The sequence below is a fragment of the Vibrio amylolyticus genome (assembly GCF_023145695.1).
Taxonomy (GTDB): Bacteria; Pseudomonadota; Gammaproteobacteria; order Enterobacterales; family Vibrionaceae; genus Vibrio; species Vibrio amylolyticus.
The window spans coordinates 1-57,671 of sequence record NZ_JAJHVV010000004.1; the positions used below are offsets into that span (position 1 = coordinate 1).

The 57,671-nt window shown below is 43.4% G+C and carries 54 protein-coding genes and 1 tRNA gene (1 of these 55 running past the window's edge); 34 read left to right on the top strand and 21 right to left on the bottom strand.

Features of this window, described 5'->3' with window-relative positions:
- Nucleotides 1–323: 323 nt before the first annotated feature.
- The 4 genes from KP803_RS06845 to KP803_RS06860 form a co-directional block, all read right to left on the bottom strand.
- Nucleotides 324–1,577 (bottom strand): cyclic di-GMP phosphodiesterase, encoded by a 1,254-nt coding sequence (locus KP803_RS06845; RefSeq protein WP_248008111.1) that lies wholly within the window; start codon nucleotides 1,575–1,577, stop codon nucleotides 324–326.
- 104 nt (nucleotides 1,578–1,681) lie between these two features.
- Nucleotides 1,682–2,089, bottom strand: a complete 408-nt coding sequence (locus KP803_RS06850) for a VOC family protein (protein WP_248008112.1) — start codon at nucleotides 2,087–2,089, stop codon at nucleotides 1,682–1,684.
- 190 nt (nucleotides 2,090–2,279) lie between these two features.
- Nucleotides 2,280–2,975, bottom strand: coding sequence for a VC0807 family protein (locus tag KP803_RS06855; protein ID WP_248008113.1), 696 nt, complete (start codon nucleotides 2,973–2,975; stop codon nucleotides 2,280–2,282).
- 241 nt (nucleotides 2,976–3,216) lie between these two features.
- A tRNA-Leu gene (locus KP803_RS06860) sits at nucleotides 3,217–3,301 on the bottom strand.
- 189 nt (nucleotides 3,302–3,490) lie between these two features.
- Between KP803_RS06860 and KP803_RS06865 the strand changes: the two genes are divergently transcribed.
- The gene (locus KP803_RS06865; RefSeq protein ID WP_248008114.1) at nucleotides 3,491–3,967 is read left to right on the top strand and encodes an RDD family protein; all 477 of its coding nucleotides are present in this window, start codon (nucleotides 3,491–3,493) and stop codon (nucleotides 3,965–3,967) included.
- Between the two features lie 88 nt (nucleotides 3,968–4,055).
- On the opposite strand, the gene lptG is transcribed toward KP803_RS06865, so the two are convergent.
- The gene (gene lptG, locus KP803_RS06870) at nucleotides 4,056–5,126 is read right to left on the bottom strand and encodes an LPS export ABC transporter permease LptG (protein WP_248008115.1); all 1,071 of its coding nucleotides are present in this window, start codon (nucleotides 5,124–5,126) and stop codon (nucleotides 4,056–4,058) included.
- A complete protein-coding gene (gene lptF / locus KP803_RS06875; RefSeq protein WP_248008116.1) occupies nucleotides 5,119–6,231 on the bottom strand; it encodes an LPS export ABC transporter permease LptF in 1,113 nt (370 codons plus the stop codon). The genes lptG and lptF overlap by 8 nt, the downstream gene beginning before the upstream one ends.
- Before the next feature lie 191 nt (nucleotides 6,232–6,422).
- On the opposite strand from lptF, the gene pepA reads away from it, so the two are divergent.
- The 5 genes from pepA (at nucleotide 6,423) to KP803_RS06900 (ending at nucleotide 13,777) form a co-directional block, all read left to right on the top strand.
- Nucleotides 6,423–7,931, top strand: a complete 1,509-nt coding sequence (pepA, locus tag KP803_RS06880; RefSeq protein ID WP_248008117.1) for a leucyl aminopeptidase — start codon at nucleotides 6,423–6,425, stop codon at nucleotides 7,929–7,931.
- 96 nt (nucleotides 7,932–8,027) lie between these two features.
- Nucleotides 8,028–8,477, top strand: a complete 450-nt coding sequence (locus KP803_RS06885; protein ID WP_248008118.1) for a DNA polymerase III subunit chi — start codon at nucleotides 8,028–8,030, stop codon at nucleotides 8,475–8,477.
- Nucleotides 8,478–8,585: 108 nt separating this feature from the next.
- Nucleotides 8,586–11,459 (top strand): valine--tRNA ligase, encoded by a 2,874-nt coding sequence (locus tag KP803_RS06890; RefSeq protein ID WP_248008119.1) that lies wholly within the window; start codon nucleotides 8,586–8,588, stop codon nucleotides 11,457–11,459.
- Nucleotides 11,460–11,625: 166 nt separating this feature from the next.
- Entirely contained in the window at nucleotides 11,626–12,351 is a 726-nt protein-coding gene (locus KP803_RS06895; protein WP_248008120.1) for a substrate-binding periplasmic protein, read from the top strand.
- A gap of 244 nt (nucleotides 12,352–12,595) precedes the next feature.
- Entirely contained in the window at nucleotides 12,596–13,777 is a 1,182-nt protein-coding gene (locus KP803_RS06900) for a dicarboxylate/amino acid:cation symporter (protein WP_248008121.1), read from the top strand.
- Between the two features lie 75 nt (nucleotides 13,778–13,852).
- Here the strand turns inward: KP803_RS06900 and KP803_RS06905 are convergent, their stop codons facing one another.
- The 3 genes from KP803_RS06905 to rapA all read right to left on the bottom strand — a co-directional run bounded on the left by KP803_RS06905 (nucleotide 13,853) and on the right by rapA (nucleotide 18,635).
- Nucleotides 13,853–14,830 (bottom strand): D-2-hydroxyacid dehydrogenase, encoded by a 978-nt coding sequence (locus KP803_RS06905; RefSeq protein WP_248008122.1) that lies wholly within the window; start codon nucleotides 14,828–14,830, stop codon nucleotides 13,853–13,855.
- Nucleotides 14,831–14,861: 31 nt separating this feature from the next.
- Entirely contained in the window at nucleotides 14,862–15,599 is a 738-nt protein-coding gene (gene rluA / locus KP803_RS06910; protein WP_248008123.1) for a bifunctional tRNA pseudouridine(32) synthase/23S rRNA pseudouridine(746) synthase RluA, read from the bottom strand.
- 129 nt (nucleotides 15,600–15,728) lie between these two features.
- Nucleotides 15,729–18,635: an RNA polymerase-associated protein RapA gene (gene rapA / locus KP803_RS06915; protein ID WP_248008124.1), complete on the bottom strand. Its 2,907-nt coding sequence runs from the start codon at nucleotides 18,633–18,635 to the stop codon at nucleotides 15,729–15,731.
- Between the two features lie 446 nt (nucleotides 18,636–19,081).
- On the opposite strand from rapA, the gene KP803_RS06920 reads away from it, so the two are divergent.
- The 5 genes from KP803_RS06920 (at nucleotide 19,082) to KP803_RS06940 (ending at nucleotide 23,830) form a co-directional block, all read left to right on the top strand.
- Nucleotides 19,082–20,458, top strand: coding sequence for a PhoH family protein (locus tag KP803_RS06920; RefSeq protein WP_248008125.1), 1,377 nt, complete (start codon nucleotides 19,082–19,084; stop codon nucleotides 20,456–20,458).
- Nucleotides 20,459–20,615: 157 nt separating this feature from the next.
- Nucleotides 20,616–21,620, top strand: coding sequence for an ornithine carbamoyltransferase (gene argF / locus KP803_RS06925; protein ID WP_248008126.1), 1,005 nt, complete (start codon nucleotides 20,616–20,618; stop codon nucleotides 21,618–21,620).
- Nucleotides 21,621–21,877: 257 nt separating this feature from the next.
- The gene (pyrB, locus tag KP803_RS06930; protein ID WP_248008127.1) at nucleotides 21,878–22,807 is read left to right on the top strand and encodes an aspartate carbamoyltransferase; all 930 of its coding nucleotides are present in this window, start codon (nucleotides 21,878–21,880) and stop codon (nucleotides 22,805–22,807) included.
- Between the two features lie 16 nt (nucleotides 22,808–22,823).
- On the top strand, nucleotides 22,824–23,285 hold the full coding sequence (gene pyrI, locus KP803_RS06935; protein WP_248008128.1) for an aspartate carbamoyltransferase regulatory subunit: 462 nt from the start codon (nucleotides 22,824–22,826) through the stop codon (nucleotides 23,283–23,285).
- A gap of 155 nt (nucleotides 23,286–23,440) precedes the next feature.
- Nucleotides 23,441–23,830, top strand: a complete 390-nt coding sequence (locus KP803_RS06940; RefSeq protein WP_248008129.1) for a RidA family protein — start codon at nucleotides 23,441–23,443, stop codon at nucleotides 23,828–23,830.
- A gap of 98 nt (nucleotides 23,831–23,928) precedes the next feature.
- Here the strand turns inward: KP803_RS06940 and djlA are convergent, their stop codons facing one another.
- Nucleotides 23,929–24,774: a co-chaperone DjlA gene (gene djlA, locus KP803_RS06945; protein WP_248008130.1), complete on the bottom strand. Its 846-nt coding sequence runs from the start codon at nucleotides 24,772–24,774 to the stop codon at nucleotides 23,929–23,931.
- 144 nt (nucleotides 24,775–24,918) lie between these two features.
- Between djlA and lptD the strand changes: the two genes are divergently transcribed.
- From lptD to apaH, 6 genes are all read left to right on the top strand, one after another.
- Nucleotides 24,919–27,288, top strand: coding sequence for an LPS assembly protein LptD (gene lptD / locus KP803_RS06950; RefSeq protein ID WP_248008131.1), 2,370 nt, complete (start codon nucleotides 24,919–24,921; stop codon nucleotides 27,286–27,288).
- 63 nt (nucleotides 27,289–27,351) lie between these two features.
- The gene (gene surA / locus KP803_RS06955; RefSeq protein ID WP_248008132.1) at nucleotides 27,352–28,647 is read left to right on the top strand and encodes a peptidylprolyl isomerase SurA; all 1,296 of its coding nucleotides are present in this window, start codon (nucleotides 27,352–27,354) and stop codon (nucleotides 28,645–28,647) included.
- Entirely contained in the window at nucleotides 28,637–29,629 is a 993-nt protein-coding gene (pdxA, locus tag KP803_RS06960; RefSeq protein ID WP_248008133.1) for a 4-hydroxythreonine-4-phosphate dehydrogenase PdxA, read from the top strand. Before surA ends, pdxA begins: the two co-directional genes overlap by 11 nt.
- Before the next feature lie 28 nt (nucleotides 29,630–29,657).
- A complete protein-coding gene (rsmA, locus tag KP803_RS06965; protein WP_248008134.1) occupies nucleotides 29,658–30,461 on the top strand; it encodes a 16S rRNA (adenine(1518)-N(6)/adenine(1519)-N(6))-dimethyltransferase RsmA in 804 nt (267 codons plus the stop codon).
- A 78-nt stretch (nucleotides 30,462–30,539) separates the two neighbouring features.
- Entirely contained in the window at nucleotides 30,540–30,920 is a 381-nt protein-coding gene (apaG, locus tag KP803_RS06970) for a Co2+/Mg2+ efflux protein ApaG (RefSeq protein WP_248008135.1), read from the top strand.
- Between the two features lie 9 nt (nucleotides 30,921–30,929).
- Nucleotides 30,930–31,748 carry a bis(5'-nucleosyl)-tetraphosphatase (symmetrical) ApaH gene (apaH, locus tag KP803_RS06975; protein ID WP_248008136.1) on the top strand — a complete coding sequence of 273 codons (819 nt, stop codon included), beginning with the start codon at nucleotides 30,930–30,932 and terminating at the stop codon, nucleotides 31,746–31,748.
- Between the two features lie 51 nt (nucleotides 31,749–31,799).
- On the opposite strand, the gene folA is transcribed toward apaH, so the two are convergent.
- The 6 genes from folA to rplU all read right to left on the bottom strand — a co-directional run bounded on the left by folA (nucleotide 31,800) and on the right by rplU (nucleotide 35,594).
- Nucleotides 31,800–32,279 carry a type 3 dihydrofolate reductase gene (gene folA, locus KP803_RS06980; protein ID WP_248008137.1) on the bottom strand — a complete coding sequence of 160 codons (480 nt, stop codon included), beginning with the start codon at nucleotides 32,277–32,279 and terminating at the stop codon, nucleotides 31,800–31,802.
- A 21-nt stretch (nucleotides 32,280–32,300) separates the two neighbouring features.
- Complete coding sequence (locus KP803_RS06985; RefSeq protein ID WP_248008138.1) at nucleotides 32,301–32,768, bottom strand: threonine/serine exporter family protein; 468 nt, start codon at nucleotides 32,766–32,768, stop codon at nucleotides 32,301–32,303.
- Nucleotides 32,765–33,532 carry a threonine/serine exporter family protein gene (locus KP803_RS06990; protein WP_248008139.1) on the bottom strand — a complete coding sequence of 256 codons (768 nt, stop codon included), beginning with the start codon at nucleotides 33,530–33,532 and terminating at the stop codon, nucleotides 32,765–32,767. Before KP803_RS06990 ends, KP803_RS06985 begins: the two co-directional genes overlap by 4 nt.
- A gap of 126 nt (nucleotides 33,533–33,658) precedes the next feature.
- Nucleotides 33,659–34,834 (bottom strand): Obg family GTPase CgtA, encoded by a 1,176-nt coding sequence (cgtA, locus tag KP803_RS06995; protein ID WP_248008140.1) that lies wholly within the window; start codon nucleotides 34,832–34,834, stop codon nucleotides 33,659–33,661.
- Between the two features lie 171 nt (nucleotides 34,835–35,005).
- The gene (gene rpmA, locus KP803_RS07000) at nucleotides 35,006–35,263 is read right to left on the bottom strand and encodes a 50S ribosomal protein L27 (protein ID WP_102404997.1); all 258 of its coding nucleotides are present in this window, start codon (nucleotides 35,261–35,263) and stop codon (nucleotides 35,006–35,008) included.
- A gap of 19 nt (nucleotides 35,264–35,282) precedes the next feature.
- Entirely contained in the window at nucleotides 35,283–35,594 is a 312-nt protein-coding gene (rplU, locus tag KP803_RS07005; RefSeq protein WP_017034502.1) for a 50S ribosomal protein L21, read from the bottom strand.
- A gap of 268 nt (nucleotides 35,595–35,862) precedes the next feature.
- Between rplU and ispB the strand changes: the two genes are divergently transcribed.
- On the top strand, nucleotides 35,863–36,834 hold the full coding sequence (ispB, locus tag KP803_RS07010; protein WP_248008455.1) for an octaprenyl diphosphate synthase: 972 nt from the start codon (nucleotides 35,863–35,865) through the stop codon (nucleotides 36,832–36,834).
- 146 nt (nucleotides 36,835–36,980) lie between these two features.
- On the opposite strand, the gene mdh is transcribed toward ispB, so the two are convergent.
- Nucleotides 36,981–37,916: a malate dehydrogenase gene (gene mdh, locus KP803_RS07015; RefSeq protein WP_248008141.1), complete on the bottom strand. Its 936-nt coding sequence runs from the start codon at nucleotides 37,914–37,916 to the stop codon at nucleotides 36,981–36,983.
- A 325-nt stretch (nucleotides 37,917–38,241) separates the two neighbouring features.
- Here mdh and argR point away from each other — a divergent pair, with 325 nt between their 5' ends.
- The 5 genes from argR (at nucleotide 38,242) to KP803_RS07040 (ending at nucleotide 43,973) form a co-directional block, all read left to right on the top strand.
- Complete coding sequence (gene argR, locus KP803_RS07020) at nucleotides 38,242–38,712, top strand: transcriptional regulator ArgR (RefSeq protein ID WP_248008142.1); 471 nt, start codon at nucleotides 38,242–38,244, stop codon at nucleotides 38,710–38,712.
- 329 nt (nucleotides 38,713–39,041) lie between these two features.
- Nucleotides 39,042–40,010, top strand: coding sequence for a TAXI family TRAP transporter solute-binding subunit (locus KP803_RS07025; protein WP_248008143.1), 969 nt, complete (start codon nucleotides 39,042–39,044; stop codon nucleotides 40,008–40,010).
- Nucleotides 40,011–40,219: 209 nt separating this feature from the next.
- On the top strand, nucleotides 40,220–42,796 hold the full coding sequence (locus KP803_RS07030) for a TRAP transporter permease (protein ID WP_248008144.1): 2,577 nt from the start codon (nucleotides 40,220–40,222) through the stop codon (nucleotides 42,794–42,796).
- Nucleotides 42,797–42,908: 112 nt separating this feature from the next.
- Nucleotides 42,909–43,346, top strand: coding sequence for a universal stress protein (locus KP803_RS07035; RefSeq protein WP_248008145.1), 438 nt, complete (start codon nucleotides 42,909–42,911; stop codon nucleotides 43,344–43,346).
- 243 nt (nucleotides 43,347–43,589) lie between these two features.
- Nucleotides 43,590–43,973: a DUF2061 domain-containing protein gene (locus KP803_RS07040; RefSeq protein WP_248008146.1), complete on the top strand. Its 384-nt coding sequence runs from the start codon at nucleotides 43,590–43,592 to the stop codon at nucleotides 43,971–43,973.
- A gap of 13 nt (nucleotides 43,974–43,986) precedes the next feature.
- On the opposite strand, the gene KP803_RS07045 is transcribed toward KP803_RS07040, so the two are convergent.
- Nucleotides 43,987–44,823, bottom strand: coding sequence for a glycosyl hydrolase 2 galactose-binding domain-containing protein (locus KP803_RS07045; RefSeq protein WP_248008147.1), 837 nt, complete (start codon nucleotides 44,821–44,823; stop codon nucleotides 43,987–43,989).
- A 129-nt stretch (nucleotides 44,824–44,952) separates the two neighbouring features.
- Complete coding sequence (tkt, locus tag KP803_RS07050; protein ID WP_248008148.1) at nucleotides 44,953–46,950, bottom strand: transketolase; 1,998 nt, start codon at nucleotides 46,948–46,950, stop codon at nucleotides 44,953–44,955.
- A gap of 341 nt (nucleotides 46,951–47,291) precedes the next feature.
- On the opposite strand from tkt, the gene metK reads away from it, so the two are divergent.
- The 7 genes from metK (at nucleotide 47,292) to ruvX (ending at nucleotide 53,180) form a co-directional block, all read left to right on the top strand.
- Nucleotides 47,292–48,446: a methionine adenosyltransferase gene (metK, locus tag KP803_RS07055; RefSeq protein WP_248008149.1), complete on the top strand. Its 1,155-nt coding sequence runs from the start codon at nucleotides 47,292–47,294 to the stop codon at nucleotides 48,444–48,446.
- 367 nt (nucleotides 48,447–48,813) lie between these two features.
- Nucleotides 48,814–49,611, top strand: a complete 798-nt coding sequence (locus KP803_RS07060; protein WP_248008150.1) for a DUF2189 domain-containing protein — start codon at nucleotides 48,814–48,816, stop codon at nucleotides 49,609–49,611.
- 119 nt (nucleotides 49,612–49,730) lie between these two features.
- Nucleotides 49,731–50,219, top strand: a complete 489-nt coding sequence (locus tag KP803_RS07065; protein ID WP_248008151.1) for a SprT family zinc-dependent metalloprotease — start codon at nucleotides 49,731–49,733, stop codon at nucleotides 50,217–50,219.
- 173 nt (nucleotides 50,220–50,392) lie between these two features.
- On the top strand, nucleotides 50,393–51,124 hold the full coding sequence (gene rsmE / locus KP803_RS07070; RefSeq protein ID WP_248008152.1) for a 16S rRNA (uracil(1498)-N(3))-methyltransferase: 732 nt from the start codon (nucleotides 50,393–50,395) through the stop codon (nucleotides 51,122–51,124).
- A gap of 13 nt (nucleotides 51,125–51,137) precedes the next feature.
- Complete coding sequence (gene gshB, locus KP803_RS07075; protein WP_248008153.1) at nucleotides 51,138–52,085, top strand: glutathione synthase; 948 nt, start codon at nucleotides 51,138–51,140, stop codon at nucleotides 52,083–52,085.
- Between the two features lie 44 nt (nucleotides 52,086–52,129).
- The gene (locus tag KP803_RS07080; RefSeq protein WP_248008154.1) at nucleotides 52,130–52,693 is read left to right on the top strand and encodes a YqgE/AlgH family protein; all 564 of its coding nucleotides are present in this window, start codon (nucleotides 52,130–52,132) and stop codon (nucleotides 52,691–52,693) included.
- Between the two features lie 61 nt (nucleotides 52,694–52,754).
- The gene (gene ruvX, locus KP803_RS07085) at nucleotides 52,755–53,180 is read left to right on the top strand and encodes a Holliday junction resolvase RuvX (protein ID WP_248008155.1); all 426 of its coding nucleotides are present in this window, start codon (nucleotides 52,755–52,757) and stop codon (nucleotides 53,178–53,180) included.
- 83 nt (nucleotides 53,181–53,263) lie between these two features.
- Here the strand turns inward: ruvX and KP803_RS07090 are convergent, their stop codons facing one another.
- Entirely contained in the window at nucleotides 53,264–54,370 is a 1,107-nt protein-coding gene (locus KP803_RS07090; RefSeq protein ID WP_248008156.1) for a PilT/PilU family type 4a pilus ATPase, read from the bottom strand.
- Nucleotides 54,371–54,414: 44 nt separating this feature from the next.
- Nucleotides 54,415–55,452 carry a type IV pilus twitching motility protein PilT gene (locus KP803_RS07095; protein WP_248008157.1) on the bottom strand — a complete coding sequence of 346 codons (1,038 nt, stop codon included), beginning with the start codon at nucleotides 55,450–55,452 and terminating at the stop codon, nucleotides 54,415–54,417.
- 23 nt (nucleotides 55,453–55,475) lie between these two features.
- Between KP803_RS07095 and KP803_RS07100 the strand changes: the two genes are divergently transcribed.
- The 4 genes in view from KP803_RS07100 to yggU are tightly spaced (at most 47 nt apart) and all read left to right on the top strand, a layout consistent with a single transcriptional unit that may run on beyond the window.
- Nucleotides 55,476–56,186 carry a YggS family pyridoxal phosphate-dependent enzyme gene (locus KP803_RS07100; protein ID WP_248008158.1) on the top strand — a complete coding sequence of 237 codons (711 nt, stop codon included), beginning with the start codon at nucleotides 55,476–55,478 and terminating at the stop codon, nucleotides 56,184–56,186.
- Nucleotides 56,116–57,054 carry a pyrroline-5-carboxylate reductase gene (proC, locus tag KP803_RS07105; RefSeq protein WP_282437216.1) on the top strand — a complete coding sequence of 313 codons (939 nt, stop codon included), beginning with the start codon at nucleotides 56,116–56,118 and terminating at the stop codon, nucleotides 57,052–57,054. Before KP803_RS07100 ends, proC begins: the two co-directional genes overlap by 71 nt.
- Nucleotides 57,055–57,101: 47 nt before the next feature.
- Nucleotides 57,102–57,659 (top strand): YggT family protein, encoded by a 558-nt coding sequence (locus tag KP803_RS07110; RefSeq protein ID WP_248008160.1) that lies wholly within the window; start codon nucleotides 57,102–57,104, stop codon nucleotides 57,657–57,659.
- Nucleotides 57,659–57,671 carry the 5' end (the start) of a DUF167 family protein YggU gene (yggU, locus tag KP803_RS07115; RefSeq protein ID WP_248008161.1) on the top strand. The gene runs 296 nt beyond the window's last position, so the window shows 13 of its 309 coding nt (coding positions 1–13); it begins with the start codon at nucleotides 57,659–57,661; its stop codon lies off the right edge, out of view. The genes KP803_RS07110 and yggU overlap by 1 nt, the downstream gene beginning before the upstream one ends.

A 57,671-nucleotide genomic window follows, 5' to 3' on the forward strand; every position in this document is an offset into this window, starting at 1 on the left:
GTTCTTCTTTTGTGATTTGCATCACTCGGAAGAGGCGGCCATTCTAGCGATTTAAGTTTCAGTGTCAAACACTTTTTGAAATTTAATTTTTATCGCCTTGAAGCCTTACTGAGTATTGCTAACGCCTTGTGGCGTCTGCCGTGTCAGTGGATGCGCATTATAGATAGTTCGAGATCATTGGCAAGGGATAAATCACATTTTTTTGTAGAAAAAGGCCCGAGTGATTACTAATCACTCGGACCTCATTTTGCGCACCGAATACTCCACCTTAGAACACAGGCTATTCACAAAATCCTGTGGATAACTACCATTTTGACCTAAAGCTAATCATCGCTATCAAAGAAATATGAAACTCTGGAGCGTGGGTTTAGATACTCTTTCACTTTATCAGGGAGTTTATTAGGTAAGATGGCATTAACTATCTTTATTTCCTTCTCCGCTAAATCAATAATTGGCGCTTGAGTTCTTGGAACCGAAGGATCATAGATAAGTACATTAGGGAAAAGGATATGTTTTGCATTAACTGAGATAACTAATCCAACCATCTCATTAGATAGCTGAACAACGGTTCCAGGAGGATACACCCCCATAAACTTAATCAGGACATTTAGGTTATCGTTGTTATATAGATGTTTGCACTTCTTATATAGGTGAGAAAGTGCGACATAAGGAATCTTTTGATCATTTGGATTCATTGGATGACATAGGTTGTCATAAGCATTTGCGACTGAAACTACCTGAGTCAGATCATCGATATCTTTCTCTTTTAATTTATTCGGGTAGCCTGAACCATCATTAAGCTCATGATGCTGTTCTATCACCACTTTTGCTGGCTCAGGAAAAGTTTCCATGTTCATGGCCAGATCGAGTCCATATTTAGTATGGAGTTTGAGGTAATTAATTTCAGGGGTTGATAGAGGGGTTTGCTTGCGGATAATTGCCGCTGGGACTTTTATCTTGCCCATATCATGGAAAAGAGACGCAAAAGCAATGTCTTTTATCTGCTGCGGGGTCATCCCTTTTGCTTTAGCTATCATCATTGCAATGACCGATACATTAAGCGAATGGAAGTAAATATCTTCCACTTCACTCTTACTGTTCATTAAGTGTAATGTGACTCCCTCATTATTTAATAGCTTGTCAACGATACCATCGACTAACGCGAGTGCTTCATCTACTGCTTTCTCGGGCCGATTTCTAATTTTATTCATTACCGCTCTCATTTGCGCTAATGATCGCTCAAACTCTTTTTCGCACTTAATGACTTTACGACGGTACGCTCCTAGCTCTTCAATTCTCTTCTGCTTTTCATCCCACAGCTTTTTAGCTTCTCTATCAACTTGCTCATCTTCCGCTGATGGATCTTTGGGTACTTGATTCGCAGGCAGTGGTTGTGTACTACTTTGAGCAGGATTAATGTAGACATGTTGAATACCCAAATGTTTGATCATTCGGATCTGGTCTTCGCTTTTTATAAGAAAGCTATTAAATAAGAAAGGGTGATCGTTCCACTTTACAGGAAGCCGAACATGTAACCCTGGTTGAAGTCGATCAACCGAAATTTTTATGCTTGCCACAAATATATAATTTTCATATCAATACCTAGGTAAATATTAACTAAGTTTATTTGAAAACACACCTTTTACCGCATTGATTTTAACAACGGCTGGCCACAATTAAATTAAGTAACCAATTCACAGTACAATAGCCAGCGTACACCGTACATATCTTCTATCTTTCCAAACTTCGCCCCAGAATAAATATCAGATATTGGCATCATGACATGCCCACCCTCTGCGAGCATATCGAAAATACGAGCCTGCTGATCGACATCATCAAGTACGAGAGATAGCGCAATATTATTACCCGACATTTCTCTAGCAACGACACCATCAGATAGCATAAATTTCATCCCAAAGGCTTCAAATTCAGCATGCATAATCCAATCTGGCTGAGCCCCTGGGATCTGCATTGGTGCGTCTCGGAAGTATTGTTTCGTTGTGGTTTTGCCTCCGAAGCAGTGGCTATAGAATTCAAGAGCCTCTTCACAACGTCCTGCAAAAAACAGATATGGGGTAAGTTGAAACATCGCTATCTCCTTATTAGTATTAATAAAAGATAGTTTATTCAGCGTATTCTTTCTTGTAGAAAGCACAGATTTCATTGTTTTTTTTAGCTTTTGTTAAATCAATCACCAAACTCATACCCGCTACTTAGGCTTATTCTAAATACAAAAAAGCCCCGACATGAGTCGAGGCTTCTGAAGAGATAGCTATAGTCTAGCTAGCATTAAATATTTGTTCGGTCTCTAATGAAGTCATAGAGCGAATTTGACGCCATAAGTAATAGAAAATGCCAAACATCATTAGCATACTTGGTATCGCTATAACGGGGTAACTATAGAGCGTAAGTTTGCCTAGCTCCTCGTTAAACGCTGTAGTCCCTGCCGGACTTGTCACAATCCAAGTCGCTAAGAAATAATTCATTACCGATGAAAAAGCGAAAGTACTGGCGAATAGGTAGTTAGAGACTTTCAAACAACGTTCAAAGGCCGCCTCATTTCCAGCTTTGGCTAATCGTTCTTTTATTAATGGTAAGTTCAGTAACGTATCATTAAAAATGACCTTCTTTACAATCGGGTAGCGGGTAAAAGAAGAGCCCAGTACCACCAACCCTATCAAACCTGGAATAAGCGCCTCTTTCACAGCCAGCCATTTCGTATCCAGTTCTAGCAGTCCTATTCCACCCGTTAATAACACGCTGACAAAACCCAGAGCAGCGATAAAGTTAAACTTCTTATTGCGGATCAGCTCCATACCACCATAAGCAACGGGAAAGGCTAACGCGACCACTAGCGCCATAACAGTACCAAGATGCTCATCACCACTGAATTTCATTAAGATAAATGACGGTAGAAAAACGTTAAAGGCTATCTCAAATAGAGGATTCGATTTTTTGTTTTCTGTATTACTCATAATTTCCTAGTTAACAAGGTTGAGTTCTTTTCAAGTGCTGAAGGGGATTGTTCATTGTTCAACCCAAGATGTAAAGCCTTTGTAATTCTGCGCTGTGTAACTTCATGTGACATTTAGCAGACAAAAAGCGTACGAATCAAGAAGAGTAAGAGAAGGGCTGTATGGACGGAAGAAAAAGAACATACCTATTTTCCTTGCCTCAAAACGACGAAAGGCCGCTATAAAAGCGACCTTTCTAATATGGTACCGGTAGGCGGACTTGAACCGCCACGCCCGAAGGCAACGGATTTTGAATCCGTCGTGTATACCAATTTCACCATACCGGCATCTTGGGGTTTCCCCTTTGATGTTTGGCATTATACGTAACATCATCGGCTTCGCAAGCCTAAAAGATTGAAAAGCTTTCGTTTGATGATAATTTCGCCACGAAATAACAAGGTGTGCGTTTGCTCTCTTCCCTACAGAGCCTCAACACTATATTCTTTCCGCAATATTTACACATTTACGAATCAATTATGACTACAACTAATGCCCTTCCACCAGCGGGTTTAATGCGTCGCTTAGGTGCTCTTTTTTATGATTCACTTATTGTAATGGCAATTTTGATGATGGCTGGAGGATTGATTGTTGCTATCTTAGAAGCTCTCGTTGCTCTTGGCGCAGTAAATTACGCCCCCTATGTTGATGCTAGTGACTTACTCAGCAAGCACCCTGTTTGGAGCCCTGTTTATACTTTTTACTTAGTAGCTGTTGCGCTCTATTTCTTTGTTTTCTTCTGGACTCGAGCGGGTCAAACATTAGGAATGCGCGCATGGAAACTTCAAGTTCAAAATGAACAAGGTGGTGCTATCAGTATCACTCAGGCGCTAATACGACTGTCGACCTCTGCATTTGGATTAGGGAACTTAGCCGTGCCATTTGATCCACAAAAACGGGCCTTCCAAGATATGTGGGCTAAGACACGAGTAGTGGTGCTGCCAAAAGCGAATTAAATAAACAAGCCCATATAAAAAAGGAAGCGATTAAGCTTCCTTTTTCGTTTAGATATATTCAACAGCATTCTGTGCTGTCATATCTAGGCTATAGCTTCCGACGTAACAACATTAACGCAACCGACAGGAAGACTATACTCGGTGCAACCGCACCAAATACCGGAGGGAATCCATAAACCAAACTCAATGGGCCAAAGAATTCACTTGAGATATAAAAGGTGAATCCAGCGATGACACCCGATAAAATTCTCGCCCCCATGGTTACTGTTCTTAATGGGCCGAAAATAAACGACAACGCCATTAACATCATTACTGCAATAGAGAACGGTTGAGTCACTTTACGCCATAGTGCCAATTCATATCGAGAAGAATCAAGCTCTGAAGCCTTTAGGTAGTTTACATAATCAAACAAGCCAGATAATGAAAGCTCTTCTGGTTTTACTGTCACCACCGCCAATTTGTCAGGCTCTAGTGATGTCGTCCAACGATATTCTGACAGTGTGTCTTTAGATAGCTCAATACCATCACGCATATCGGTGACTTGTACATCTCGCATTATCCACTCATTGTTATCTAGATAGTCCGCAGACTTTGCATAAACCACTGTTTCTAGCTGTTTATCAGCATCAAAACGCCACATATTCAACGTTTGCAACTGATCATCATCGACTTTTCCAATAAAGATGAAATCATTGGCATCTCTAGCCCAGACTCCAGTTCTGACAGACAATAGTTGGCCACCAGAAGTCGCAAATGCGCGAAGGTCACGAGCCATTTTTTGAGCCTGAGGAGCACCCCACTGACCTAACAAAGTGACAATGATCATCAAAGGCACAGCCGTTTTAAGTACCGACATCCCGATGTTTAATTTAGAAAAACCAGACGCTTGCATAACCACAAGTTCAGAACTAGAAGCAAGCATCCCCAAACCAATTAAAGCACCAAGAAGAGCCGCCATCGGAAAAAACATCTCAACATCTCGAGGTATGCTTAATACAACAAACAGTAATGCCTGTAAGAGATCATAAGTTCCATCTCCTACTTTTCTCAATTGCTCCACGTATTTAATGATCGCAGATAAGCCAACAAAGGTCGTCAAAACTAGTGTTGTTGTCGCAATGATCGTTTTACCGATATATAAGTCTAATATCTTAAACACTTGCTTTCGCCACCTTTTTTTGTCTTATCTTATCTTTGATTCTTCTAACTGGAATACTATCCATCATATTTGCCCCAATAGCTGCTAGCAGTAGAGCCGCATTGATCGGCCACATCCCTATCATCACTGGGATAGACCCATCTTCTATCGCCGACTTGGTGGCACTGATTGATAAGAAATAGGCTAAGTAAATCAATATCGCAGGCCCCATCTTAGCAAAACGTCCCTGCCGAGGGTTCACAGCTGAAAGTGGAACAACCAACATGGTCAACAACGGGATACAAACCACTAACGAGATACGCCATTGAAGTTCGGCTTGTGCACGAGTATCGGCACTTGTGATCAGAGAAAATGTTGACTTCGCCTCCCAATCACGTCCTTTAGGCTTAACGTCTCGCTGTCCAATTAATCCATCGTACTCTTCAAAGGTCGTATTTCGGTAATCAAGACGAGTTGGAATCCCTTCATAACGAATCCCTTCATGCATGGTGATCACCTGACGGCCATCACTGGTCTCTTTTACATCGCCGTAATTAGAAAACATGACACTAGGTAAAATGGTGTCACGAGGACGAAGCTGAGCGACAAACACATTTTCAAGCTTCTTATCTTTAATATCGTCAATAAACACGACTGATGAACCATCAGGCGTTCTCTGGAACGTCCCTTTCTTCAACAAATCGACGGTATTTTCAGACTCTAGCTGCTCCATGAGCTGCGTCTCTTTCTCTTGAGCCCAAGGCGCAAGCCAAAAAGAGTTGAACGCCGCAATACACCCCGTAATGAGAGCCAAATACAACGCTGCCTGAATCAGGAACTTATTGCCGATTCCTGTCGCGTTCATTACCGTGATTTCACTTTCAGCGTATAAACGACCGAAAGTAAGCAAAATACCGATAAACAAACTAAGTGGTAGCATCAATAACCCCATGCTTGGCATATTGAGGCTTACGATGGATAAAATCATACGCGCAGGTATTTCACCGTCAGATGCCTCTGCCAGTACACGGATAAATTTTTGGCTGAGAAACACTAAAAAAAGCACGAAAAAGATGGCTAATTGGCTTTTGAGTGTCTCGCGGATCAAATATCTAACAATAATCACGCTGAAAGTACCTATAGAAAACTTGTTTTTTTGGTTGAATCACTATAATTTCCCGATGAACCTTTTATTTTTAAAATTTTCACTAACTGTTAGTTGGCTTAATTAAAACGTAGTTCCAAGTATGGATTCAACAAGTAAGCTCGCATTATCTAACATTTAGTTTGATTTGTCTTCAGGATGTAGGAGTACGCATGGAGTTCAATGTAAAAAGTGGCAGTCCAGAGAAACAACGCAGCGCATGTATCGTTGTTGGAGTGTTTGAACCAAGACGCCTTTCTCCAGTAGCTGAACAGCTGGATAAAATCAGTGATGGCTATATCAGCTCATTGCTTCGCCGTGGTGATCTTGAAGGAAAACCGGGACAGATGCTACTACTGCATCAAGTACCTGGAGTATTATCTGAACGTGTTTTATTAGTTGGCTGTGGCAAAGAGCGTGAACTCGGTGAGCGCCAATACAAAGAAATCATTCAAAAAACCATCAGCACACTTAACGAAACAGGCTCTATGGAAGCCGTTTGTTTCTTAACTGAACTGCACGTTAAGGGCCGCGATACGTACTGGAAAGTGCGCCAAGCGGTTGAAGCGACAAAAGATGGTCTGTACACCTTTGATCAGTTTAAGAGCAATAAGCCTGAAACTCGCCGTCCACTGCGTAAGCTTGTCTTCAATGTACCAACGCGTCGTGAATTGAGCCAAGGTGAAAAAGCGATTGCTCATGGTCTTGCTATTTCTTCTGGTGTTAAAGCATCAAAAGATCTTGGCAATATGCCACCAAATATCGCAAATCCAGCTTACCTTGCTTCTCAAGCGCGCCGTCTTGCTGATGACTACGAAACCGTCACCACTAAGATCATTGGCGAAGAAGAGATGGCGAAGTTAGGCATGACTTCATATCTTGCGGTTGGTCGTGGTTCGAAAAATGAATCTATGATGTCCATCATGGAGTACAAAGGGCACGCTGATCCAGACGCTAAACCTATCGTATTAGTCGGTAAAGGTCTTACCTTTGATTCAGGCGGTATCTCTCTTAAGCCTGGTGAAGCAATGGATGAGATGAAGTACGACATGTGTGGCGCTGCTTCTGTCTTTGGTACCATGAAGGCATTGGCTAAGCTAAACCTGCCAATCAATGTCACCGCAGTTCTTGCTGGTTGTGAAAATATGCCGGGTAGCAATGCTTACCGCCCTGGCGATATTTTAACGACGATGAATGGTCAAACTGTTGAAGTACTAAATACCGATGCAGAAGGTCGCTTGGTTCTTTGTGATGCACTCACTTACGTAGAGCGTTTTGAACCAGAGTGTGTGATTGATGTTGCAACGCTAACTGGTGCTTGTGTTATGGCACTTGGTCATCACATCAGTGCGGTGCTTTCAAACCACAACCCGTTGTCTCACGAACTTGTAAATGCGTCAGAGCAAGCGAGCGATCGCGCATGGCGCATGCCAATGGCTGACGAGTACCATGAACAGCTGAAGAGCCCATTTGCTGATATGGCGAATATTGGCGGTCGTCCAGCTGGTACTATTACCGCAGGTTGTTTCTTATCTAAATTTGCTAAGAAATACCACTGGGCACACCTTGATATTGCAGGAACGGCTTGGAAGTCAGGCGCGGCGAAGGGCTCAACTGGCCGCCCTGTCTCACTACTTGTCCAATTCCTACTCAATCGAAGTGGCCAAGAAGGCGAAGAGTAATCTTCAAAAAGGGCCGAAAGGCCCTTTTTTATTGCCCCTTATTTTTTATCAATTTTGACTAATCGAATCCAAGACAGGTAATTCACTGAAAATATTATGGCCAACGCTACTTTTTACATCGTCAGCCCAGAAAGCCCTCAAGCCACACAATCTGGCTTTGATAACTACGTACTGTTTCTCAGTAAGCACTTTGTCGAGCAAGGAGCAAAAGTCTATTTAAATGGTCACGATAAAGAACATGCCGAACGAATTGCTGAACTGCTTTGGCAAGCAGAGCCCGATGATTATATTGCTCATAATTTGGTTGGAGAAGGCCCTAAATACGCAACCAACATTGAGATTGGTCATCAAAAAGTGAAACCAAATTGGAATCGACAAATCGTAATTAATTTGGCGGATAATAATACAACCTTTGCGAAGCAGTTCTCAGAGGTGGTAGACTTCGTCCCTTGCGAGGAAAATGCCAAGCAGCTGGCTCGAGAAAGGTATAAAATTTACCGACAAGCAGGGTTTAATCTGCAAACAATCGAAATACAGCATCCATAGTCAAACCTTATAGTTAAAGCGATCTTAGCGGTTCAATATCAGCCATAGATCCTTCACTTATAAAGTTTGACCACATTTACCAATTCACAGTACCTATTTAAGAGCACTATGGAAAAGACATACAACCCAACATCAATCGAACAAGCGCTATACCAAGCTTGGGAAGAGAAAGGCTACTTTAAGCCACACGGTGACACTTCAAAAGAAGCGTACAGCATCATGATCCCGCCACCAAACGTTACTGGTAGCCTGCACATGGGTCACGCCTTCCAAGATACCATCATGGATACTTTGATTCGTGCTGAGCGTATGAAGGGTAAAAACACCCTTTGGCAAGTAGGTACTGACCACGCTGGTATCGCAACTCAAATGGTTGTTGAGCGCAAGATTGCTGCTGAAGAAGGTAAAACCAAGCACGACTACGGCCGTGAAGCGTTTATCGATAAAATCTGGGATTGGAAAGCTGAATCAGGTGGCACGATCACTCAACAGCTTCGTCGTCTTGGTGCTTCTGTTGACTGGGATCGTGAACGTTTCACTATGGATGATGGTCTATCAGCTGCCACTCAAGAAGTGTTTGTTCGTCTCTACGAAGAAGATCTAATCTACCGTGGTAAGCGCCTAGTTAACTGGGATCCAAAGCTTCACACAGCTATCTCTGATCTAGAAGTAGAAAACAAAGATAAAAAAGGTTTCATGTGGCACTTCCGCTACCCACTAGCGAACGGTGTTAAAACGGCTGATGGTAAAGACTACATTGTTGTAGCGACGACTCGTCCTGAAACCATGCTTGGTGATACCGGTGTTGCTGTTAACCCAGAAGATCCTCGCTACAAAGATCTTATCGGCAAAGAGATCCTACTTCCTATTGTTAACCGTCTTATCCCAATTGTTGGTGATGAACACGCAGACATGGAAAAAGGCACAGGTTGTGTGAAGATCACTCCTGCTCACGACTTTAACGATTACGAAGTCGGTAAACGTCACGCCCTACCGATGATCAACATCTTGACCTTTAATGGTGATATTCGCGATGCTGCGGAAATCTTCAATACTAATGGTGAAGAGAGCGACGTTTACGGTACTGAACTTCCAGCTAAATACCACGGTATGGAGCGCTTTGCTGCACGTCGTGCAATCGTTGCTGAATTTGAAGAAATTGGCCTTCTTGACGAAATCAAAGATCACGATCTAACCGTCCCTTACGGTGACCGTGGTGGTGTAGTTATCGAGCCAATGCTAACTGACCAATGGTACGTACGCACTGCACCGCTTGCAGAGCCAGCGGTAAAAGCGGTTGAAGATGGCGAAATCCAGTTCGTTCCTAAGCAGTATGAAAACATGTACTTCGCTTGGATGCGTGACGTTCAAGACTGGTGTATCTCTCGTCAACTTTGGTGGGGGCACCGTATTCCAGCTTGGTATGACAACGACGGTAAAGTTTACGTTGGACGTACAGAAGAAGAAGTGCGTGAGAAAAACAATCTAGCGCCTGTTGTTGTACTTAAGCAAGACGACGATGTTCTGGATACTTGGTTTTCTTCTGCTCTTTGGACGTTTGGCACACAAGGCTGGCCGGAAGATACTGAAGCGCTGAAAACGTTCCACCCATCAGACGTACTGGTATCAGGTTTTGATATCATCTTCTTCTGGGTTGCTCGTATGATCATGATGACGATGCACTTCTGTAAAGATGAAGATGGTAAGTCGCAAGTACCATTTAAGACCGTTTACATGACAGGTCTTATCCGTGATGAAAACGGCGACAAGATGTCTAAGTCAAAAGGTAACGTACTTGACCCAATCGATATGATTGATGGTATTGGTCTTGAAGAGCTTGTTGAGAAGCGTTGTGGCAACATGATGCAACCTAAACTTGCGAAGAAGATTGAAAAAGCGACACGCAAAACTTTTGAAGACGGTATCGAACCATACGGTACTGACGCACTGCGTTTCACTCTCGCTGCTATGGCCTCTACTGGCCGTGACATCAACTGGGATATGAAGCGTCTTGAAGGGTACCGTAACTTCTGTAACAAGCTATGGAACGCAAGCCGTTACGTACTGATGAATACAGAAGAACACGATTGTGGCATGACGTTATCAGCAGAAGACCGTGCAAACATGGAATTCTCTCTGGCGGATAAGTGGATTGAATCTCAATTCGAAGTGGCAGCGAAAGAGTTTAATGCGCATCTAGACAACTACCGTCTAGACATGGCAGCAAACACACTTTACGAATTCATCTGGAACCAATTCTGTGATTGGTACTTAGAGCTAACGAAACCTGTTCTGTGGAAAGGCACCGAAGCTCAGCAACAAGCGACTCGCTACATGCTGATCACTGTTCTAGAGAAAACGCTACGTCTCGCGCACCCTGTTATTCCTTACATCACGGAATCTATCTGGCAGAGCGTGAAACCTCTCGTTGACGGTGTGGAAGGTGAGACAATCATGACTCAAGCGCTTCCTCAGTTTAATGAAGATAACTTCAACGCTGATATCGTTGCTGATATTGAGTGGGTTAAGACTTTCATTACCGCTATCCGTAATCTTCGTGCTGAGTACGATATTGCTCCAAGCAAAGGCTTAGAAGTCATGATGAAAGTCGCTGACGAACAAGATGCTGCTCGCATTGAAGCAAACAAGATTGTTCTGACCTCTCTAGCTAAACTGGACGATATTAAAGTTCTCGCTGACGGTGAAGAGACTCCTGCCTGTGCAACTAAACTGGTTGGCAAGTCTGAGCTAATGATTCCAATGGCAGGCCTAATCGATAAAGATGCAGAGCTTGCTCGCTTAGATAAAGAAGTAGCGAAGACTCAAGGCGAAGTTAAACGTATTGAAGGTAAGTTAAGCAACGAAGGTTTTGTTGCTAAAGCCCCTGAAGTCGTAATAACAAAAGAGCGTGAAAAGCTTGAAAGCTATAAAGAGACACTCGTTAAGCTAGAAGAACAAAAAGCAACGATTGCAGAGCTATAACCATCTTTAGATAATTTGCATTATTTATTAAAAGGCCAGTCATTGACTGGTCTTTTTTATTTCCCCTCTTTACTTGATAATATTTCTATCAATAAATTTGATGGAGTGAGCATTTATCTTCTTTCTTATCGCTATACTAAAATAAAGAATAGAGTTGGGGCCTTATATGAAACGTGCTTTACTACTAATCAGTGCTCTCTTCATTACACTTTCTTCATTCTCTGCCATAGCAAGTAATGAAACCAAAGTAATCAAAATCTCAGCGGGAGAATGGCCACCATTCATTGGTCAAAATTTAAAAGATTTTGGCTATGTGGGTAAAACAATTCAGCAAGTATTCGCAAGCCAAGGCTATCAAGTCGAATTTCATTTTTACCCTTGGAAGCGAGCGTATAAAAAAGCCAGTGATGGTGAGTACGTTGCGACAGCAGTTTGGATGTTTGCTAAGGAACGTACTGAACACTTTATTTATAGTGACCCTGTTGCTCAAGAGCAGTTTGTTTTCTTTCACCTCAAAGAAGAGGACTTTCAGTGGCAATCTCTTGACGATCTCATCAATAAACATTTAGGTGGTGGACTAGGCTACAGTTATGGTGAAGAACTTGATAGCATGATCAACACTCAGCAAGTCACTATCAATCGCGTAGAAAGCCCAAGTAAAGCCTTCCAACTACTAAAATATCGCAGAGTTGATCTTGTTCCAGAAGAGAAGCACATTGGGTTGTTTTCATTAAGTAAATTACCAATTGAGACTCAAGAACTTATTACCTATCACCCCGTTCCATTTCTTAGCAATGACAGTTACGTATTATTCTCGAAAACTCATCCTGAAAGCGAAAAACTGATAACGATATTTAACCAAGGCTTAAAAGAATATCAAGCCTCCCCATAAGGCAATCTTCACCATTAACTTCTAATCACAAATCAGAATTTACATCTATAACTCAACGTAATAACCAATACATATCACCAACATAATCACTTAAAATAGTTACAAAATTTAAATAACACTTCTAAATCACAAAATAGATTGGTCACTCCCTATATACTCCTCCCAACAATAAAAATTACAACTAAGTTATTGTAATTAAATAACAAAAACCATAACCAACATCAATAGTTCAGAGGATTTAATAATGAATCTAGTCACCAAGCTCGTCGCAGGTATCGCTAGCGGTATCGTCGTGGGATCGTTTGCTCCAGATATCATCGTTCGACTGTTTTTAACCTTTCAACAAATCGGTGGACAGCTCATCGGTTTTACCATTCCATTAATCATTTTATTTTACATCGCGAGCGGTATTGCAAGTTTGCCGAAGAATTCTGGTAATCTGCTAGGTAAAACCATTGGCCTTGCGTATGGATCTACGATCATTGCTGGCTGTTTAGCATTTTTTGCGGCAAGTATCGTTCTATCAGGCCTATCACCAAGTGTTGCAACTGAAACTGAAGCGGTCCGCTCACTGACTGGCTTTATTAGCTTAGAAATCCCTGCGATCTTTGGTGTAATGACCGCTCTTGCACTTGCTTTCCTATTCGGAATTGGGATATCAGTGACGGAAAGCCTAACACTAAAGAAACTGGCTGATGAAGGTCGAAACATTGTTGATCTACTACTATCTAAAGTCATTATTCCAATGCTGCCTATCTACATCGCGGGTGTATTCGCCAACATGGCAGCGGAAGGAACTGTATTTAGCACACTTAAAACGTTCGGTGTTGTTCTAATTACTGCGATTGTCGTTCACTGGATCTGGATCAGCATTCAATATGTTATTGCAGGTATGGTCAGTGGCAAGTCACCGCTGGCTTTGATCAAAACAATGTTGCCAGCCTACTTTACGGCGCTAGGAACCATGTCTTCAGCAGCAACGATTCCTGTAACGCTAAAGCAAACCAAAGAGAATGGTGTAAAAGAACCCATTGCCAACTTTACTATCCCACTGTGTGCAACCATCCACCTTTCTGGTTCAACCATCACACTTGTATTATGCGCAACAGCGGTGATGGCTTTAAGCACCAATATTGAAATGGTTTCGTTCTTTAACATGATTCCATTCATTATGATGCTTGGTATTACGATGATTGCCGCACCGGGTGCTCCAGGTGGCGCAGTAATGGCCGCGCTAGGTTTAATGGCTTCTATGCTTGGCTTTGGTGAAGCAGAACTTGCTCTTATGATTGCCCTATACATGGCACAAGATAGCTTTGGTACGGCGTGTAATATTACCGGTGATGGCGCAATATCAATGCTGGTGAATCGTACGGCTGACGATAGTGACGCTGAAAAAATAGAACAACCTGTCACGACGAGCTAAAGTAAAAAATATACATTGAATAAAAAATGCCAGTTGTACTGGCATTTTTTATGTGTTGGAAGAGAGTTTAAACCGTTAAACCACTCTATTTTTCACGTCACCGCGCTCGAAAGCGGTAATGTTATCCATCAGTATATCCGCTAACTTTTGAATAGAAGAGTCACTTCCCCAAGCAACATGCGGTGTCAGCAGTAAGTTTGGCATATCCATATTTGCTATCAGGGGGTTACTTTCATCGGTGGGCTCTTGAGTAAACACATCAACCCCAGCTCCCGCTATCTGGCCAGATTTCAATGCATCAACAAGCGCCTGTTCATCCACAAGGCCACCACGTCCTGTATTAATCAAAATGGCACTGGATTTCATTTTGTTAAATTCAGCTTCAGAAATTAGATTTTCGGTTTGCTCTGTTAATGGGCAATGAAGTGTAATAGCATCAGAAAGTTGCAGCACTAATTCAAAGGGAAGATAACCGGTTCGGCAATCCATCATCTCTTGTTTAGATTCACTTTTTCTTTCAGCAAACAGCACCTTCATGCCCAGAGCTTTGGCAAGTGTCGCCGTTGCCTGCCCTAGTGCTCCACTCCCAATGATCCCCAATGTGGAACCCGCGATATCCCCAATAGGATGTGTAAAGAAACAAAACTGCTTATTACGCTGCCATTCACCCGAGGCAATATCTTGATGATAGCCAAAAAGATTACGTCTTAATGCAAACAACATCGCGATCACATGTTCAGGCACCGATTGTGTCGCGTAGCCTTGTACATTGGTCACTGCGATATTGGCACGACGGCAATATTCAACATCGATATTGTTGTAGCCGGTAGCCGATACCGCAATTAAACGCATATTAGGAAGCTTCGAAAGAGTCTCTGCATCAAGTACTACCTTATTGACGATGACAATATCCGCATTTTTTAGTCGTTCAACGACTTCATCAGGCTTACTATAATCGTACTCAACCCATTGATGCTCAAAAGGAAGCTCTGCTAGCTTAATTTGACTTGGGATTGTCGCTCTATCGAGAAAAACCACTACAGGTACAGTCATCTTACTTCCTTATCTCTAATCAAGCCCTCGCCTAGCAACGAGGGAGAGTTTTATAATCGGGTAATGTTTCAGGACATTCGAAGTGTTGCAGAATTCGAGCCTCTGCAACGGGGTAAAAATCACACGGTACAAAAATGGTCTGGCGCTTTTGTGTCACAGGGTGGTAAAAGCTCAACTCTGCAGCGTGCAGTTCTAATCGTGTGGTGAACGCTTGCGCTTCTTCTGTAGAATAAAACTCATCACCGACAATCGCATTCCCTAAAGCCTGCATATGAACACGCAGCTGATGCGATCGTCCAGTTACGGGAAGTAACCTAACAACAGAGGTCTTCTTCTCACGCTCAACCACTTGATATTTGGTTTGAGAAGGTTTGCCATCTTTAAAACAGACTTTCTGCCTTGGTCTGTTTGGCCAATCACAGATAAGGGGAAGATCAATTTCTCCCTCCTCCTGCTCTACCTGACCCCAGACTCGTGCGTAATAGATTTTATGCGTTAGGCGATACTGGAACTGCTTTTTAAGCGAGCGCTCTGCCTCTTTATTTTTAGCCAGAAGCATCAATCCAGATGTCGACATATCCAAGCGGTGCACTACCTGAATCTCTGGGTACTCCGCCACCAATCGGCTCCACATGCTGTCGTAGTGTTCCGCCAAACGACCTGGAACGGAAAGCAGCCCTGAGGGCTTATTGACCGCGAGAATATCCTCATCTTCATAAACGATATCAATCCAAGGGTCCGTCGGTGGCGTGTATTCAAGCATGGCCATATAAACGTCTCAAAATAAATTATAAATAGAATAAAAAAATTGCTCCTAGCGATACAGCTATGCAGCCATCGTTAGAAGCAATGATATTGCGTTTTCACTGTAAACTGAGCTGAGTCAGATACCTAAATATTAGTTATGACTGACCACAATCAAGCGTAACGAATCAAGGTTAACTTGAGCCTTGCTAATGTACTGTGTTAGCTCTTTGATCTGAGCGTCAATTGCTTCAATTTCTTCATCACGAATATTCGGGTTCACTGCTTTCAGTGCCTGCAATCGCTCAAGTTCGCCATTTAAGCTCGCTTGCATCTCTTGCTGCGCCTGTTCGCGTACTGCTTCAACCTTTTCAGTTACTAGGTTTTCACCGGCTTCTATCAAGCTATGAACTTCATTCTGTACTGAAGAAACCAATTTACTCGCTAAGTGGCGATTCACAGGGCTAAGCTGACGGTTAAAACTATCAAACTCAACTTGCGCTGAAAGATCGTTACCACGTCCGTCCATCATCAAGCGAATTGGCGTTTGTGGTAGGAATCGAGTAATGCCACTGCGTTTAGGTGCTTGTGCATCCACAACATAAATCAGCTCAAGAAGTAAGGTACCAACAGGTAACGCTTTGTTTTTCAAAAGCGATACCGCCGACGCCCCAACCCCTTCACTCATCAATAGGTCGATACCGCCTTGGATCATTGGGTGTTCCCAGCTGATGAAGTTCATATCTTCACGAGAGAGTGCGGTTTCACGGTCAAAAGTGATCGTTGCCCCTTCGTAAGGAAGACCTGGGTAACTAGGTACCATCATGTGTTCTGATGGCGTTACCACAAGCGCATTTTCACCTTTATCGTCTTGGTTTAACCCAATGGTATCAAACAAGCTTAGTGCGAAAGTAACAAGGTTAGTGTCGCCATCTGTTGCTGAAATAGTATCAACAATCGCTTGCGCTTTATCACCACCATTAGAGTGCATCTCAAGCAGTCTGTCGCGACCATGCTCAAGTTGCGATTTAAGCTCTTTATTCATCTTCGCAGATTCTGAGATGACGTCATCAAGCTGATCGATTTCCCCAGAGGCTAGCATATCCACTAACGCATTAGAGTATTCGTCATAGACAGCACGACCTGTTGGGCAGGTTTCTCTAAAGGCATTTAAACCTTCATCGAACCAACGCGCTAGGATAGCTTGAGAAGTCCCTTTCAAGTACGGAACATGGATATCAATATCACGCTGCTGACCAATTCGGTCTAAACGACCAATACGCTGCTCTAGTAGGTCTGGGTTAAACGGTAGATCGAACATAACCAGTTGATTAGCGAATTGGAAGTTACGCCCTTCTGAGCCGATTTCACTACACAGTAGAACCTGAGCGCCACCCTCTTCTTGAGCAAAATACGCTGCCGCTTTATCACGTTCAATGATTGACATGCCTTCGTGGAAAACCGTTGCACGAATGCCTTCACGCTCACGCAGTGCTTGCTCTAGCTGAAGCGCTGTGCTTGCACGAGAAGCAATCACGAGGATCTTTTCGCTACGTTTTTCTTGAACTTTTTCAATCAACCAGTTTACGCGTGAATCAAACTGCCACCAGCTTGCATCATCACCTTCAAACTCTTGAAAGATCTCTTCTGGATATAGGTTTTTCAGAGCGCGCGCTTGAGGTGTTATCTTTCCGCCAATCAAACCAGAAACACGCATTGATGTTGTGTACTGAGATGGAATTTCCATTGGCATCAAATGAACGTTACGCGTTGGGAAACCTTTGATTGCAGCACGGGTATTTCTAAACAATACGCGCCCTGTACCGTGGCGGTCCATCAAGTTATCAATCAGCTCTTGGCGTGCATTCACCTTCGCTTCTTCATGCTCGTCATTTTCAATAATGCGGAATAAAGGCTCTACATCTTGCTCAGACAAAAGCTCTGTGATTTGATTTTTCGCATCGTTCTCTAGCTTTTGGCCCGAGAAAAGTGCCGCGACAGAGTCTGCGACAGGTGCGTACTGTTCTTCTTCTTGAACAAACGCTTCGTAATCATAGAAACGATCTGGATCAAGAAGTCGCAGTCGAGCAAAGTGACTTTCACGACCTAACTGTTCAGGTGTTGCTGTTAGTAGTAAGACACCCGCTGTTTTTTCAGCAAGCCCTTCAATGACTTGATATTCACGGCTTGGTTTTTCTTGGCTCCACTCAAGGTGATGTGCTTCATCAACCACCAACAGATCCCAATCGGCATCCATGGCTTGCTCAAAGCGGCGACGACTCTTACGGATAAAATCTAAAGAACACAGCACATATTGCTGAGTATCAAATGGGTTTTCCGCTTCCGCAAATGCTTCAATACAGCGCTCTTCATCAAAAATAGAGAAGTGCAGATTAAAGCGACGCATCATTTCAACCAGCCATTGGTGTTGAAGCGTTTCAGGAACCACAATAAGAATACGTTCAGCGCTGCCCGATAGTACTTGCTGATGGATGATCATGCCTGCTTCAATGGTTTTACCTAGGCCTACTTCATCTGCAAGTAAAACACGCGGCGCATGGCGACGACCCACTTCATGAGCAATATATAATTGGTGAGGGATCAAACCTGCGCGCATACCACACAAACCGCGCATTGGGCTTTTGTGTTGCTCAAACTGGTTCGTCAGCGCTTTATAGCGAAGCACGAAGTTGTCCATACGATCAACTTGGCCAGCAAACAGCTTATCTTGAGGCTTATTAAAGCGGATATTATTACTGAGCATGATCTCGCGTAAGATCACCTCTTCGCCATTGTCACTTCGTGCACCAAGATAGAAGAAGACACCTTTGTTCTCTTCAACTTGTTCAACCTTGATTGACCAGCCCTCTTGACTTTCAACGACATCACCGACATTAAATGTCACTCGGGTTACGGGAGCATCGCTGCGTGCATAAACACGGTTTTCTTCCGCAGCAGCAAACATTAGTGTGACTGTACGAGCATCCATTGCTACTACGGTACCTAAACCTAAATCGCTTTCCGTATCGCTGATCCAGCGCTGGCCCAAAGCAAATGTCATGAATCGACTACCTCATTATTCAAAGTTGAAAATATTCTTTGTTATTTTAGTTTGTATTTCAGTATGGAGATAAAAAGGATTATCAAAAGAGAATAATAATGAAAAATCCACACCAAAAAAGGTCGCTAATCTTACTTGAAGCTGTGATATAGGTCACGAGGTATCCTCGTATTTTTTAACAGAAGTTGGTCCGCCATCAAACTGTAAGAAAAGCGTGTCATTTGTGTATTTGAGTGTTGCTATACTCGTTAAAGAATACGCATAATTTTGAGTCCGAATAGGATTTTCTGGCACAAAACATGCTGTTCTCAGGTATAGAAATTGATCAACACGGGTTTGCAGTTGTTAGTGTACAGAGCGACACATCTTCTAAGCGCGTTATGACTTTGTCACCTTCTGCAAGCAATGATTGCTAAGCAATGCCGACTCTCGGCAAGGAGACGCTTATGACTGATACCGACCGGAAACTGTTTGTCCTCGATACCAATATCCTTCTTCACGAACCTTTTGCTATTTACTCCTTTCAAGAACACGATGTTCTCATTCCCATGACCGTCCTCGAAGAACTCGACCGCATTAAAGACAGTAAGCGAGATGTGGCGCGAGATGCGAGGGTCGCGATTCGTGCTTTGGAAGATCTTTTCCGCGATGCAACGCCTGATGAAATTTCAGAAGGTATTCACTTTTCTAAAGATATTACCGCGACCGGTACCATATCTATCGTTGCTGACTTTGAACTGCAAGAAACCGTTAAAGCGTTCGCCGACAAAGCTGGTGACAATCGAATTCTCAATGCCGTGTTGGACTTACAAACTAAGCATGCCCCTAGAGAAGTCGTGTTAATCACCAAAGACATCAACATGCGTCTTCGTGCAAAAGGCGCTGGTGTACAATTTGTTGAAGACTACAGAACCGATCAACTCATTGATGATGTACAATATCTAACTAAAGGCTTTCAACTGCGAGAGGGGGCTTTTTGGGACGACATCGATGAAGTAGAGAGCAAATCTCTCGGAGGAAAAACCTTCCACACATTAAGCAGAAAGCCATTTGAACCCACCTTTATTAATCAGTATGTAATTGATGAAGATAGTGATTTTGCAGCGCGAGTCGCTGAAATCAATGAGGAAAGCATTACACTTCAAGATCTCAGCCGTGAGCGCATGATGCATAAGCGAGCATGGGACATTACACCGAAGAATATCTATCAAGGTATGGCGATGGATGCCCTACTCGACCCCGATATTGATCTGGTGATTTTAACTGGGGCGGCGGGGAGTGGTAAGACACTGCTCGCAATGGCTGCTGCTCTAGAGCAGACGATTGAAAAGAAAATGTTCGACAAGATCATAGTGACCCGAAACACCCCTGATATTGGTGAGTCGATTGGGTTCCTGCCTGGCAGCGAAGAAGAGAAGATGATGCCTTGGCTTGCGGCGGTCACCGATACACTAGAAGCGCTGCATAAAAATGATCACTGTACGGAAGGGTCCATGAAGTATATCTGCGACAAGGCCAACATCCAGTTTAAGTCGATAAACTTCATGCGCGGGCGTTCAATTCAAAATGCGTTTGTTCTACTTGATGAGTGCCAGAACCTGACGGCTTCACAGATCAAAACCATCATCACTCGCTGTGGTGAAGGAACAAAGATCGTCTGCTCAGGTAACCTTGCTCAGATTGACTCTCACTATCTCACTCCAGTGACGTCAGGGCTCACTTATATGGTAGAGCGTTTTAAAAACTTCGAGGGCAGTGCAAATATCCATTTAAATGGTGTGGTACGTAGCCGATTAGCCGAGTTCGCAGAAGAAAACATGTAACCTCTTTACCTATAATATTCTCTGACACATCGACAGTAAGCGAGATATCTATGAACAATTGTAGATATCTCGCTTTATTTTAAAATATTTATTCACTTTTAATGCATTTATATGTTTTACTATTCCTCTAGAAACTGATCTCTTAAGGACTCAAACCATGGCTTTTAATCTACGTAATCGTAACTTTCTTAAACTGCTCGACTTTACGCCGAAAGAGATCCAGTTTTTGATCGATCTTTCTGCTGATTTAAAAAAAGCAAAATACTCAGGCACTGAGCAGAAGAAACTCAACGGCAAAAATATTGCTTTGATCTTTGAAAAAGCCTCCACCCGTACGCGCTGCGCCTTTGAAGTGGCCGCTTTTGATCAAGGGGCGCAAGTCTCATATCTAGGTCCATCAGGCTCTCAAATTGGTCAAAAAGAGTCGATGAAAGATACGGCTCGTGTATTAGGACGCATGTACGATGGTATTGAGTACCGTGGTTTTGGCCAAGAGATCGTTGAAGAGCTAGGCGCACACGCTGGAGTCCCTGTTTGGAATGGTTTAACCGATGAATTCCACCCGACTCAAATACTGGCTGATTTTCTTACGATGTTAGAACACGGAAAAGGGAAGCTATTGCATCAAATCAGTTTTGCTTATCTTGGGGATGCTCGCAATAACATGGGTAACTCTCTCATGGTTGGCGCGGCTAAAATGGGGATGGACATTCGCCTTGTTGCGCCAAAAGAGTTCTGGCCAGAAGAGTCGCTTGTCTCAACCTGCCAAGAGATAGCGACGCAAACAGGCGCTAAAATCACCTTAACGGAAAATGTAGAAGAAGGCGTTAAAGGGTGTGATTTCCTTTATACCGATGTTTGGGTTTCAATGGGTGAAGCCGCTGAAGCTTGGGATGAGCGTGTCGCCAAAATGACGCCTTACCAAGTCAATAGTAAGACCCTAGCACTGACTGAAAATTCAGATGTAAAGTTCATGCACTGCCTACCCGCCTTCCATAATGATGAAACCGTTATCGGTAAAGAAGTGTCCGAGAAATATGGCATGAATGGCTTAGAAGTAACAGAAGAAGTGTTTGAATCAGAGCACTCTATTGTGTTCGACGAAGCAGAGAACCGCATGCATACTATTAAGGCGATCATGGTGGCGACACTAGGTAACTAGTAAGCAAACGAAGCTTGACGTAATCGCTTGCGCTCACTTTGCGAAGGCGTATAATGCTCGGCAATTTGTCAGAGGATTATGAAATGATGACCTTGGTATCGTGCAGCACTCAGCGATATAAAAACCGCAAGCTACGATGGGCTTCTAAGCTTAGCTTTGCCGTCATTGGTTTCTGTAATTCTTTCGATTTTTAAAGCCTCCCATTATTGGGGGGCTTTTTTGTGGCTTTAAGAACATTCAAGATAGGGAAGAAGAACATGACAAACACGCTTTATAATAAGCATATTATCTCTATTCCAGAACTCTCACGTGAAGAACTGGAACTGATAGTTGATACGGCAGGTCAGTTGAAATCTCATCCTCAACCTGAACTGATTAAAAACAAAGTAGTCGCCAGCTGCTTCTTTGAGCCTTCGACCCGTACGCGCCTATCCTTTGAAACGGCTATCCAACGTATTGGCGGTGATGTTATCGGCTTTGATAGTGGTGGTAACACTTCTCTAGCGAAAAAAGGCGAAACATTAGCCGATTCAGTGCAAGTCATCTCTTCTTACGTCGATGCTTTTGTAATGCGTCACCCTCAAGAAGGCGCCGCTCGCCTTGCTTCTGAGTTTTCAAATGGTACGCCTGTTATTAATGCAGGTGACGGTGCAAACCAGCACCCAACGCAAACTCTGCTCGATCTCTTTAGTATTGCTGAAACACAAGGTCGACTGGATAACCTTAATGTCGCGTTTGTTGGTGACCTAAAATACGGTCGTACGGTTCACTCACTAACTCAAGCACTAGCAAAATTCACCAATGTACGTTTCTTCTTTGTCGCACCTGAAGCTTTAGCTATGCCTGACTACATTTGTGAAGAACTTGATGAAGCAGGTATTGAATACAGCCTTCATACAGAGATGGAAGAAGTGATTCCAGAGTTAGATATTCTTTACATGACTCGCGTACAAAAAGAGCGTTTTGATGAGTCAGAATATGCGCATATCAAGTCAGCGTACATTCTAAAAGCAAACATGCTAGAAAGTGCTCGTGAGAATCTAAAAGTACTTCACCCACTGCCACGTGTGGACGAAATCACCACAGACGTTGATAAAACGCCGCATGCTTACTTTTTCGAACAAGCTGAAAATGGTGTCTACGCGCGTGAAGCTTTGCTAGCCCTTGTTCTAAATGAAACGCTGTAATTAGAGGAGAAACACTATGTCGAAAGAAACTCAATTGCAGGTAGAAGCAATTAAAAACGGTACGGTAATTGACCACATTCCTGCGCAAATTGGCATTAAAGTCTTGCGCCTGTTTGATATGCATAATTCAAATCAACGCATAACCATTGGACTGAACTTACCATCATCAGCATTAGGCGCAAAAGATCTGCTCAAGATTGAAAATGTTTTTATCAATGAAGAGCAAGCAAGCAAGTTAGCACTGTATGCCCCACATGCGACTGTCAACCAAATTGAAGAGTACGAAGTCGCTAAGAAACTCGTTTTAGAACTGCCTAAACAAGTTAACGATGTTTTCTCTTGCCCAAACAGCAACTGTATTACACACAATGAGCCGGTTGAAAGCAGCTTTAGTGTGATCGAAAAGAACCAGGATATTCGCCTTAAGTGTAAATACTGTGAAAAAGTATTCTCACGCGAAGTTGTCACTGAAAGATAACAACCATTGCTCGGATAATTAAACGAGCCATCGTTATTCATACCGACATCCCTTATCTGTTGATAGGGGATTTTTCTTTACCTATTTCTTTACGTAAACAGAGTTTCACGGCACACTGAGCGCTTATTTTCTCCTCTACTGACGGAATCAATAACATGACTAAAGTACTTCATACTGAATCAGCTCCTGCTGCAATTGGCCCATACATTCAAGGCGTAGATCTTGGCAACATGGTTCTGACTTCAGGCCAAATCCCTGTAAACCCAGTAACGGGCGAAGTTTCTCCTGAAATCACAGAGCAGGCTCGTCAGTCTCTTGAGAATGTTAAAGCGGTTGTCGAAGCATCGGGGTTAACGGTGGGTGATATCGTTAAGCTAACGGTTTTCGTTAAAGACCTAAATGACTTTGCTGCAGTGAACGAAGTGTACGGTGCATTCTTTGATGAGCATAACGTGGCTCACTACCCTGCACGCTCTTGTGTTGAAGTAGCTCGCCTACCAAAAGATGTAGGTATCGAGATTGAAGCAATTGCCGTTCGTAAATAATCGTTTAGGCTGTTAGCTTCTTTAAACGATAGAAATAATAAAGGCGAGTATTTTGTATAAAATACTCGCCTTTTGTTTTATCTGAACAATCAAATTGTTTACTTAAAGCCTTTGACCTTTTTAATTAGATCGTAAGCATTTTGAATATCTTGTGACTTCTCTTTCGCCACATTCATCATCTCTGGTGGTAACCCTTTTGCCATCAGCTTATCTGGGTGGTGTTCATTCATTAGTTTACGGTAAGCGCGTTTGATCTCTTTAGATTCTGCATTCTCACTGACGTCTAGAACATCATAAGCAGCCGCTAAATGATCGGCTTGGCTCTCTTGCTGCCAAGCACCTGAATGCTGACCGCCTTGGTGTGCTCCGCCACCATGTTGGAAACGAAACGCGGCTTCTTGCATACGTAAGCGTTGCTCAAGTTGAGCTGAAGAGAAGCCTAAGCCTTTCGCTATTTTATGCAGTACATCTCGCTCGCTCGGATGGATTTGGCCATCGGCAAACGCGGCTGAAATTTGTAGTTCTAAAAAGAACTGCAACAGATCAAATCGACCCGCAGCAGAAATTTTAACTCGCTCTAAAACGCTATCGAGTGGAAACCCTGAGTCTTTCCCTTCTCTAAACGCATTTTGTGCCGCTCGACGTTGCTCGCCATGAAGGTTCATTCGCTCCATCATGGTGGTCGCGAGTTGAATTTCTTGCGCAGTAACTTGCCCTTTCGCTTTCGCGACATGCCCCATGACTGCGAACGCCGCTTTAAAAAACTCTTCTTGTCGCTCGGTTTGGCTAGGTCCAGAACCAAAAGCCCCACTTCTAAAGCCCGCCTGGTTCAATCGACGCGCTTTATCAAATTGGTGCCCTATGAACAGGCCAAAAAACAACCCGAACACGTTACCAAATAGGAAGCCAAAGAAACCGCCCAGAATTTTGCCAAAAATATGCATTATGTGCTCTCAATCTCTGAATTTTTTTGCCACAAAGTGGTCTGATAGTGCCGTAAGCATGAAATTCCTTTATGATAGGGTCGTATTTTTATATTCGGACCACTATAACCGGATAAATCAAGTTCAACAGGACAGTAAAACTCGATGCCATTTTTTCCTCGCACTTTCATAGCCGCTTCCATCAGTACCGCCCTTTTAGTGCCTCAGACTAATGCTGAGGTGGTGCTTGATGAGGAAGTGAAAGAAATGCCTGCTTTCGGACAATGCCAAATATTAGACCCTATTGACCAATGCTTGGTCAATCGGCCTGAAGCAGAAAACCCAAATGAACTGCCAATTGATGTCGAAGCAAACAGCCTTGAAGCACTCAATAATCAAAAATCGGTCTATAAGGGCGATGTGATTATAACCCAAGGTAAAAAGCGCATGACCGCTGATGAGGTGACACTGCATCAGCAAGACAACGTTGTTGTTGCTAAGGGTAATGTTCATTTCAGTGATGGTGAAATAAAAACCATTTCAGACAAAGCGACCAATGATCTCAATACGGATGAATTAACCGCAGAGAACACTCAATATAATTTTCTCTGCGAACCGGGTCGTGGAGAAGCCGTATTCATGGCTAAAACGGGCAAAGCAGTTTATGAAATAGAAGATGGCAGCATTACGTCATGCCCTGAAGGTGACAACGCATGGCGAATGCGCGCAACTAGTATCGATATCGACCAAAACAAAGAACAAGCTACTTTCTATAATCCACGTTTTGAAATTCAAAACGTGCCTGTATTCTATTTGCCCTTCTTGACCGTACCGATTGGTGACACTCGTAAAACAGGCTTCTTATACCCAACGGTTAGTTACGGTTCTAGCGATGGCTTTGAGATGGAAGTTCCAATTTATTGGAACTTAGCGCCAAACTACGACCTAGAAACCACCATTAAATATATGCAAGAACGTGGCACACAGCTTAACAGTGAGTTTCGTTATCTGTCTGATTTGGGTACTGGTAATATCAAGTCTGAATATCTTCCCGATGATAAAAAATACACTGATGATGGCTACGCTGACCGCTGGGGTTTTCAATATCAGCATAATGGCATTTTTCAACAAGCATGGAAATTTGAAATTGACTATTCTCAAGTTAGTGATATCAGGTACTTTAGCCATATAGATTCAGATATCGGTAACCGTGAAGATGGGCAGCTACTACAAGAGGGACAGGCAACTTATCGCAGCGAATCTTGGGATGCGGCAATTCTAGTTAGGGATTTTCAGGTATTAAGTGAGAACAACTTACCCTACAGATTAATGCCTCAGCTTGAGTTTAATTATTATGCTCCGGCTGTAATGAAGCACCTCGACTTCGATGTAATCAGCCATATTTCTCGCTTTGAAACTGATGATGATAGTAAACCTTCGGCAACACGTGTCCATATTGAACCAGGCATTACGATTCCTCTAGCCAATACATGGGGCTCCTGGACCACTGAAGCGAGACTACTTGGCACTTATTATCAGCAAAATTTAGATGGAGTTACAGCACCTGAACTAGGAGATCTGGAAGAGAATGTATCTCGCCTTATACCTGAATTTAGGACGCACGCAGGTATAGTTTTAGAGCGAGATACTGTAGTACTTGATAGCTATACTCAAACTTTAGAGCCTCAAGTGCAGTACCTTTACGTACCGGACGAGTATCAAGAAGATATCTACTATTACGATTCTACTCAATTACAAACCGATTATTACGGCCTATTCCGTAGTAGGAAATATAGTGGCGTAGATAGAATAGAAGCGGCTAATCAATTTAGCTACGGTGCATCATCACGATTCTTTGATGATGCCTATAAAGAACGTTTGAATATATCTTTTGGTCAGATTTTTTATTTAAATAAATCTGAAGATGATATTCCCGAATCAGGAAACAAACCTTCAGATTATTCTGCATGGGCAGTCGAAATGGACTTTAACTACGATGATTACCTCTTTTATCATGGTGGTATTCAATACGATATAGAGTCTAGTGAGGTTCAACTCGGTAACAGTACTCTTGAGTATCGTTTTAGCGGGGGATATGTGCAAACCAACTACCGCTATGTAACTAAAGCTTACCTTGACAATACTGTTGGAGATACAGTCCCTGTCGGTGATATCACAGAAGATGGCATATCTCAGCTTGGCTTATTAGGTGGCTACCAAATAACCCCTAAATGGCACGCGAGTGCACAGTACTTCTATGATTTGACCATTGAAGAAGAGCTTGAATGGTTAGCTACATTACGCTATAGGTCAGACTGTTGGTATATCGGTTTTACTTATAGTAATCAGCTTATTAGCTGGACCCCAGGATTCTCACATTACCCAGATTCAACACCAGAATATGAGAAGAACCTTAGCATCAACTTCGGTATTGTTGGCTTTGGCACCACTATTGGTTCAGATTCAAGTGCTGCGGGAGCCTCAAGTGCCGGTAACTCACTGGGGTATGGTCGTCCATTCTTCTTAAACAACTAATCAATTTTTAGACTGACTGAGCAGGTTTACTTTCTCAGTCAGTAATGACTTATAGGATTTCAAATGAAACTGTGGAAACAGATCCTGCTTGGCAGCATCACAAGTTTAACGGTTGCAACCGTCAATGCTGGACCCGTCGCTCTAGATAAAATCGCTGTTATCGTCAACGAAGGCGTCGTACTACAAAGTGATATTGACACTGCATTCAAAACTCTACACGCAAATGCAAAAGACAGTGGTCAAGCACTACCTGAAGAGGGTGTACTGCGTGAGCAGGTATTAGAAAAATTGATCATTGATACCATTCAGCAGCAGGAAGCCGATCGCCTTGGTGTGCGTATTGATGACAATCGCCTGAACGAGGCAATTGCAGATATTGCAAAAAATAACGAGCAAACTATCGAGCAACTAACCGCCTCTGTTGAAAAAGAGGGGCTCACCTACGCTGCCTTCCGTGAACAAGTACGTAAAGAGATTGCAGCAAGTGAAGCTCGCAACGCTCTAGTTCGCCGTCGCATCAATATCCTTCCAGCAGAGGTCGATAATTTAGCTGATATCTTAGCGAATGAGACTAATGCAACGGTTCAGTACAAAGTAAGCCATATTCAACTTCGTTTTAATGATGAACAAGAAAAATCGGAGCTTGAAGCACAAGCTAACGATCTTGTTAAGCAGTTAAAAGAAGGTGAAAACTTTCAAACCATGGCTTACACCTACTCTAAAGGTCCAAAGGCTTTAGAAGGTGGCGATTGGGGCTGGATGCGTAAAGAAGAGATGCCAACCATCTTTGCCGATCAAATCAAATTACAGAATAAGGGGAGCATTATTGGTCCTTTCCGCAGTGGCATTGGCTTTCACATCTTAAAGATTGAAGATGTCAAAGGTCTAGAAGTTGTTGCGGTAACAGAAGTCAATGCTCGTCATATCCTAATTAAGCCAACCGTCATTCTAAGTGATGAAGGTGTACAACGAGACCTTCTTGAAATAACAAGACAAGTACTTACGGGAGAGGCTACTTTTGGCGACCTTGCTCAGCAGTATAGTCAAGACCCAGGCTCGGCAGTTCAAGACGGTGAACTTGGCTACCAAACACCAGATCTCTACGTGCCTGAATTTAAGCACCAAGTAGAAACTCTGCCAGTCGGTCAAATCAGTGAACCGTTTAAAACCGTTCATGGTTGGCACATAGTTGAAGTTATCGACCGTCGTGAAGTTGATCGCACAGACTCTGCCCTCAAAAACAAAGCCTACGGTATTTTATTCAACCGTAAGTTTAATGAGGAAGCGAGTGCTTGGCTGCAAGAGCTTCGTGCCAGTGCTTTTGTTGAAATCGTAGAGGAAGATCAAGATGTCGATTAAGCGTATCGTGGTAACCGCAGGTGAACCTGCCGGTATAGGACCCGATCTCGTTTTGGCTCTGTCTCAAGAGGATTGGAGCCATCAAATCGTTGTTTGTGCTGATAAGAATCTGATTGAGCAGCGAGCTCAATTACTCAACATCGATGTACATCTGATTGATTACAGTGAATCTTTAGCGATTACCCCTCAAAAAGCTGGCTCACTCGTCATTGACCATATTGAACTCGATGCGCCTTGTAAAGCCGGTGAGCTTGACGAAGCCAATGGCCACTATGTGTTAAAAACACTAGAAAGAGCCGCTTTAGGCTGTATGAATAACGAATTTGATGCTATTGTCACCGGCCCTGTTCATAAGGGAGTGATTAATCGAGCAGGTGTTGCTTTTAGTGGGCATACCGAGTTCTTTGCTGAGAAATCGAATACACCACTCGTGGTAATGATGTTAGCGACAGAAGGGTTACGCGTTGCTTTAGTAACGACCCATATCCCTCTCGCTTATGTATCAAAAGCGGTTACAGCAGAACGGCTTGAAAAAATCATCCATATCCTTTATCAAGACTTAGTAAATAAGTTTGCGATCGAAAATCCATCCATCTACGTATGCGGCTTAAACCCTCATGCCGGTGAAGATGGCTGCTTGGGTCGTGAAGAGATAGAGACAATAACACCAACACTAGAAAAAATTCGTCAAAGAGATGGCATTGATTTAATCGGCCCACTACCAGCCGATACCATCTTCAATGACAAATACTTACAAAAAGCGGATGCTGTACTCGGTATGTATCACGACCAAGCTCTCCCTGTCTTAAAATACAAAGGCTTTGGTCGCTCCGTAAATATTACTCTTGGTCTACCCTTTATAAGAACATCGGTTGATCACGGCACCGCACTCGATCTTGCAGGGACTGGCAGCGCGGACACAGGGAGCTTTAAAACAGCACTGACATACGCGATTGACTTGGTAGATAAACAACCTAATTAATGCAATAAGCACGAACTTCGAGATAAATATGAGAAATGATGTCCACTTAGGGCACAAAGCGCGTAAACGTTTTGGTCAAAACTTCCTAAATGATCCTTACATTATTGATGGGATTGTTTCAGGTATTAACCCACTTCCAGGGCAGAACCTTGTTGAAATTGGTCCTGGATTAGGGGCTATTACCGAGCCTGTCGGTAAGCTTGTTGATAAGTTTACTGTGATTGAATTAGATAGAGACCTTGCTGAGCGTCTGCGTAACCACCCAGACCTAGCGGATAAGCTTACTATTCATGAAGGCGATGCAATGAAGTTCGACTTCGAACAACTTGTAAAGCCAAATAATAAGCTACGTATCTTTGGTAATCTACCTTACAACATCTCAACACCATTGATGTTCCACCTTTTTGAGTTCCATAAAGATATTCAAGATATGCACTTTATGCTCCAAAAAGAAGTGGTTAACCGTTTGGCTGCGGGCCCTGGTAGTAAAGCATACGGTCGCTTAACCGTCATGGCTCAATACTACTGCAAGGTAACACCGGTTCTTGAAGTACCGCCAACTGCATTTGTTCCGCCACCTAAGGTTGACTCAGCCGTGGTTCGCCTAATGCCATATGAAGTACTGCCTTACCCAGCTAAAGACCTAAAATGGTTAGACCGTGTTTGTCGTGAAGGCTTTAACCAACGCCGAAAAACAGTACGTAACTGTTATAAGAGCTTAATTGATAAAGAACAACTAGAAGCACTTGGGGTGAATCCAAGCATGCGTCCAGAGAACCTGACCTTAGAGCAGTTTGTTGATATGGCTAACTGGTTAACAGAGAATCATTAGTACGCTATTTTCAGCCCCTATTTACAGATATATAAATAGGGGCTAGTTTTTTGAACGCTACAACGGATTGGAGTGATCATGATTGAGCCTACCCCAGAAATCAAAATCCACGTTCAAACCAAGTATGTAGAAGAGCAGTCGACGCCTGACAAACAACACTACGTATTTGCTTACCTCATCACCATTAAAAATCTAAGCGATCAAACCGTCCAGCTACTCAGTCGCCGCTGGCTCATTACCGATGCTGATGGAAAGCAACTTACCATTGAAGGCGAAGGGGTCGTTGGACAGCAGCCACATATAGAGAGTACTGAAGAGTACAGCTATACCAGTGCAACCGCGATTGAAACACCGATTGGCGTGATGCAAGGCCAATATATTTTTCATGACGCTAATGGTGATGAATTTACGACTGAGATTACGCCATTTCGTCTCGCTATTCCTAATATTCTTAATTAAGGATTCCGCTTGTCTACCTATATTGTTGGTGATCTTCAAGGCTGCTTTGATGAGCTACAGTGTCTGCTTGAAAAAGTAAAATTCACAACCGATAACGATACGCTATGGGTAACGGGTGATCTCGTTGCACGCGGGCCTAAATCACTAGAGACACTTAGGTTTATTAAAAGCCTTGGGGCATCTGCACAGATTATATTAGGTAATCATGATCTTCACCTATTGGGCGTATCACTAGGTATTCATAAAGTAAAAGATAAAGACAAGACAGCCCCTATCTTTGATGCGCCTGATAAGGAAGAGTTACTCAATTGGCTGCGGCACCAACCTTTGCTTGCTGAACATGATGATTTTGTAATGACACACGCCGGTATATCGCCTCAATGGAGTCTTAAACAGGCTAAAAGTGCCGCCAAAGAAGTAGAGCAAGTGTTGAAAAGTGATCGTTGGCAATGGCTGATTGAGAACATGTACAGCAACACGCCGTCATTGTGGAATCAAGAATTACAAGGCATTGAACGCTACCGCTATAGCATTAACGCACTAACAAGAATGCGCTACTGTTATTCAGACTCCAGTCTGGATATGGCCTGTAAGCTTCCTCCTAGTCAACAAATGAACCAGAAGGGAAACGAGCTCACTCCATGGTTTATGCTGGAGTCTCGATTAGAGTTAGAAAAGGCCGTCGTTTTTGGTCACTGGGCGGCTCTGGAAGGGTATGATGATAAGAAGGTTATCGGTCTAGACACTGGCTGTGTTTGGGGGGGAAAACTCACTATGCTTCGTTGGGAAGATAAGCGCTACTTTGAACAAGAGGCTCTTTCTCAATAATGCATAAGGGCTAATCATTTTAGCCCTATTAGTCTACTTAATTACAGTGCTCTAGCGTTCCAAAATAGTGAAACGCATATTGTAAGCATTCTTCTCATCCGCACTATAGTCTTCCGAATAACTTTCAGTAAAATCATCACCCCAGCTCGGAAACTGTGTATCGCCATCAATCTTTGCATCAATATAAGTAACGTAGAGCTTATTAGCGATTGGAAGACAAGCGCTGTAGATCGCTCCCCCCCCAATAATCATCACCTCTTCAACATCACCAGCCGCTTGGATTGCAGCCTCAATTGACGTTGCCATTGCCACACCTTCAATGTCTAAATTAGGATCTCGGCTAATCACGATATTCGGACGCCCAGGAAGTGCTCGACCAATAGAATCGTACGTTTTTCTCCCCATGATCACAGGTTTCCCCATAGTACTGCGCTTAAACCATGCAAAGTCAGCAGGCAGATGCCATGGCATTTGATTGTCTTTACCGATAACTCGATTGTCTGCCATCGCGGCAATCATACTAATGATCATATCCGTGTTCCTAATTCGATTCTATACAATGGGTTTACGACGGTAGAATAACAGCCCCGGCATTGCTAATCCAATCACTAAACCTGCAATAATAAACATCGCCTTCAGAAAGTTATCAAACAACGTTGCAACTAGTTCAGGTGAGTAACCTAACTGGTTCATCTCCACCATGGCAATCATCGCTTTGAAGGCAAAAACTCCTGGCACCATTGGGATCATTGCAGCGACGGTAAAGACTTTTGGATGAGCCAAAAACCGATGTGACCAGTGGACACCGATCATTCCAACAATCGTCGCAGCAAAGAATGTGGCCCACTCAATAGGGATACCAAAATGCATCATCAAATAGCGAGAGCCATGACCAATCGCCCCACCTAACGCGCAATAGACTAAAGCCTTTTGAGGAACATTAAAAACAAGTGCAAAACCGACTGCGGGAATAGCCGAAAACAGCATGTCATGTAGAAGCCCTAAGAACAGATCCATCATAAACCCCACCCCCAGACATCCATCAAACTCATCGCACCAACGATTCCTAAACAAGTTGCAAGAGTCAGTAAGCTTGCCATAACAAAACGAGCCATACCCATATTGATGTAGCCTTTGAGCATATCGGCAACTGAGTTTATCAACGGAAACCCAGGAACCAACATCAACACCGCTGAAGCCATAACTAGGGAGGGTTGGTTACCAATAGAGAAGAGCACAGCTTGCGCAGATACAATCGTGGTAACAAATGCTGTGAAAGCAAAATTAACCATCGGGTTAAAGTGGCGGTGACCAATCTCTTGCCGAACCACCATTCCAACTGATGAAGCAAGGAAGGTTATCAAAAAAACGCCGAGATCCCCACCTGCTAACCGACTAAACGCAGCACACGACAAGCCAATCATACCGACGACTAACCAACGGTTATAGCGTTCAGGGGTAACATCATTCAGTTTTTGTTGGGCTAATTGATGATCGAGAATCCCCTTTTCAAGCATGATACAAATCCTTTGGATCTGAGTAATCACGCGCATATTAATACCTCGATCTGGGCTACGCCTTGCAGTGGTAATGCAGTGGTCTTGATAAACCGTCGTAACGACGAGCGAGCTTGCTGAAAGCGAAACCTCTACCTCATCCATTCCGCTAGCGATGCCAATACGTTGAGTAATACTACCGACTAAAGTACTTTCTGCGCCATGAGCAAGTAACATCTGCCCCGCCTGAGCAATGAGACGTGATACTTGTCTCTGTTTTGAAGACATGATTCCTTCCAATATTCTTCGTTTAGATAACCGTATATTGCCTTAAAAAAGAGCAGTTAAACATCTTATGGATATAAAAAAACCGCAATCATTGATTGCGGTTTCATGGAGTACGAATAGCTCTAACTAGTCACGAACATAGATAACATGACCGTCATCTTCTTCGTCGTCCCAATCATCTTCATCGTCCCAATCATCTTCAGTAACAACGTTATCGCCACTCATTGCATCTTTGTGGTAATCGTCCCACATGAAGTCAACTTTGTCTTCTTCATCAACTTCTTCAAGCTCACGTGGCAGCTCTTCCATAAAGTCGGCAAGTTTGTAACAAAGCTCTTGAGTACCGCTCTTATTAATCGCTGAAACTTTGAAGAAATCCCCTTCCCAAGCAAGCGCTTCAATGATCTCTTGGATCTTTTCATCCGCCTCTTCTTCAGGCATCAGATCAACTTTGTTGAAAACTAGCCACCTTGGTTTCTCTGAAAGCTTTTCACTATACTGCTCAAGCTCATCGATGATCGTTAGGGCATTTTGTGCCGGATCACTTTCATCAATTGGCATGATGTCAATCATGTGAATAAGAACGCGACAACGTTCTAAGTGCTTAAGGAAACGAATCCCAAGACCTGCACCATCCGCAGCACCTTCGATCAAACCAGGGATATCTGCAACAACAAAGCTTTTTCCAGGTACAACACTTACAACCCCTAAACTTGGGATCAAAGTAGTAAACGGATAGTCAGCAACTTTAGGCTTCGCTGCTGATACAGAGCGGATAAAGGTCGATTTACCTGCATTAGGTAGACCTAGCATACCTACGTCAGCCAATAGCAATAGCTCAAGACGAAGTTCACGAACTTCACCTTTGGTACCCATTGTCTTCTGACGCGGTGCGCGGTTTACTGACGATTTAAAGCGTGTGTTGCCTAAACCGTGCCAGCCACCTTTAGCGACCATGATTTTTTTACCATGCTCGGCCACTTCACCCACAATTTCATTGGTGTGAATATCAACCGCTCGCGTACCGACTGGTACACGCATTACTTTGTCTTTACCGCGCTTACCGGTACAGTTACCACCGCGACCATTCTCACCACGCTCTGCGTCGTAAAAACGCTGAAAGCGATAATCAATCAAGGTGTTTAGGTTTTCATCAGCCTGTAGATAAACGTCACCGCCATCACCGCCATCACCACCATCAGGACCACCTTTGGTGATGAACTTTTCTCGCCAAAAACTTACGGTACCATTACCGCCATCACCGGCTTCAACTTTAACCGTTGCTTCATCAACAAATTTCATTTTACACTCCACTCATGCACGTGGGAAATCACTACTAGTCTAGTAGACGTTAGACCATAAATCCCAGTGTTCTAGGCTCTAGGGTATAGCGTCTATAAATAAAAAACCCCGCCAAATCGGCAGGGCTTTTGAATTCAGCTTAAAAGCTAATATAACTAAGCAGTTGCTTAATTACTCGCTTTCGATGCTAACGAATTTACGGTTTTTAGGACCTTTAACTGCAAATTTCACTTTACCTTCAGTAAGAGCGAAAAGAGTGTGGTCTTTACCGATACCAACGTTAGTGCCAGCGTGGAACTTAGTACCACGTTGACGAACGATGATGTTACCTGCAAGAACAGATTCACCACCGAAACGCTTAACACCAAGACGTTTGCTTTCTGAATCGCGGCCGTTATTAGTAGAACCACCAGCTTTTTTATGTGCCATTGTTAAACTCTCCTAATACTTAAGCGTTAATACCAGTGATTTTCACTTCCGTGAACCACTGACGGTGACCTTGCTCTTTACGAGAGTGCTTACGACGACGGAACTTAACGATTTTAACTTTATCGCCACGACCGTGTTGTACTACTTCCGCAGTCACTTTGCCACCTTCAACAAGAGGTGCACCAACAGCGATTTCTTCGCCGTTAGCAATAAGAAGAACTTTATCAAATTCTACTGTTGCACCAGTTTCAACGTCTAATTTCTCTAAACGAAGGGTTTGACCTTCGCTAACTCGGTGTTGTTTGCCACCAGATTGGAAAACAGCGTACATATTTTACTCCGCTTTTTCCGCACAGCCTTTGGTTGTTATTTGAACAACTCGGGTGTGCGCTAAACTAATCAATAGGGCGCAGATTCTACGGGAATCATACGACTATGACAAGCCATATTTTTAAAAAATTGGCGAAAACCTGTTCGCCAAAGAAAAGTGCAGCAATCATGCCCTTTAGTCGTGTATTTTTCAACGTTTTTTAGTGTACTATTCAGCTACTAAAGAAGATAAGAATACCTTACAGGGTCTAACCTCAGCCGGATTTATGATGGATTTTAAAGCTATCCAAGCGCTTACTGCCGATGACATGGCAAAAGTTAATGAAACAATTCAAGCTCAACTCAACTCTGATGTCTCTTTAATCAATCAATTGGGATATTACATCGTAAGTGGTGGTGGTAAGCGCCTACGCCCACTGCTCGCGATCTTGTCAGCACGCGCCTTAGGTTATCAAGGTGAGGCTCATACAACGGCCGCTGCATTTATTGAATTTATCCACACTGCTACTCTGTTGCACGATGATGTCGTTGATGAATCAGACATGCGTAGAGGTAAAGAAACCGCTAATGCCGCCTTTGGTAATGCAGCGAGTGTATTGGTTGGTGATTTCATTTATACCCGCTCATTTCAGATGATGACAACATTAGGATCATTAAGGATCCTTGAATTAATGAGTGAGTCTGTAAATGTTATCGCGGAAGGTGAAGTGCAGCAATTAATGAACTGTAATGATCCTGACACTAGCGAACAAAGCTATATGCAGGTCATCTACTCTAAGACTGCTCGTTTGTTTGAAGCCGCAACTCAAATAGGAGCGATCTTGAATGAGGCACCACAAGAGATCGAAGTTGCACTGCAAAACTATGGCAAGTATTTAGGCACCGCGTTCCAGCTTATTGATGACGTCATGGATTACACCTCTGATGGCAAAGAGATGGGCAAAAATGTTGGTGATGACCTTGCTGAAGGGAAACCGACTCTACCACTGCTTCATGCGATGCGTAACGGTAATGAGCAGCAAGCACTTATGATTCGAGAGGCCATCGAGCATTCAAACGGAATGGAGCGTCTTGATGATATCCTTGCAACAATGAAAGAATGCGGCTCATTAGAGTATACGACGGAGAAGGCACTGGTTGAGGCTGATAAAGCCATTGCAGAATTAGCAGTACTGCCAGAATCTGAATATAAAGAAGCTCTGATCACACTTGCTCATTTGGCAGTCAAGCGTACTAAATAGATAAGTCGCTTTCTTTTTCTCTATAATAAAGAAGGTATCACTTATTCTGCACTCGTTTTAAAACATAGTGACAATAAAAAAGCTGATCGAAAGATCAGCTTTTTTTGTTTTATAACTCACTCTATTTAGAGTGTTAAAAAATACTTTTATTTGGCGAATTCAATACCAATCTCAATGTCACCATTAAGTGTTGGTAGCATGCCATCAAGTGCCGCTTTCTCGTAATCACTCAGCTCGCCGTAGCTCAAGATAGCTTCAGCGCCGTCTTTACCTAATTTAACTGGCTGTGCGAAGAATGGAGCGTGCTCACCGGCCCCTTCAACATAAGCACATTCAATCACGGAATCATCACCCTGCAAAGCTTTTACAAGCGCTAGACCGAAGCGACAAGCCGCCTGCCCCATAGAAAGCGTTGCACTACCGCCACCAGCTTTTGCTTCTACAACTTCTGTACCTGCATTTTGAATACGCTTAGTGAGTGCTTCCACTTCTTCAGCGGTAAAATCAACCCCTTCAACTTGAGACAGTAGAGGAAGGATGGTAACACCAGAGTGACCACCAATAACTGGAACACGAATATCACCAGGATCTTTGTCTTTTAAAGCCGCTACAAACGTTTCACTTCGGATCACATCCAACGTTGTCACACCAAACAGTTTACGCTTATCGTATACACCTGCTTTCTTTAGTACTTCAGCAGCAATAGGAACCGTTGTGTTTACTGGGTTAGTAATGATACCAACACAAGCGGTAGGACATGTCACAGCAATTTTTTCAGCAAGAGACTTTACGATCCCTGCGTTTACATTAAATAGATCAGCACGATCCATTCCTGGTTTACGTGCAACACCTGCTGAAATTAACACAACGTCAGCACCTTCCAATGCAGGCGTTGGATCTTCACCTGAGTAACCTTTAATTGAAACAGGGGTTGGAATGTGGCTTAAATCAGCAGCAACACCGGGTGTCACTGGAGCAATATCATATAGGGCTAAATCTGAACCCGCTGGAAGGCGGTTTTTAAGAAGAAGGGCTAAAGCTTGGCCGATGCCACCAGCGGCACCAATTACGGCTACTTTCATTGTTGTCTCCTTGAGAGTAGATCTCTTATAAATGTTATGTAGGGTATTCTGTAATTGCTAACAGCAAAAATATATTATTCATAACTTGATTACAATCAATTAACGTTCGCTTTGCGACCTAGCGCAACTCGATAATTACGTGCTACATTACTGATTAAATTATCGGATTAATAACCTTAAATGACAAGAACTTAAGGCTTATATCAAAGAGGTTTATAAAATAGTTTACAGTGACGCCTTAGACAGAATTTATGCCAAGGGTTTGGCTTAATCTGCATAGCTATGCCAAGATATGCACGTTCAAATCAACCATAGAATCGAAATCATGCGCAATACAGAGAAACAAGATAACCTAGTTCGAGCTTTCAAATCCCTTCTAAAAGAAGAGAGATTCGGTTCTCAAGGCGATATAGTTGATGCTTTAAAGAATGAAGGTTTTGAGAATATCAACCAATCAAAAGTATCTCGAATGCTCACCAAGTTCGGCGCAGTCAGAACTCGTAATGCAAAAATGGAAATGGTCTATTGCTTGCCAGCAGAACTCGGTGTTCCAACCGTTTCAAGCTCCCTTAGAGAGTTGGTGTTAGATATAGACCGAAATGCTGCCATTGTAGTTATTCATACTGGTCCCGGTGCTGCACAGCTTATTGCCCGACTATTAGATTCACTAGGGAAATCAGAGGGTATTCTCGGTGTGGTCGCAGGCGACGATACGATCTTTATTACTCCAACTCTCTCAGTAACCACGGAGCAGCTCTTTGAATCGGTGTGTGAACTGTTCGAATACACTGGCTAAATACTTTAGCTATTAATATTGGTCGCGATTTTATTCTAGTAATCGTGACCAAGTTCACATCTAAGAAATCTTACCTTAAGCCTATAAAAACAACATAAACCACTGAAATTAATGAATTTATATTTACTTACAGGCATTAACCCTATCATTACAACTCAGTCTAATCATCTACATTTCTTAACATTGATATAATTATCCTCCTTTTTTTTGCTATTATTCAGCCACTTTTCCAGTGTATGGATTGGAAAAGATGCCGTTTCCAAACGAGGAAACTCTCAAAACAACTACACTTGTTTTGGGGCTAATAATGAATTAAGGAAGGAATATTCATGGCATTTAACAAACTTATTAAGATCGGTGTAATTGCCGCTGCAGTAATGGGCGCAGGCGCTGTCAACGCTCAAGAATTCATCACTATTGGTACCGGTTCTGTAACGGGTGTTTATTACCCAACTGGTGGTGCAATTTGTAAACTCGTGAATAAAGGCCGTAAAGAGCACAACATTCGTTGTTCAGTAGAATCAACAGGTGGCTCAATTTATAACGTCAATACTATTCGCGCTGGTGAATTAGACTTTGGTGTTGTTCAGTCTGACTGGCAATATCACGGTTACAACGGTACGAGTAAGTTTTCTGAACAAGGTCCGTACAAAAAGCTACGCGCAATGTTCTCTTTGCATACTGAACCATTCAACATTATCGCTCGCTCAGATGCCGGCATTAATGGTGTTGAAGATCTAAAAGGTAAGCGAGTTAATATCGGTAATCCAGGCTCTGGTGATCGTGCAACAATGGGCGTAGTAATGGACGCACTTGGTTGGACTAATGATAGCTTCAAACTTGCATCAGAACTGAAAGGTTCAGAGCGTTCACAAGCGCTTTGTGATAACAAAATTGATGCGTTCATCTACATGGTTGGTCACCCGAATGGCTCAATCAAAGAAGCAACAACATCGTGTGATGCTAAGCTAGTTTCTGCAACAGGTCCTCAAATCGATAAGATCGTTGCTGACAACCCATACTATGCATACAGCACAGTGCCTGCAGGCATGTATCGTGGCACAGAAGGCGATGTTAACAGCTTTGGTGTTGCGGCAACGATGGTAACAACAACAGATGTATCTGATGATATCGCATACAACGTTGCTAAAGCCGTATTTGAGAACTTTGAAACGTTCAAACGTCTTCACCCTGCATTTGCTAACCTGAAAAAAGAAGACATGGTGAAAGCTGGTCTATCTATTCCGCTACACCCAGGTGCCGAAAAATACTACAAAGAAATGGGCTTACTTAAGTAAGTGCATGACTAAGTATATCAAGGGGGCGTAACGCCTCCTTGATAATTGCACCCCTAATTGATTTTAACTGCTAGAAAATCAACCTCAATTAACATCTATAATTACTACCACTAGTGCTGTGTCGGTCGAAAAATATCGACCTTTGATCTCAGAGAGACACTCAGGCGCACTATAGTTAAACCAGACCATCGATAATAAGGACAAAGTACATGACGCAGACAACAACACCGTCTCAAGATGTGCAAGAAATGGTGGCACAATCCGATACAGGCGCGCGCAATCCAAAGGGGATTCCTGGGCGTGTTCTTTGGTTTGTACCGCTATGTTGGTCACTGTTCCAACTTTGGTATGCGTCTCCGCTACCATTCATTTTTAATTTTGCTGTACTCAATGACACTCAAGCTCGTGCCATTCATCTTACTTTCGCTATATTTTTGGCCTTTACAGCTTATCCTGCGTCAAAGAATTCTTCACGTGACCATATTCCAATCATTGACTGGTTACTGGCTCTCGCGGGGAGTTTCTCTGCAGCTTATATTTATCTCTTTTATACCGAACTCGCGGGCCGCTCTGGCGCACCGACGACAGCGGATATTGTTGCTGCCGTTACAGGTATGGTGCTTCTACTCGAGGCAACAAGGCGAGCGCTAGGTCCACCATTAATGGTGGTTGCCGCTGTTTTCTTGCTCTACACATTTGGCGGTCCACATATGCCAGATGTCATCGCCCATAAAGGGGCGAGCCTGAACAAAGCGATGTCCCATCTTTGGTTAACAACTGAGGGTGTATTTGGCGTCGCGCTTGGTGTTTCTACCTCATTTGTTTTCTTGTTTGTACTGTTTGGGGCCATGCTCGAGCGCGCTGGCGCTGGTGCTTACTTTATAAAAGTGGCTTTCTCTCTGCTTGGTCACATGAAAGGCGGCCCAGCAAAAGCGGCAGTAGTTGCTTCTGGCTTATCAGGCCTTGTTTCAGGTTCTTCAATCGCGAACGTAGTAACAACAGGTACCTTTACCATCCCTCTCATGAAGCGAGTCGGCTTTCCGGGAACAAAAGCGGGTGCTGTAGAAGTTGCAGCGTCGACCAATGGTCAGCTAACGCCACCAATCATGGGTGCTGCTGCATTCTTAATGGTTGAGTATGTGGGAATCTCATACGTAGAAGTCATTAAAGCGGCGCTTCTACCTGCACTGATCTCTTATATTGCCCTTATCTACATCGTTCACTTAGAAGCGTGTAAAGCGGGTATGACGGGCCTTCCACGTCGCCACACACCAACTTGGATTCAAAGCATTCTCTCATTCACTGGCACAATTATCGGCTTAGGTGTAATGAGTGCAATTGTGTACTACGGTGTGGGTTGGACTAAAGATGTCTTTGGCAATGCGGCGACACCAATAGTGACGATTGCATTATTACTGGCTTATGTTGGGCTCGTTCGCATCTCTTCGAAATATTCAGAAGGCGGAATGGATCTTGATGCTGACCTAACCGAGGTCCCAGATCCAGGACCAACCATTAAGTCAGGCCTGCACTTCCTACTTCCAATCGTGGTACTGGTGTGGTGCTTAACTGTCGAACGTTTTTCTCCAGGTCTGTCTGCGTTTTGGGCTACCGTCTTCATGATATTTATCTTGATTACTCAGCGTCCACTGATGGCGATTATGTCTAAATCTGACAATGTTTCTGAACAAGTAAAAGCAGGCTTTGTCGATTTAGCAGAAAGCTTAGTATCTGGTGCTCGTAACATGATCGGTATTGGTGTTGCGACTGCAGCCGCAGGGACAGTTGTTGGCGTAGTAACGCTAACCGGTATAGGGCTTGTTATGACCGACTTTGTCGAGTTTATCTCAGGCGGTAACATCCTTCTTATGCTGTTGTTTACTGCTGTTATTAGCTTGATCTTAGGTATGGGGCTTCCGACAACAGCGAACTACATTGTTGTTTCGACCTTGATGGCACCTGTTATCGTTACACTTGGCGCCGCGCATGGTCTTATCATTCCATTGATTGCCGTTCACTTATTTGTGTTCTATTTCGGTATTCTTGCTGATGATACCCCTCCAGTCGGTTTAGCGGCGTTTGCGGCGGCAGCTATCGCGAAATCTGACCCAATTCGAACGGGTATCCAAGGTTTTACCTACGACATTCGAACTGCAATTTTGCCATTTATGTTTATCTTTAATACCCAGTTACTATTGATGGGCATTGATTCTTGGTGGCATTTATTTTTAACCATCTTTTCTTCAGTAACAGCAGTACTCATTTTCGCTGCCGCGACTCAAGGTTGGTGGTTCACTAAAAACAAATGGTGGGAGACAATCCTGCTTCTCGTGCTGACCTTCTCATTCTTCCGACCAGGATTCTGGTGGGATATGCTTTACCCAGAAAAAGTTATCTCTCCTGGTGCTGAGATTGTTCAAATAACAGAAGGGCTATCTGTGGGACAATCTCTTGAATTAAGAGTAGGAGGCGAAAATTTAGAAGGGAATTACTCTGAAAAAACCGTTCGTCTTCCGTTCGAAGATTCCGCTCTCACAAGCGAAGAACGAATTTCTTCAATGGGATTAATGCTCACGGAATCTGAAGGCAAGATGATAGTAGATATGGTCGAATTTGGAAGCCCGGCAGAAGCAGCTGGTATCGATTTCGACTGGGAAATAAAATCTGTGATCCAAGATGCCGATAGACCAATGAAAGAGTGGGTATTTGCTCCTACCCTTATTATCTTAATTGTTCTAGGGTTAAATCAAAGAAGGCGCGCTAGAAAGGAAGAGTTAAGCGCGTAATGAGATGACCTTATCTTTACTGACAAATTAACAACGTTTAAGTTCGGTGAGATAAGGTCAATAATAGAAAGGATTGAATGGGTCTAAGACCCAATTATCAAGAGTAATAATAATGTATAAACAAATCCTTGTTCCTGTCGATTTAAATGATAAAGGCTTTTCAGATAAAGCGGTTGAACTGGCTGTATGGCATGCACAACATTCAAAAGCCCAGATACACCTGCTTAACGTGTTACCAGGGATACATATGTCGATGGTTGCGACCTATTTCCCAAAAGACGCCGCACAGAAGATGAAAGAAGATGTCAAAGCGCAGTTGAGACAGTTTGCTGATCAAAATATCGATGAGAAGATTGTCTACAAGGTTCACGTGGCTGAGGGTAAACCATACTCAACTATCTTAGAGTATGCAGAAAAACTCGGTGCCGATTTGATCGTAATGCCTAGCCATAAACGCTCAAAAATTGACAATGTCGTATTAGGATCTGTGGCCAGTAAAGTGGTTCAGAACTCACGTATCAATGTCATGGTGATCAAACCTCAGAACTAGCTTTCAACCCGTTCTAAGCTGCGGCTCAAACGAGATAGCTCTTAAGCTATGAAGAAAGGCGTAATCTTCTAAACAAGAAGGTTGCGCTTTTTTACTTCTACCCTCCCCCAAAAACGTCAAGCCATCATATGAGTATGGCATCGGTTTTCCTGATTGAAGTAATAGACAACATCGATTTCACTAAATGCGAGTAATTCTCAATAATAATCACAACGAAACAATGACCGATTAGAGAATTATCCGATGAAAAAAACACTAAACTTTGCCGCTATTCATTTCACTATTGCTTTTAGTGTTGCGTATATTTTGACTGGCGACATTCTAATCGGTAGCTTGATTGCTATGATTGAACCCACCGTTAATACGGTCGCCTTCTACTTTCATGAGAAAGTCTGGAATCAATGGCAATTACTAAAACAGTTTGCTCGTTCAACAAAAATGAAAACAATGAGTTTCGCTGTCGTCCACTTCAGTGTTGCGTTTGGCGTGGTCTATCTGCTTACAGGGGATGCGTTGGTTGGTGGTATCATGGCCACGATAGAGCCTGCTTTTAATACCTGCGCATACTACTTCCACGAAAAAGTATGGCAACGTAAGCACCCGCAACAATGGCAATGTGCTCACTAATTCATAGTTAAGACTAATTCTGAGGGTAAAGGTGAAGCTCTTTCATATATTGTTGAGCGCTATTACCCTGATCATACCTATCAAATAACCCAACCTGATAAGCCCTATGGCTATTTTCTAACTGAACATCCAACAAGTAACAATCGGATCGAACAAAATACTCTGGATCGATAAACATTGGGGCATCTAACTGAAAGACCGCACTGGTTTTCGACGCTCTAACATCCAAAGGAAGACGGTAGGTCATGCCATTAAATTTGATTTGAGCAGAGAGTAAGCCAGGCTTGAAGGCCTGATATTTAAGATGAACCAAGACTTCACAGCCACCAACTTGGTGGTTCACTAGCTCAGCGTCAACTTGCTCAATTCGAGCCGTCGGTAACACCTCTAAATAAGGCGTCTGCCAAATACCGATGCGAGTTTCATCTTCTTTATCCAGCAATTCAGAGAGATGACTCAATTCATTCTGCTCTTCCTCAAGTAACCAATCTTCATCTTGCTCAAGAAACAAAATCTCAAAGCGATTACGACCTAGCTGAAGATACGGTAAAATATCCTTTCGATAACTCTCACGGAATTCATCACAGTCAAACACCGCCTCTCCATTGACTCTGATTTCTGCATGATGGCCAATCCCTGAAATAACCAGATCAATGGCTGAGTTCGCTAGCATTGTTTCATCAACTTCAACATCATGCATTAAATGCCACTCTTGTTCAGCAATGGCTTCTTCAGATAACGTATTAGGTAAAACTGCGCTAAGAGGGGCAGGAAAAGTGATGTCATCTTGAGGAATCGACAGGTCGGTCAATGGCGAGAGTTGCCATAAGCCTGCTAAAGAGATTTGCATAGTAAAATTGCGCTAGATCAAGTTTGCTAAAGTATAAGGAATATCAATAGCTAAAGATATAACAAAAATAAGGGAATAAAAAAGGCCTAGCAAACTGCTAGGCCTCTGATTTCAAAAGTCTCGCTTAAATTAAGCCAGTAACTCTTTTGCTGTATTCACAACATTCTCAGTTGTAAAACCAAACATCTTAAATAGTTCACCTGCTGGTGCAGACTCACCAAATGTTGTCATACCGATGATCTTGCCACCAAAGCCAACGTACTTGTACCAGAAGTCTGCAATGCCAGCTTCTACAGCGATACGAGCCGTCACGTCAGATGGAAGTACAGACTCGCGGTACTCAGCGTCTTGCTTGTCGAAAGCGTCAGTTGCAGGCATAGAGACTACACGTACTTTCTTACCTTCAGCAGTTAGTTCAGCCGCCGCGTTAACCGCTAGCTCAACTTCAGAACCGGTTGCGATAAGAATAAGCTCTGGTTTGCCTTCACAATCTTTCAGGATGTAACCACCCTTAGCGATGTTTGCTACTTGCTCAGCATTACGATCTTGCTGCGCTAGATTTTGACGAGAGAAGATAAGTGCAGAAGGACCATCTTTACGCTCTACAGCTAGTTTCCAAGCCACTGCTGATTCAACTTGGTCACATGGACGCCATGTGCTCATGTTTGGAGTTAGACGTAGAGAAGCGATCTGTTCAACAGGTTGGTGCGTTGGACCATCTTCACCAAGACCGATAGAGTCATGCGTATACACTTGGATGTTCTGAACTTTCATCAGAGCAGCCATACGCATAGCATTACGAGCGTATTCCATGAACATTAGGAAAGTTGCGCCGTATGGTACGAAACCACCGTGCAGAGCCATGCCGTTCATGATAGCTGTCATACCAAACTCACGTACACCGTAGTGAATGTAGTTGCCAGACGCATCATCAGCCGTTAGAGATTTAGAGCCAGACCACATAGTCAGGTTAGAAGGTGCTAAGTCAGCAGAGCCACCCATAAACTCTGGAAGCATTTGACCAAACGCTTCTAGTGCATTTTGAGAAGCTTTACGTGAAGCGATGTTTGCCGGGTTTGCTTGAAGGTCAGCAATGATCTTGCTTGTCTTCTCTTCCCACTGTGCAGGAAGCTCGCCATTTACACGACGTTTAAACTCAGCAGCAAGCTCAGGGTAAGCGGCAGCGTAAGCGTCAAACTTAGCATTCCACGTTGCTTCTTTTGCTGCGCCTGCTTCTTTCGCATCCCACTCTGCTGCGATATCAGCTGGGATTTCGAAAGGACCGTGGTTCCAACCAAGGAATTCACGAGCAGCGGCAATCTCTTCATGACCCAGTGGAGCACCGTGACAATCGTGAGAGCCTGCTTTGTTTGGCGAACCAAAACCGATGATAGTTTTAGTACAAATTAATGTTGGACGACCAGTTTCCGCTTTTGCTGCTTCAATTGCCGCATTGATTGCTTCTGGATCGTGACCATCAACCGCTGGAATTACGTGCCAGCCGTACGCTTCAAAACGCTTAGGTGTGTCGTCAGAGAACCAACCTTCAACTTCACCATCGATAGAAATACCGTTGTCATCCCAGAAAGCGACTAGCTTACCAAGACCTAGCGTACCCGCTAGAGAACACGCTTCGTGAGAGATACCTTCCATCAGACAGCCATCACCCATAAATGCATAGGTAAAGTGATCAACGATATCGTGACCTTCTTTATTGAACTGTGCTGCGAGTGATTTTTCAGCCAGCGCCATACCAACCGCGTTGGTAATGCCTTGACCTAGAGGACCTGTCGTTGTTTCGATACCAGGAGCGTAACCGTACTCAGGGTGACCTGGAGTCTTAGAGTGCAGTTGACGGAAGTTTTTAAGGTCTTCAATTGAAAGCTCATAACCTGCTAAGTGAAGCAGAGAATAAATCAGCATGGAGCCGTGACCATTAGAAAGAATAAAACGGTCGCGATCTGCCCACTCTGGGTTTTGTGGGTTGTGGTTCAAGTGACCACGCCAAAGAACTTCAGCGATGTCAGCCATACCCATAGGTGCGCCTGGGTGGCCTGAGTTAGCTTGTTGAACACCATCCATGCTAAGTGCGCGGATTGCATTGGCTAGATCTTTACGAGAAGGCATGTCTGCTCCTGAGTGCGTATGCGATTTAAAAAATAGTGGAATCTGAATTATTCGTGGAATTCAGGCGTCATATTCTCTCAAAGCGCCCTATTGACTGCAAACGTTTTACTGGAGATTTAGCTCAAATTTCCAACTATTTTCACAACTCGAACCATTCATCCCATCAAATAACTTATTTCATACGCAAACGTTTAGTTATGAGATATCCAAAAAAGAGCTTGTAATTAGTAACGGCAAAATTAAAATAGCCGTCTAGATGTAGAAACACCTACATTATTTATCAATTTTTATTGTGGTGAATGCTAAAATTCATCATACACAACCAAATTAGTGGAGCTCTCATGGCTAAGCACCTATTCACTTCTGAGTCTGTTTCAGAAGGTCATCCAGACAAAATTGCAGACCAAATCTCTGATGCTGTTCTTGATGCCATCTTGGAACAAGATACAAAAGCTCGCGTAGCGTGTGAGACTTACGTTAAAACCGGTATGGTTATGGTTGGTGGTGAAATCACCACTTCCGCTTGGGTTGATATCGAAGAGATCACTCGTCAAACCGTTCGTGAGATTGGCTACACGGGTTCAGACATGGGCTTTGATGCCGATTCATGTGCGGTACTTAACACGATTGGTAAGCAATCTCCTGACATCAACCAAGGCGTAGATAAAGCGGACCCGAAAGATCAAGGGGCGGGCGACCAAGGCATCATGTTTGGTTACGCAACAAACGAAACACCAATTCTAATGCCAGCTCCAATTACTTACTCTCACCGTCTTGTTGAAAAGCAAGCCGAAGTACGTAAGAGCGGCAAACTAAACTTCCTTCGCCCAGATGCTAAATCTCAAGTAACCTTCCAATACGATCAAGGTAAGATTGTTGGTATTGATGCGGTTGTTCTTTCAACTCAGCACAGCGATGATGTTTCTACACCAGACCTACGTGAAGCGGTAATGGAAGAGATCATCAAACCAGTTCTTCCTTCAGAGTGGATCAATAAAGAGACTAACTTCTTCATCAACCCAACCGGTCGTTTTGTTATCGGTGGCCCAATGGGTGACTGTGGTCTAACAGGTCGTAAGATCATTGTTGATACCTACGGCGGCGCAGCTCGTCACGGTGGCGGTGCATTCTCAGGTAAAGATCCTTCAAAAGTTGACCGTTCTGCAGCATACGCAGCACGTTACGTTGCGAAAAACATCGTTGCAGCAGGCATGGCTGACCGTTGTGAGATCCAACTTTCTTACGCTATCGGTGTTGCTGATCCAACGTCTATCATGGTTGAAACATTTGGTACTGAGAAAGTATCACAGCAAATCATCGTTGAAGCGGTTCGCCAAAACTTCGATCTTCGCCCATACGGCTTACAAGAGATGCTTAACCTTCTTCAGCCTATCTATAAGAAGACGGCAGCTTACGGCCACTTCGGTCGTGAAGAGTTCCCTTGGGAAGCAACCGATAAAGCTGCAATGCTACGTGAGTTCGCTGGCCTTAAGTAACTAGCAGCCACCAACGGAATACATAAAGCCCTTGCATATTTGCAGGGGCTTTCTTGTTTTAGCTTAATTTTTCATCAAAAAATTTGTGTTTTTTTCTATTCCCACCAATAGTTAATAAAGTGTTAAATGTACTTTCTTCTAAAGCTCTAGCTTTGCGATTAGAGAGACACACTTTAGCCTCAGCCTATTATTTCAATATCAAATGGTTACTTAAAGCACGACCGTAACCACAAGTACAAAAGTTGATGTGGATTGTTTTGCAGAGCAAGAGTTCAAGCGTTCTACTACTTTGATAAACCACCTCAAATTCGTCAGTCGGCAAGTGAAAAGTCGGCAACAATTAACGAGAATAGATCAAGGAGGGTGTATGCCTCGTACGGTGAACCCATCAGATTTTGAAACAAAAGATAAAAAAATTCCGGATAGTGAATACGCTCGAACCCTACCCTGTAATCAGCTCAGTGTGACCGCGCCTTTCCACTGGTTAGCGCTCGGCGTGAATGACTTCATTCGCATGCCACTCATTAGTATGTTTTATGGGGTCTGCTTTATGGCAGCGGCGGTCGGTATTGTGCTTCTGGTTCAATGGCAAGGCACACACCTTGTTGTTATGCCAAGCCTCATTGTGTATATGCTCATTGGCCCGTTTTTGGCTCTTGGTATGTATGATGCGAGCTGGGAAAGAGAGAAAGGCCACCAACCGAGTCTTATGCACTCGATGCGTGCTATCACCCGAAACTCAACCTCACAGTGGGCCTTTGCTGTCTTGCTGACTGTCGCCATGATCTTCTGGATGCGAGTTGCCGCTTTAATTCATGCACTTTACCCTGCGGTACAAGGTGCGTCACTGACTGAATTTGCACCATTTCTCATTATTGGCTCTCTGGCCGGTTTTGCTTTTGCCGCGATTATCTTTAGTATTTCGGCCTTCTCTATTCCACTCATGATGGAAAAACGTGTTGATGTGATGAGTGCGGTTTTCTCAAGCTTCAATGCCGTAAAAAGCAATATCCCCGCGATGATCGTTTGGGCGTTAGTAATTACCGGCGGTATTTTAATCGGCTTTTCTACCTACGGTATCGGGATGTTTTTCACTATGCCAATTTTAGGTTACGCTACATGGCATGGTTACCATGAAACCATTAAAAAGAAACACAACATATAAAGGTCTCCAACCTTTCACCTCCATGTTTTAATGCTATTATCTTCGCCTCAGCTACAACGCTGAGGCTTTTTTATTTCGTTGAGACCAAAGTTAAGAGTGCTTAGGAGCAAAAGATTACCGTGGACAACTTTGAACTTCATTACCGTGCACAAACTGAACTAAAGTCGTGTATTGATAAAGCGTCACAGTACTTTCACCATGCCTTCAAGATGCCAACGCTTAACTATAAACTTCGCGGAAAAGCAGCGGGGAAAGCCTACCTTCAGCTGTGGGAGATACGTTTAAATCCAATACTGTTTGCAGAGAATCCAGACGCATTCCTAAATGATGTGATTGCTCATGAAGTGGCTCACCTAATCACCTTTCACCAATTTGGTCGAGTGAGACCCCACGGTAAAGAGTGGCAGAGCGTGATGACTCAAGTCTTTGGGCTTAACTCTAAAACAACCCATAATTTCTCCGTCGATTCTGTGCAAGGTAAAACGTTCCAATACGCCTGTGACTGCACTGAGCATTTACTCTCTATTCGACGTCATAATAAAATACTCAGACAACAGGCGACGTATCGCTGCCAAGCCTGCCAACAAACATTGGTTTACTCTGCTTAACTTTTATCCTGCTTAGCTTTTCTTCTGCTTAACGATTACTCTACCTAACTACATAGAAATCTAGTACCGCCATGATTCATTGATAATCATGAGTTAAATCCTCTCGAAGCCTTGTTTTTTAGCGATAAAGCATCCATGTTAGGGCATAACTATTTCTCGCTTAGGAACTCTTTATGAGAACCCCTCGTATCTATCACCCACATCCTATTTCACAACTTGGTTTGCTCGATCTTGATGATGATGCAGCTGGGCATATTGGGCGTGTTTTACGAATGAAAGCGGGACAAGAAGTGCTTCTGTTTGACGGCAGTGGTGCTGAGTTCCCAGCGGTGATTCACGAAGCGGGAAAGAAGCGAGTTACTGTAGAGCTGTCCGAGCGTATCGAGCGCAGTAGTGAATCCCCTTTAGATCTTCATTTAGGACAAGTCATTTCACGTGGCGATAAAATGGAGTTCACCATTCAAAAATCGGTAGAGCTTGGTGTGAATACCATCACCCCTCTTATTTCCGAGCGTTGCGGCGTTAAATTAGATACTAAGCGCTTTGAAAAGAAACTCGCGCAATGGCAGAAGATAGCCATCAGCGCCTGCGAACAATGTGGCCGAAATACGGTACCTGTTATTCGCCCAATCATGCCACTTGAACAGTGGTGCGCCGAGCAAACTGACGCGCTTAAACTCAATCTACACCCAAGAGCAAACTACTCTATCAATACACTCCCTGAGCCAATTAGCAAAGTTCGCTTATTAATTGGCCCAGAAGGTGGGCTCTCTTCGCAAGAAATTGATATGACTCAAGAGTATCAATTTGAAGAGACATTACTTGGCCCACGAGTATTACGTACAGAAACCGCAGCACTGACTGCTATTACCGCCCTACAAGTTCGTTTTGGCGATCTCGGCTAACTGGAGAATTTCAATGATTAAACTGGGTATTGTGATGGATCCGATCTCATCCATTAACATTAAAAAAGATTCAAGCTTTGCCATGATGCTAGAAGCTCAGCGTCGCGGCTATGAAATCCACTATATGGAGATGAATGATCTACACTTAGATCAAGGCGAAGCCATCGCTGATACAAAAGTCGTCGAACTTAAAGAAGATCCAAACGGTTGGTACGAATTTAAATCCGAGCAGACGATCAAGTTAGCTGAACTCGACGCAGTATTGATGCGTAAAGATCCTCCTTTTGATACTGAGTTCATCTACGCGACCTATATTTTGGAGCGAGCGGAAGAGAAAGGGACCTTAATCGTCAATAAGCCACAGAGCTTACGTGACTGTAATGAAAAACTGTTCACGGCTTGGTTCCCTGAGCTGACGCCAACGACCATAGTGACCCGTAAAGCACAGAAGATTAAACAATTTCAGCAAGAGCACGGCGATGTAATCTTAAAACCCCTTGATGGCATGGGTGGTGCATCGATCTTCCGCGTTAAAGCGGGCGATCCTAACGTGAACGTGATCATTGAAACACTCACCAATCACGGCCAGAACTATGCGATGGCACAAACGTTTGTTCCAGACATCAGTAACGGTGATAAGCGTATATTAGTGGTTGATGGTGAGCCAATGCCATTTGTACTTGCTCGTATCCCAGCAAAAGGGGAAACGCGAGGTAATTTGGCAGCAGGTGGACGTGGTGAAGCACGACCTCTGAGCGAAACAGATAAAAAGATAGCATTAGCTGTCGCTCCAACATTAAAAGAAAAGGGCCTGATTTTTGTAGGCTTAGACGTTATAGGCGATAGGTTAACTGAAATAAACGTAACCAGCCCAACTTGCATTCGTGAAATTGAGGCTGAATTCGGAATTTCAATTACCGGTAAATTGATGGACGCAATTGAGCGCCGCTTGAAAGCGTAACGATATTTGGGCAGCTTGCTGCCCACTTCATGATTGGAGTTGTTATGAATCTAACTAATCATTTCTTAGTGGCTATGCCGGGAATGGAAGATCCCTATTTTCAGCACCGAGTGATTTACGTATGTGAACATAACCAAGAAGGTGCAATGGGGCTTGTCATCAATGCGCCCATTGATATCACCGTCGGTGGCATGCTTAAAAAGGTCGATATTGAACCGAGCCAGCCTCAGCTCAATAGCGACAGCTTAGAGAAGCCCGTACTAAACGGTGGCCCTGTCTCAGAAGATCGTGGCTTTATTCTCCACCAGCCGAAAGACGAGTATGAGTCGAGCATCAAAATGACTGACCAAATCTCCGTCACTACCTCTAAAGATATTCTCGAAGTGCTTGGCACTGAAGCTGAACCTAACAGTTATCTTATTGCATTAGGGTATTCTGGTTGGGAAGCTGGCCAGCTAGAGGTCGAGCTTGCTGAAAATTCATGGCTGACTATAGAAGCCGATCCTGACGTGATATTTAACACACCGATCCGTGAGCGTTGGCGCGCTGCCGTTCAAATGCTTGGCATTGATGCTGCTCAGTTATCAACGCAAACTGGTCACGCCTAATCGACGTAAACGTATTAAACTAAACTAATACACCCTTTTTAAGTCCATTTTGGAATATTAGATGTCTCGAACAATTATGGCTTTTGACTACGGTACTAAAAGTATTGGCAGTGCGATTGGCCAAGATATTACTGGTACCGCTTCACCGCTGAAGGCCTTTAAAGCGAAAGATGGCATCCCACAGTGGGATGATATAGAAAAGCTCATTAAAGAGTGGCAGCCCAACTTAATCATTGTTGGCTTACCTACCGATCTGCATGGTAAGGATCTAGAAACAATTACCCCGAGAGCGAAGAAGTTCGCTAATCGGCTCTTTGGCCGCTATGGGGTTCCAGTTGAACTTCATGATGAAAGACTTTCAACCACTGAAGCGCGTTCAGATCTGTTCAATATGGGCGGCTACAAAGCGCTGAGCAAGGGTAACGTTGATTGTCAGTCTGCAGTGGTTATTTTAGAGAGCTGGTTTGAAACCCAATGGGGTGAATAGTCACGGTTAATACCACTACTACAATAAAAAAGCTTGGTTCTCACCAAGCTTTTTTCGAATCATATTTTTTCGCCTAACATGCTCTAACCCATGTCGATCTTAACGTTATCTAGATTCCCTGAATCAAAACTCTCACCACGCTGCGTCTTTAACATCAACCTTAGATCATTCGCTGAATCCGCACTGTGCATCGCATCTTGTTCACTGATCTTATCGTCGATCACCAATTGATAGAGCGCTTGATCGAACGTCTGCATGCCGATCTCTTTGGACTTACCCATGGTCGCTTTCAATTCATGAAGATCGCCGCGGCGAATAAGATCCGAAATCCTCGGACTATTCAACAACACTTCAAATACACCATGACGCCCTTTGCCATTCTTATCTCGAATCAGCTGCTGACCAATCACCCCTTTTAAATTCATAGAGAGATCAAACAAAAACTGTTCCTTTTGCTCTTTAGGAACAAGGTGCAAAATACGCTCTAGCGCTTGGTTGGCGTTATTCGCATGCAATGTCGCCATGCATAGATGCCCCGTTTCAGCGAACGTCATCGCGTATTCCATGGTTTCACGGCTACGGATTTCTCCAATCAAAATCATATCAGGGGCTTGACGAAGTGAGTTTTTTAGCGCGACTTCATAGCTTTCAGTATCAAGCCCGACCTCACGTTGCGTCACGATGCAACGTTGATGTTCATGAACAAACTCAATAGGGTCTTCAACCGTTAAAATATGACCGGTTCGATGATTATTTCGATAACCCGTCATTGCAGCCATCGTCGTTGACTTACCTGAACCAGTAGCCCCGACCACTAACACCAAACCTCGCTTGGCAATCGAAAGATCTTGTAGAACATCGGGTAACTTAAGATCATCAAAGCTTGGAATATTGGTTTCAATACGTCGAATTACTGCGCCAGGAAGCTCACGTTGATAGAAGGCACTCACTCTAAATCGGCCAATATCTCGAACGATAGCAAAGTTGGCTTCCTTTGTTTGTTTGTATTCCGCAGCGCGCTCTTCATCCATCATGGTCTCAAGAAGTTTTAATACCTGTGCTTCATTAAGCTTCTCACCCTGAGCTCGTAGTTCACCATCCACGCGTAATAAAATAGGTGCGCCAACCGTGATATATACATCCGACGCTTTTTCGGTAAGCATTGCTTGTAAACACTGATTCAATTCCATCTCAACTTCTCTCAATAATCATCTAATTTAAACGCTCAACTGAATTAAAACAGAGATGTTTCAACTTCAATTTTCTTTTGTACTTCTTCAGCATCGACTGCGCCTTTAGCAATAAGCTGTTTCGCATTTTGTTCCATCGTTTGCATGCCGTGAGCCGCACCGGTTTGAATAATCGAATACATCTGAGCGACTTTATCTTCTCGAATCAAGTTCCGAATAGCCGGCGTTGCCAGCATGATTTCATGGCACGCAATACGCCCACCACCGACACGTTTCAATAATTTCTGCGCAATAACCGCTCGCATGGATTCAGATAGCATGGAACGAACCATGTCTTTATCGCTACCAGGAAAGACATCAATAATCCTGTCGACTGTTTTAGCCGCTGAACTGGTGTGTAAGGTACCAAACACCAAGTGTCCTGTTTCCGCAGCGGTCAAGGCCAAGCTGATCGTCTCTTGATCTCGAAGTTCCCCAACCAAAATTACGTCAGGATCTTCACGCAACGCACTACGTAACGCATTTTTGAAGCTATGGGTATCACGATGTACTTCACGTTGGTTCACTAAGCATTTATTATTCTCATGAACAAACTCAATCGGATCTTCAATCGTCAAAATGTGCTTATTGTGATTACGGTTAATATAGTCAACCATGGCCGCAAGCGTTGTTGATTTACCTGAACCCGTCGGTCCTGTGACCAATATCAATCCTTTTTCATAGTTGGATATTTTCTCAAAAATCTCTGGGGCTTCAATTTGCTCTAACGTCGGAATGTCGACAGGGATAGTACGAAATACGGCTGAGCTACCACGCGCTTGATTAAAGGCATTAACACGAAAACGACCGACGTTAGGCAGTTCAAATGAAAAATCCACTTCGAGTTTCTCTTCATACTCACTTCTCTGGGCATCGTTCATGATCTCAAAAACCAGTCGATGTACATCAGCATGACTAAATGCAGGCACACCGAGCTTTCTTACTTCACCATCTATACGTACCATTGGAGGAACGCCTGCAGAAAGGTGTAGATCTGAAGCATTATGCTTTACACTAAAATCCAGTAACTCTGCGATATCCATTAATTTTCCTTAGTAAAGTAGCCATGAGTAGTATTCAACAAAATATTGAACATATCACCTCACAGATTGAAAGCGCACAACAAAAGTGTGGACGACCTCGAGAGTCCGTGCAACTTTTAGCGGTGAGTAAGACTAAGCCTATAGAGGCAATTCTCGATGCGGCCCAGTGTGGACAGCGCACATTTGGTGAAAATTACGTACAAGAAGGTGTCGATAAAGTAAAACACTTCAATCAAACTCACCCAGAGCTTGATCTTGAATGGCACTTTATCGGCCCAATTCAATCCAATAAAACTCGACTTGTCGCCGAGCATTTTGACTGGGTTCATACCATAGACCGAACGAAAACAGCTCAACGCTTAAATGATCAAAGACCTGAAAATATGCCACCTTTGCAAGTGCTTATTCAGGTAAACACTAGCGGTGAACAGAGTAAGTCAGGGATAAGTGGCAACGATATTTTTACACTTGCTGAGTTGATTTCATCACTACCTAACCTCACCTTAAGAGGAGTGATGTCGATTCCAGCAAACGTGCCTGATTACCAATCTCAGTTGGCTGAATTTGAAAAACTGGCAGAATTAAAACAACAACTGGCTGATAAGCATGACAATATTGACACTCTCTCAATGGGAATGAGTGGCGATATGGACGCCGCAATTCATGCCGGTAGTACAATGGTTCGTATTGGTACCGCTATTTTTGGCGCACGAGACTACCCAAAAAGCTCTTAGCCTCCACAGGTGTAAAGGTTTAACGCTCACAACTATTAGGTTAGATAACATGGAACATAAGAAGATCGCCTTTGTTGGCGCAGGAAATATGACGCGCTCAATCATTGCTGGCCTTGTGGCTAGTGGATACCCAGCGTCGTTAATCACTGCAACCAACCCTAGCCAACCAAAACTTGATTTTTTAAGTGACCAATATGGCATCAATACTCAGTCTGATAACCTCAGTGCAGTAAAAGAGGCCGATGTTGTCGTAATGGCCGTTAAGCCACAATTAATGGAAGTCGTTAGCAGTGAGTTACGCGATGTTGATTACAGCGAGAAGTTAGTTATCTCTATTGCAGCTGGCATTAGTGCTGCTCGCCTAAATGAAATGTTTGATACCGAATTAAGCCTTGTGCGCGTAATGCCTAATACACCTTCTTTGCTTGGACAAGGAATGAGCGGTCTATACGCCGCAAGTGATGTAAAACAGCAAGATAAACAGTTTTCTGCCGAGCTTATGAGCGCTGTCGGTAAAGTTTGCTGGGTAGAGCAAGAGTCTGGCATCAATAACATCATTGCAGCAGCAGGCAGTGCCCCTGCTTATTTCTTCTTGTTTATGGAAGCAATGCAGGCAGAAGCCGTAGCACAAGGTTTTGATGAATCAACGGCGCGTATGCTTGTTCAGCAATCAGCACTAGGTGCCGCAGAAATGGTTGTCGCCAATCCTGATACTCAGTTGTCCACTTTGCGCGAACAAGTCACTTCAAAAGGCGGTACAACCGCTGAAGCACTAAGAACATTTAACGAACACCAACTTTCAGATATTGTTGCTAAAGCGATGCAAGCTGCTGTTGCTAGAGCACAAGAGATGGAAAAAGAATTTTAATTTAACCGTTTGATACAAACGATTTCACTTTGTCTTAAGGACTAGTTATGAGCTCAATGAGTTTTTTAATTTCAACGTTATTTGACCTATACATCATGGTTGTCATGTTGCGTATCTGGCTACAAGCTTCGCGCGCTGATTTCTATAACCCGTTTTCACAATTCATAGTTAAAGCGACTCAACCCGTTGTTGCGCCGCTTCGCCGTGTGATCCCATCCATTGGCAGCATCGACCTAGCAACCATTCTATTTGCCTACGTGCTTTGCGTACTTAAGTTCGTTGCGTTGGTACTGGTAAACTCCAGTGGCGCATTTGTATTTAGTGCTGATTTCCTATTTTTAGGTTTACTGTCTCTGCTAAAGGCAGCAGGTGGCCTTCTATTCTGGGTTCTACTGATTCGAGCAATTTTAAGCTGGGTAAGCCAAGGTCGTAGCCCAATTGAGTATGTATTCCATCAATTAACCGAGCCAATGCTTGCACCAATTCGTCGAATTCTGCCGGCAATGGGTGGCTTTGACTTGAGTGTTCTGGTTCTGTTTATTGGTCTACAATTTGCGAATTTCTTGATGGGTGACTTAATCGGTCCAATCTGGCATCAACTATAATGCCTTTAGCCG

Bases quoted from the DNA above. Each gene is read 5' to 3' on its own strand.
- KP803_RS06905 (WP_248008122.1), bottom strand. From the start codon at position 14,830: ATGACTGTACCTGTAGTGGTTTTTCTCGATAGAGCGACAATCCCAAGT.
- rplU (WP_017034502.1), bottom strand. From the start codon at position 35,594: ATGTACGCTGTTTTCCAATCTGGTGGCAAACAACACCGAGTTAGCGAA.
- KP803_RS07045 (WP_248008147.1), bottom strand. From the start codon at position 44,823: ATGCAAATCTCTTTAGCAGGCTTATGGCAACTCTCGCCATTGACCGAC.
- proC (WP_282437216.1), top strand. From the start codon at position 56,116: ATGCCGGTAGTACAATGGTTCGTATTGGTACCGCTATTTTTGGCGCAC.
- KP803_RS06990 (WP_248008139.1), bottom strand. From the start codon at position 33,532: ATGTCTTCAAAACAGAGACAAGTATCACGTCTCATTGCTCAGGCGGGG.
- ispB (WP_248008455.1), top strand. From the start codon at position 35,863: ATGGATTTTAAAGCTATCCAAGCGCTTACTGCCGATGACATGGCAAAA.
- argF (WP_248008126.1), top strand. From the start codon at position 20,616: ATGGCTTTTAATCTACGTAATCGTAACTTTCTTAAACTGCTCGACTTT.
- rsmA (WP_248008134.1), top strand. From the start codon at position 29,658: ATGAGAAATGATGTCCACTTAGGGCACAAAGCGCGTAAACGTTTTGGT.
- KP803_RS07095 (WP_248008157.1), bottom strand. From the start codon at position 55,452: ATGGATATCGCAGAGTTACTGGATTTTAGTGTAAAGCATAATGCTTCA.
- rpmA (WP_102404997.1), bottom strand. From the start codon at position 35,263: ATGGCACATAAAAAAGCTGGTGGTTCTACTAATAACGGCCGCGATTCA.
- KP803_RS07110 (WP_248008160.1), top strand. From the start codon at position 57,102: ATGAGCTCAATGAGTTTTTTAATTTCAACGTTATTTGACCTATACATC.
- metK (WP_248008149.1), top strand. From the start codon at position 47,292: ATGGCTAAGCACCTATTCACTTCTGAGTCTGTTTCAGAAGGTCATCCA.
- KP803_RS06920 (WP_248008125.1), top strand. From the start codon at position 19,082: ATGACTGATACCGACCGGAAACTGTTTGTCCTCGATACCAATATCCTT.
- KP803_RS06855 (WP_248008113.1), bottom strand. From the start codon at position 2,975: ATGAGTAATACAGAAAACAAAAAATCGAATCCTCTATTTGAGATAGCC.
- surA (WP_248008132.1), top strand. From the start codon at position 27,352: ATGAAACTGTGGAAACAGATCCTGCTTGGCAGCATCACAAGTTTAACG.
- pepA (WP_248008117.1), top strand. From the start codon at position 6,423: ATGGAGTTCAATGTAAAAAGTGGCAGTCCAGAGAAACAACGCAGCGCA.
- ruvX (WP_248008155.1), top strand. From the start codon at position 52,755: ATGTCTCGAACAATTATGGCTTTTGACTACGGTACTAAAAGTATTGGC.
- apaG (WP_248008135.1), top strand. From the start codon at position 30,540: ATGATTGAGCCTACCCCAGAAATCAAAATCCACGTTCAAACCAAGTAT.
- pyrB (WP_248008127.1), top strand. From the start codon at position 21,878: ATGACAAACACGCTTTATAATAAGCATATTATCTCTATTCCAGAACTC.
- lptD (WP_248008131.1), top strand. From the start codon at position 24,919: ATGCCATTTTTTCCTCGCACTTTCATAGCCGCTTCCATCAGTACCGCC.
- KP803_RS07035 (WP_248008145.1), top strand. From the start codon at position 42,909: ATGTATAAACAAATCCTTGTTCCTGTCGATTTAAATGATAAAGGCTTT.
- KP803_RS06885 (WP_248008118.1), top strand. From the start codon at position 8,028: ATGGCCAACGCTACTTTTTACATCGTCAGCCCAGAAAGCCCTCAAGCC.
- folA (WP_248008137.1), bottom strand. From the start codon at position 32,279: ATGATCATTAGTATGATTGCCGCGATGGCAGACAATCGAGTTATCGGT.
- KP803_RS07100 (WP_248008158.1), top strand. From the start codon at position 55,476: ATGAGTAGTATTCAACAAAATATTGAACATATCACCTCACAGATTGAA.
- KP803_RS06900 (WP_248008121.1), top strand. From the start codon at position 12,596: ATGAATCTAGTCACCAAGCTCGTCGCAGGTATCGCTAGCGGTATCGTC.
- KP803_RS07060 (WP_248008150.1), top strand. From the start codon at position 48,814: ATGCCTCGTACGGTGAACCCATCAGATTTTGAAACAAAAGATAAAAAA.
- pyrI (WP_248008128.1), top strand. From the start codon at position 22,824: ATGTCGAAAGAAACTCAATTGCAGGTAGAAGCAATTAAAAACGGTACG.
- gshB (WP_248008153.1), top strand. From the start codon at position 51,138: ATGATTAAACTGGGTATTGTGATGGATCCGATCTCATCCATTAACATT.
- KP803_RS06890 (WP_248008119.1), top strand. From the start codon at position 8,586: ATGGAAAAGACATACAACCCAACATCAATCGAACAAGCGCTATACCAA.
- KP803_RS06895 (WP_248008120.1), top strand. From the start codon at position 11,626: ATGAAACGTGCTTTACTACTAATCAGTGCTCTCTTCATTACACTTTCT.
- rsmE (WP_248008152.1), top strand. From the start codon at position 50,393: ATGAGAACCCCTCGTATCTATCACCCACATCCTATTTCACAACTTGGT.
- pdxA (WP_248008133.1), top strand. From the start codon at position 28,637: ATGTCGATTAAGCGTATCGTGGTAACCGCAGGTGAACCTGCCGGTATA.
- mdh (WP_248008141.1), bottom strand. From the start codon at position 37,916: ATGAAAGTAGCCGTAATTGGTGCCGCTGGTGGCATCGGCCAAGCTTTA.
- cgtA (WP_248008140.1), bottom strand. From the start codon at position 34,834: ATGAAATTTGTTGATGAAGCAACGGTTAAAGTTGAAGCCGGTGATGGC.
- KP803_RS07030 (WP_248008144.1), top strand. From the start codon at position 40,220: ATGACGCAGACAACAACACCGTCTCAAGATGTGCAAGAAATGGTGGCA.
- KP803_RS06850 (WP_248008112.1), bottom strand. From the start codon at position 2,089: ATGTTTCAACTTACCCCATATCTGTTTTTTGCAGGACGTTGTGAAGAG.
- tkt (WP_248008148.1), bottom strand. From the start codon at position 46,950: ATGCCTTCTCGTAAAGATCTAGCCAATGCAATCCGCGCACTTAGCATG.
- KP803_RS07090 (WP_248008156.1), bottom strand. From the start codon at position 54,370: ATGGAATTGAATCAGTGTTTACAAGCAATGCTTACCGAAAAAGCGTCG.
- argR (WP_248008142.1), top strand. From the start codon at position 38,242: ATGCGCAATACAGAGAAACAAGATAACCTAGTTCGAGCTTTCAAATCC.
- rluA (WP_248008123.1), bottom strand. From the start codon at position 15,599: ATGGCCATGCTTGAATACACGCCACCGACGGACCCTTGGATTGATATC.
- rapA (WP_248008124.1), bottom strand. From the start codon at position 18,635: ATGACATTTGCTTTGGGCCAGCGCTGGATCAGCGATACGGAAAGCGAT.
- KP803_RS07080 (WP_248008154.1), top strand. From the start codon at position 52,130: ATGAATCTAACTAATCATTTCTTAGTGGCTATGCCGGGAATGGAAGAT.
- KP803_RS07025 (WP_248008143.1), top strand. From the start codon at position 39,042: ATGGCATTTAACAAACTTATTAAGATCGGTGTAATTGCCGCTGCAGTA.
- KP803_RS06940 (WP_248008129.1), top strand. From the start codon at position 23,441: ATGACTAAAGTACTTCATACTGAATCAGCTCCTGCTGCAATTGGCCCA.
- KP803_RS06985 (WP_248008138.1), bottom strand. From the start codon at position 32,768: ATGATGGATCTGTTCTTAGGGCTTCTACATGACATGCTGTTTTCGGCT.
- KP803_RS07040 (WP_248008146.1), top strand. From the start codon at position 43,590: ATGAAAAAAACACTAAACTTTGCCGCTATTCATTTCACTATTGCTTTT.
- djlA (WP_248008130.1), bottom strand. From the start codon at position 24,774: ATGCATATTTTTGGCAAAATTCTGGGCGGTTTCTTTGGCTTCCTATTT.
- KP803_RS06865 (WP_248008114.1), top strand. From the start codon at position 3,491: ATGACTACAACTAATGCCCTTCCACCAGCGGGTTTAATGCGTCGCTTA.